Below are 57,671 nucleotides of genomic sequence, written 5' to 3'. Positions count from 1 at the left end.
GGTTGCTGATAAAGTAACAGTTATCAGTAAGTCAATGGGAAGCAACGAAGCATATAAATGGGTTTCTGCAGGAGCAGACGGTTATACCATAATCCCTTGTGAAAAGGAGGAAGCCGGTACCGACATTATTATTAATGTAAAGCAAAATACAGAAGATGTTGATTATGATGAGTTCCTTGATGAGTATCACATCAGATCCTTAGTGAAAAAATATTCTAACTTCATCAAGTATCCTATAAAAATGATGGTTAAGAAAAGAAGGTTAAAAGAAGGAACCGAAAACGAATATGAAGATTACCAAGAAGATGAAATACTAAACAGCATGGTTCCTATATGGAGAAGAAATAAAAGCGAATTAAAGCCTGAGGATTATGAAAACTTCTATAAAGAAAAACATTTTGGTTTTGAAAACCCATTAAAATATACACACATCAGCGCCGAAGGATTAGTAAGCTACAATGCAATATTATATATTCCTTCAAGAACCCCTTTTGATTTCTACACAAAAGAATTTGAAAAGGGTCTTGAACTTTATTCTAACGGCGTGTTGATTATGAATAAGTGCGGAGATTTGCTTCCTGATTATTTCGGCTTTGTTCAAGGATTGGTTGATTCTGCGGATTTATCATTGAATATATCAAGAGAAATATTACAGCATGACAAACAATTGCAATTCATAGCAAAAAATATAAAAAGTAAAATAAAGAGCGAGCTGTTATCACTGCTAAAGGATGAAAGAGAAACATACGAAAAATTCTTCAGCAATTTTGGAAAGACACTAAAATTCGGCTTATACAGCGAATGGGGAGCTAATAAGGAAACATTGCAGGATTTAGTTATGTTCTATTCATCAACGGAGAAAAAGTTAGTGACACTTGATGAATATATATCCCGCATGAAAGAAGATCAAAAACATATTTATTATGCAACAGGCGAAAATGTAAACACTCTGTCAAAATTGCCGCAAAGCGAGCTATTATCCGATAAGGGGTATGAAATACTGTACTTTACTGATGAAATTGATGAATTTGCCATAAAAGCTCTAATGAATTATAAGGAAAAAGAATTTAAAAATATTTCAAGTGCTGATTTGGACATAAAAACCGACAGTGAAGAAGAAAAACAGGATGATGAAAACAAAGAAATATTCAATTTCATGAAAGAAGCTTTATCAGGTAAAATAAAAGAGGTAAAAACATCCAAGAGGTTGAAAACTCACCCTGTATGCCTTGCAACAGAGGGTGAATTATCTATCGAAATGGAAAAGATTCTAAAGTCAATGCCTGACAGCATGGGAAAAGACATAAATGCGGAAAAAATACTTGAAATAAACACCGGACATCAAATGTTTGAAAAAATCAAGGATGCATACGACAATGATAAAGAAAAATTAAAAAAATTGGCTAATGTGTTGTACAATCAAGCGTTGTTGATTGAAGGGCTTCAAATAGAAGACCCTGTACAATACGCAAATGATGTTTATGATTTAATGTAACAGCTAAAACAATAAGGAGATTCACGCAGTCTCATTCACAAAAATATTTACTTCCTTCTGTCGTATATTTTGGGAATTCGCTGCGGAGAATCTCCCTTTTAATAATTAAAATTTGCTTAATTTTTCATGTACTTCTTGAATAAACATTATATTATTGATATACTGAATATTATTTATTTGGAGGTACTATTTTGATAGAAATATTAAAGGCGATTATACTGGGTATTGTGCAGGGTATTACCGAATGGTTACCCATAAGCAGCACAGGACACATGATATTAGTTGATGAATTCATTAAAATGAATTTTTCAGATATATTCGTCAATACTTTTTTAGTAGTAATTCAATTCGGTTCAATTTTAGCCGTAATCACATTGTATTTTACCAAGCTTAATCCGTTTGCAAAGCGAAAAACATCAGAACAAAAAAGAGATACCTTCTCTCTTTGGCTTAAAGTAATTGTTGCTATTATACCTTCAGGAATAGTAGGCGTTCTATATGATGACCTGATTTTCGATCTTTTTTACAATCCCGTTACGGTAGCACTTGCTTTAATTGTTTACGGAGTAATAATGGTTGTAATTGAAGGCGGCAGAAAAAAATCAAGAATAAATCATTTTAATGACATGTCATATTTAAAAGCATTTTCCATAGGAATTTTCCAATGCCTTGCATTAATTCCGGGAACTTCACGTTCCGGCTCAACCATAATAGGTGCTATGCTACTTGGAACATCCAAGCTCGTTGCTACCGAGTTTTCGTTTTTTATGGCAGTTCCGACAATGTTAGGTGCAAGCGCAATTAAGCTTTTAAAGGCGGGCTTTGTATTTTCCGGATTTGAATGGATGGTTTTAGGAATCGGCTCATTGGTTGCCTACATAGTTTCAATCTTTGCAATTAAATTCCTGATGGATTACATAAGAAAGCATGATTTTAAAGCATTCGGTTATTACAGAATAGTATTGGGATTCTTAGTATTAGGTTACTTTTACCTGTTGTAACAATAGCATAACAATAAATGACAAAGTTATAAGCGACCGACACCAAATCAAAGATTTGGTGTCGGTCGCTTATACTGTAAGTGCAAAAACTACAGGTTGTTGAAAAAATTCGTCATGCAAGGCGCCGGAAGCCGGGCAGCCGCAGCGTATGCAGAAATACGTGAGGATTGACCGGCTGAACGGCAACGAAACAGGCGGGCGTTTTCAACAACCTGTCACTATTCAAAATATTCTTCTAAAGTCAGCCCGGACTCATAAACCTCTTTAGCCAATTCATTTCCTAAATATCTTATATGCCACGGTTCATACATATATCCGGTTATATCCTCTTTATCCTTGGGATATCTGATTATGAAACCAAATCTATATGCATTTTCGGCAACCCATTTTCCTTCATCAGTCTCTCCGAATGTATCATCTAACTGAAAGTTCATTGCTTCACAAGTTATATCCATGGATAACCCGGTCTGATGTTCGCTTTGACCCGATTTAGCACTGTATTTATCGGCAGCTGTCTTTCCCCAATTAGCAACATATGAATTATATAATGATTCTTGTGTGCTGTATGAACGGTATCCGGAACGTGCATATAATTCATAATTTTCCTCTTCCTTTGCAGTTTTAAACAGCTCAATCAATGCATTGTAAGCTGCTTCTCTAAGCTGATTTATTTCCGGATTCTCCAATACGGTAGGAACCTCTGTTAATTTAACTAAATCCTGCGGTACATACGTTTTTGAAAGAGTTCTTTTTTTATTTACCAATACATCATAAGCTTCAGGGCTTTCAATTAAAACCAACTTATCATCATTATCGATATTAACAGGTTCTTCCGGCATTTCCTCTTCACCCGGCTCTTCCGATACCGGATCTTCTGTTGGTTCTTCATCTTTTGGTTTTTCAACAACAGGATCAGGATTCTCACTTTCCGGCTCCTTTTCATTATTAATTCTTCCTTTTATCAAAAAAATTGCTCCAAACAAAATTATTAATAAGCTTGTAACTATTATTATTGCTCTTTTCATCTTACGTCTGTTTCTTATTTTCATTTTTATCTCCGTCCTATATTTTTTTCCACATTATGATTGCATCTTCAATGGGTACCTGATAATATCTCGGTCTTTTACCTGCCTCTAAAAATCCAAACTTTTTATACAGATTAATAGCAGGTATGTTGGACTCTCTGACTTCCAAAGTCATTTGAGTAATTTCGGAACACTTACATATTTCAATCATTTTATTAATCAGGTGGGTAGCTACCCCCTTTTTTCTGTACTGAGGCAGTACTGCTACATTTGTTATATGGCACTCGTCAAGTATACGCCACATACCCATATATCCTAAAATAACCTCGTTTTCTTCCGCACATTGGTAATAAGCTAATTTATTCTCTAATTCCCTTTCATATGATTCTTTTGACCAAGGTAATGAAAAGCATGTTTTTTCAATTTCCGTTATTTGGTCTAAATCGTCACGTCTAATTCCTCTAACAAGCATAAACCCTCCTTATTTTTTATTCCTTTCGGCTTGGGATAATCTTAAATATTGAGGTTTAAAATCAAAAGCATCAGATAATTCACCACTCAATGCTTTATTATATGCTAAATATGATAAGATTGAAGCACGCAAATTATTAAAAACACCCGGTGCAAAATATATTTCTTTATTCAGTTTTTCTTCAATTATGTCTCTGTAGTTAACTGAACCGTCCCCGTTGAATATAATCGGATTATTATAATCATTGAGAACTTCAATTAATTCATCTATATTACAAGGAAATTGTTCCTTCACCTCAACTAAATTCCCATTTTCCCATTTATAAATACCCGTATAAATGCGTCCGGCTTTAGCATCCATTATAGGAACGATTAATTTGTCAATATCGTATATATTCCCTGCTAAAACTTTTAGGGTCGGAATATTTACTATAGGCAGTCTTGCCGCAAAGCTCAAGCTTTTTGCTATTGAAGCACCTATTCTGAGCCCCGTATACGATCCGGGTCCTTCAGATATTGCAATAATATCAATATCTTTAATGACTAACTGTAATTCTCCCATTAATTTTTCTATTAACGGCATTAATTTTTCAGAATGTGTTTTTTTATGATTTAATGATACCTCTCCTAATAAATCGGCTCCGTCTGAAACCGCACAGGATGCAGTTATAGAGCTTGATTCAATTGCAAGTATTTTCATAATTTACTCAACTCCCTAACTAATTTGTCATAGGTTTTTCCATTACCGCATATGTATAGTACGCGTCTGTCATCATCGATTCTTTTTATTTCTATGTTAATTCTTTCTTCCGGTAAAATTCCTTCGATTTTTTTAGACCACTCAATAACAGTTACACCCTCAGAATAAATATATTCTTCATAACCTAAATCACACATATCATCTATTGAATCCAATCTGTATACATCCATATGATAAAAAGGCAGACATCCTTCATATTCTTTTATAATATTGAAGGTGGGGCTTGTTATATATTCTTTAACACCAAATTCCTTTGCTATAAACTGTGTCATGGCGGTTTTTCCCACACCTAAATCGCCGTCCAAGCATAGAACATCTCCCTTTCCTAAGCATCTGCCGATAATTTTTCCTAATTGTTCTGTGTCCTTTAAACTGTTTACCATTATTTCCATAGTTAATCCTTTGTTGTTTTATATCTGCTCATTTTTCCCATCGTTCAATTATACATTTCTGAATTTAAAAAATCAAGGAAGAATAATACACTTGATATACTTGCCACTTTTAGCAAGTCAAAAACCATTGAACAATACAATGGAACATGTTATAATGTTATGATTTATTTATGCCACATAGATCATATAAATAATTCATATGTTAATAATAGTGTTAAACACCTATAGCATGAATAAAATGAATATATAAGAATATTCAAGGAGAAGATAATGAGTCAAAATTTCAAATCCATATATTTTATTGGTATTGGCGGAATAAGCATGAGTGCTTTGGCTGAAATAATGATTAGTGAAGGAATGAAGGTTTCAGGTTCGGACAGAAGCAATTCTCACATAATCAAAAAATTAATAGATAATGGCGCTAAAATATGCATAAATCATGACAGCAAAAATATTACTGATGACATAGATTTGGTAGTATATACATCTGCAATTTCAAACGATAACCCCGAGCTGTTACGGGCTCAGGAATTAAATCTTAATATTATGGACAGAGCAGAATTTTTAGGGTATATCATGAAAAACTATAAAAATGCCATCTGCGTTTCCGGCACACACGGAAAAACTACAACAACAGGTATGCTGTCTTCAATATTAATAGAAACAGATTTACAGCCAACCATATTTTTGGGCGGTGAAATGGATTCTCTTGGAGGAAACTTACTTAGAGGTTCCTATGATTTAATGCTTACAGAAGCATGCGAATACAGAAGAAATTTTTTAAAATTCAATCCAACAATGGAAATTATTTTAAATATAGAAGAGGATCACCTTGATTATTACAGGGATTTATCCGACATTGAAAATGCATTTGTTGAGTATGCAAATTTATTACCTGAATCAGGACACCTAATAGTTAATATTAAGCATAAGAAGCTATTTAATAATTTAAAATGCAAAGTAGTAACTTTTGGTACCGACGACAGCGCTGACTATTATCCTGAAAATATAAAGCTAACTCCTGCTCCTTCTTATGATTTAATGCATGATGGTAAAAAGGTTGCTGAAGTTAATCTTAAAATATTTGGCGAGCACAACATTTTAAATTCTGTCGCAGCAGCTGCTGCTTGCATTTGTCTTGGAATTGATATTGAGACTATAAAGAGCGGATTGTATGATTTTAAAGGTACACACAGAAGATACGAGTACAAAGGAAAACATAATGGTGCTTCCGTAATCGATGATTACGCACACCATCCTTCGGAAATGAAAGCAACATTAAAAACAGCAAAAACTTATACAACAGGAAAAATTATAACTGTTTTTCAACCTCACACTTTTACAAGAACTAAAAAATTATTAAATGAATTTGCTGATGGATTATTGTTATCAGATGAGGTTATTTTATTAGACATATATGCTGCCAGAGAAATTGATACAGGCGAAATTCATTCCAAAGATATAATAAGCAAAATGAAGGAATACAACAGAAACGGACATTATGCAGAAAGCTTTGAAGCAGCTGCCAAAATAATAAAATCTCTGGCAAAAGAGGGAGATATAATAATAACAATGGGCGCCGGCAACGTAAATGAGGTGGCGGATTTATTAACAATGGAACAACAGTAGGAGAACAATTGTAAAATGAGATCCCCAGTCTCATTCACAAAAATATAGGTATGCTTTTGCATCCCCAGATTGATGACAAAGTCATCAATCTGGTAGGCTGTTGAAAAAGTTCATCCTGCAAGGCGCCGGAAGACGGGCAACCGCAGCGTATTCAAACATACGTGAGGATTGACCGGCGCAGCGGCAACAAAGCAGGGGGACTTTTTCAGCGGCCTGGGGATGCTTTTGCATCCCTTTTTCTATTGCTAATCCATTGCCAATCAACTGTCAATCCATTGTATTAATGGTCTCTTTTGGTCAGATAATCTGCCAACTCTATTAAATATTTTGCTTTATCGCCAAATATGCTCATCGCTTCTGTTGCTTCCTTTGTAAGCTGTACTACCTGTCTTTGTGCCTCTTCAATTGATACGAAAGACAAATAGGTAATTTTATCGTTGGCAATATCGCTGCCTGTCTTTTTACCTAACTTTTCAAGTGTACTTGTAACGTCCAATATATCGTCTTCTATTTGAAAAGCCAAACCAATTTTACCTGCATAAATTTCCAGAGACTTTAATTGAACTTCATCAGCTCCGCCTAAAATTGCACCTGCAATTATACTGCTTTTTATTATAGCACCGGTCTTCAAAGAATACATATATTTTAAATCCTCTAAAGATTTAATTTTGTTGTGGACATACATATCAACCACCTGTCCGCCAATCATGCCATTAACTCCGGAGGATTTAGCTATAACATTTAATGCTTTTAAAGCTTTTTTGTTATCATCATAACTTAAGACTGCACCAAGTCCTGTTTCAAAAGCCTTATTTAATAGCCCATCACCTGCTAATATTGCAATTGCTTCCCCATATTTTTTATGATTTGATAACCTTCCTCTTCTATAATCATCATTATCCATTGCAGGCAAGTCATCGTGTATTAGAGAATATGTATGTATCATTTCCATTGAGCAGGCAAATGGCATTACACATTCTAAATTATTATTAAACAATTCATAAGCAGCCAATAATAATACCGGTCTTAACCTCTTTCCTCCTGACAACAAGCTGTAATTCATTGCTTCATAAATTAAACCCTGAGGATTACTTTTCTCCTTAATAATATTATTTAAATACTCTTCTATGCTATTTATTTTATTTGTTAACCAACTGTTAAAATCCATAGTTCCTCCTACGTCTTTGTATAAGACTCCAACTTTTTGCTTATAGGGTTGACCAATTTTTCATCATATAATGTGCTCATCCGTCATATCTTATTATACAAGAATTATTAAAAATATATAAAGGTAAAATATTCCACATATGTCCGGTATTATTAAAATAGTCAATTGACTTCAAATATAAATACATTAATTGTATTTTATTATATAAAAATATAGGAGGAAGCTATGAAAACAAGAAAATTATTATCTTTGATTTTATCTATGCTTATGGTTGTAACCCTGCTATCAGGATGTACTCAACCGATTCAACCGGCACCTGCCCCTTCACCGGAACAACCTCAGCCTACACCAGCGCCTGAAGCACCTAAAGCAGACCAAATATTAAAATTTGGTGGAAGCGGTTGGGGTGGATTATTTAACCCAATAATGGAAGACAATGTTTATGATGGTTACGTATCAGACCTACTGTTTGAACATTTAGTTGACAACAATAAAGAAGGTGAATACGTTCCCGAACTTGCAACCTGGACAATTTCAGATGACCATCTGACTTACACATTTACACTAAAGGATGGTATTAAATTCTCTGATGGTACTCCACTAACTACTAAAGACGTAGAATTTACATATAAAACAATTGCTCATCCCGATTACAACGGTCCAAGAGCATATGCAGTAGCAACTTTAGTAGGATATGAAGCATATCACAACGGATCAACTGATGTATTTGAAGGAATTAAAATTGTAGATGAAAAAACTATATCCTTTACTTTCCCTGAAGGCTCAGCAGCTCCTGCAAACATAGAATGCTTCATTTACGGAATTATGCCGGAACATTACTATGCATTTGAAAATTGGGATGATTTTTTAGCGCTTAATGAACAACCATTAGGTTCCGGTGTCTGTGTATTTGATAGCTGGGAGCCAAAACAATATATTAAGTTAATGAAAAACACTAATTATTGGGATTCTTCAAGAGCACTTAAATTTGACGGAATACTCATGAGCGAAGTTCCTGAAGAATCAATAATTTCAGCTCTTCAAACAAATCAAATAGACCTTGCTCAAATAACTTCAAGCGCTGAAAACTTACAAGCAGCTGAAGCTTTAAATAATATTTATCTTTTCAACTATCTTGGAAATGGATATACATTTATGTGCTTTAACGCAATCACACCGCAATTGTCTGATGTCAGAGTAAGGCAGGCGTTAATGTATGCACTTGACAGAGAATCCTTTATAGAAGCACAATACGGTGCAGGACTTGCTAAGGTTGGTATGGCTCCAATATCTCCGTCATCGTGGGCCTTTCCGGATGCATCTGAATTAAATGCTTATAAATTTGATATGGAAAAAGCAGCTCAATTAATGAACGAAGCAGGCTGGAAAATGGAATCTGATGGCTTCAGATACAAGGACGGTCAAAAATTCCACGTTAAATGGTTAGTTTATACAGACTCTTCATGGCCGGGAACGTTGTCAAGTATGGCAGCTGACACTTGGAAACAATTAGGCGTTGAACTTGAAATAGAATTAATGGACTTTGATACAGTTGCATCACGTACTATGGATGCAGCACCTGGAGAAAAAGATTTTGATATTTACACAATGGGATTCTCATTGTCAATCGATCCTGACCCTACAGGTGCATTGTTTGATGATGATGCATATGTAGCAGGGGGCTTCAACGCTTCAGGTTATAAAAATGCTGAAGCTATGGAACTTGTTAAGAAAGGAAAATCCGAGTTTGACACAGATAAACGTGCTGAAATATATAAAGAATGGGCGAAAATTATGAACTACGAAATACCACATGCTATCATAGCTTACAGAAGTGAAATATTTGGTGTTAACAACAGAGTTAAAGGCATGGAAATTGATACTTACAAAAAATTTGTTCAAAGTATAAGAGATGTTACGCTTGAATAAGCAGATGACCCAAATTTTAATTTGGTGTCAGTCGCTTATACTGTTAGTGAAATACCGGAGGGCATCTGCCCTCCTTTTAGCCTGCCTATACATATAGAAAGAGGTGTTTATATGAGAAATTACATCATCAGGCGTATAATTCAAATGATTCCTGTTTTATTAGGAATTTTATTTATACTTTTTTTTATACTTGAACAAGCACCGGGTACACCGGTTTCAAATATGATGCATCCTAAAATGACTCCTGAGCAAAAAGCTGAGTTAGCTCTAAAATTAGGATTAGATACACCATGGTATGAAAGATTCGTTAACTGGATTGGAGAGGCATTAAAAGGCAATTTAGGGTACTCTATAAACCATAAAAAACCCGTAGTTGATGTTATGGGAGATTATGTAGGACCTACATTGCTGTTGGCTTTAATTTCTTTATTTGTTTCAGTTATCATAGGCATACCTACAGGTATTGTCTGTGCTACTAAACAATACTCCATAGTTGACAACATACTGACTGTAGTGTCATTAATAGGGATAAGTATTCCTTCATTTTTCTTCGGACTTTTATTATTAAAAAACTTCGCAGTTGATATTCAGCTTTTCCCGCTGTTTGGTCTTAAAAATCCATTGTTGATGTCAACAAATCCTATAGATAAAATACTTGATATAGCCTGGCACCTTGTTTTACCAAGCATTGTAATCGGTTTAGGTTCAACCGCTACATTTATGAGATATACACGTTCAAGCATGCTTGAAGTAATTAAACAAGATTATATCCGTACGGCAAGAGCTAAGGGTCTTAAGGAGAAAACCGTTATTTACAGGCATGCATTCAGAAATGCAATAATACCCATAATCACACTTTTTGGCTTCTGGATTCCGTCCTTATTGTCAGGAGCAGTTGTTACTGAAACAATTTTTGCACTACCGGGTCTTGGTAAAATTTCAGTTGAAGCAAGCATGACACGAAACTATCCTTTGATTCTTGGAATAAATGCGATGCTATCAATTCTTACCTTAATAGGTGCATTGGTGGCTGATATATTGTATGCCATAGCAGATCCAAGAATTAGATACGATTAGGGGGTTATTATGGGTAAATCAATTAGAAAGAATCAATCCTACTGGGGAGAGGTTATATATAGACTAAGAAAAAACAGAATGGCCATGTTAAGTTTGTATCTGTTGATAGCTATAATCGGCTTATGTATTTTGGTGCCTATGTTATCACCTTATTCCATAGAAACAACGGATATGCAAAACCGAGATCAAAGTCCAAGTGCTAAGCATTGGCTTGGTACGGATAAAATCGGACGAGATATGATTGTCAGGTTGTTTTATGGAGGAAGAATTTCCTTATTGCTTGCTATAGCAGTTGTAGTACTTGAATGCTTTATCGGTGTTGTATTAGGAAGTATATCAGGGTTTTATGGTGGTATGGCAGATGTAGTTATAATGCGCTTGGCTGAAATATTTATGTCCTTTCCATATGTTATTTTTTGTATCACAGTAGTTGCAGTATTTGGAAACAGTGTGCCTATTTTAATTTTTGTACTTGCCATTATAAGCTGGCCAAGTATTGCAAGAATTGTAAGAGGTCAAATATTAACATTAAGAGAAATGGAGTATATGGAAGCATGCGAAGCGTTGGGCATAAGTGATATGAGAAGAATATTCAAACATTTATTACCAAACGTTTTGGCTTATGTTATAGTTTATGCGACATTAGGTATGGCAACAGTAATCCTTGCTGAAACAACATTGAGCTTCCTTGGTCTTGGTGTATCACCTCCTACTCCTACTTGGGGTAATATGATACAGGAAGCAAGAAACACTTTAATTATACAACAAAAATGGTGGTACTGGATTCCACCTGGAATATGTATTTTCATATCTGTTATGTGCTTTAACATATTGGGTGACGGCATGCGTGATGCAATTGACCCTAAAATGAAAAGATGAGGTGAGTTTTATGGGCAAAAAATTATTAGAAGTTAAAAACCTGAAAACTTATTTTTATTCTGACAGGGGTGTTGTAAAAGCTGCCGATGATGTAAGTTTTTATGTGGATGAAGGCGAAACCTTAGGAATAGTTGGTGAATCGGGATGCGGGAAAAGCATAACATGCATGTCCATTGCACGATTAGTTGAAACTCCTCCGGGAAAATATAAGGGTGGAGAAATCCTGTTTGACGGTGAGGATATGCTGAAAATTTCTGATGCAAGAATGAGAGAAATCAGAGGTAATGACATTTCGTTTATTTTTCAGGAGCCAATGACTTCCCTTAATCCCATATTTAAAATAGAAAGACAAATCAGTGAACCAATGATGCTTCACCAGGGCATGAGTAAGGATGAAGCATATAAAGAAAGTATAAAAATGCTGGAAACAGTAAAAATACCAAATCCTGAGAGAGTTGTTGATGATTATCCTTTCGCACTTTCAGGTGGTATGCGTCAAAGAGCAATGATCGCAATGGCACTTGCCTGCAAACCAAAACTGTTAATAGCAGATGAGCCGACAACTGCTCTTGATGTTACCATTCAGGCGCAGGTGCTTGACTTAATGAATGAACTTAAGCAAAAGATTAATGCATCTATAATATTTATAACACATGACCTTGGAGTAATTTCAGAAATGAGTGACCGTGTTATGGTTATGTATGCCGGTAAGGTTGTTGAGGTTGCTAAAACATTGGATATATTCAAAAATCCGAGGCATCCGTACACCATAGGTCTTATCGGTTCAAAACCGGACATGGCTACCGAAAGCTCAAGGTTGAATGTAATACCCGGCAATGTACCTGATTTAAGCAATGTTCCCACAGGCTGTCCATTCCATCCAAGATGCGATAAAGCAATGGATGTATGCAAGGAAATATTTCCTGATGAAATATCATTTGAAGGAGAACACAGAATATCATGCTGGCTCTATAGCAATAATGAGGAGGAAATACTATGAGCGAAATTAGTGTAATGAGCGATAGCATCATATCCGTAAGAAATCTTAAAAAGTATTTCCCTATTAAAACTGGATTAATAAAACGACAAACCGGAAGTGTTAAAGCTGTAGATGATATATCTTTTGAAATAAAAAGAGGAAAGGTTCTTGGTATAGTTGGTGAGTCCGGCTGCGGAAAATCAACCTTAGGCAGGACTATGCTCAAGCTGCTAAATCCTACTGACGGCGAAGTTTATTACAACGGTCAAAATATATATAATCTCAACAAAAGAGATATAAATAAGCTACGAACGGAAATGCAAATTATATTTCAGGATCCATACAGTTCGCTAAACCCAAGGCTCCCCGTTTATGAAATAGTAGGAGAAGCAATGCTTCAACACGGGATAGTTAAAAACAAAAAAGAAATGAAGGAAAGAGTAATAGAAATCATAGGCAAGTGCGGATTGTTTACGGAACAGGCAGATCGCTATCCTCATCAGTTCTCAGGCGGGCAAAGGCAACGTATATGTATTGCAAGGTCATTGGCGGTAAACCCTAAGTTTATAGTTTGTGACGAAGCGGTTTCAGCATTGGATGTATCAATTCAATCTCAAATTATTAACTTATTGAAGGATGCACAAGAGGACTTTGACCTTACATATTTGTTTATATCCCACGATTTGTCAGTTGTTAAATTTATAAGTGATGAAGTAGCAGTAATGTACCTTGGACAAATAGTTGAAAAGGGAAAGAAAAAGCATATATTTAACAACCCTTTACATCCATATACTGAAGCTTTATTATCCGCAGTACCTTCATTTGATCCAGAAATTCAGCAAAATAAAAAACGTATTATATTAAAGGGAGATATTCCTTCGCCTGCAAATCCACCCAAAGGATGCAGATTTCACACCAGGTGCTCATATGCAAAGGATGTGTGCAAGGAAGAAATACCTGAATACAAAAAAATTAAAAATGCACATTTTGTAATGTGTCATAAAGTAAATGGAGTATTTTAATGTTATTCGGAAAAAATCGAGTAGAAGAAGATTTAGAAAAAATCAGAAGAGCAAATCTGTCTAATACTGAATTATTAGAGAAAGAAATAAAATCTACAAAAGAAAATGATTTGCAGCTTGAGAAATATGATCTGCTTGCAATTATTTTGGCGATTATGTCGTTAATACTTCCTTACATAATTGCCTTTGTGGGAATAATGGCCGCAGTTGTGTTTTTATTGAGCTGTTTGTATTAGGCAACCAAAAATCAGAAATACGTGAGGATTGACCGGCTGAACGGCAACGAAGCAGGTGGGTTTTTTCATCAACCTAAAAAAATCGGGATATTCTCCCGATTTTTGTTTTTAGCTGCCAGTTATATTCTTGTAACGTTAGCTGCTTGGTCTCCTCTGTTTCCTTGAGTTACATCAAAACTAACTTTTTGACCTTCCTCTAAAGTTTTGAATCCATCTCCTTGGATAGCTGAGAAATGTACAAATACGTCATTTCCATCTTCTTTTGTGATAAATCCAAATCCTTTTTCTGAGTTGAACCATTTAACTGTACCCTGTGCCATGAGTACCTCCTAAAAAAATATTAATTATATTGCATTGTATAAAAAAATTCACACGCTTTTACATATTATATATACAGCAACCACATATAATATCTAAAAACATGTGAAATCCATAAATACTCTGTAATACAAATATAGATTAGCATATAAGTTCACATTTGTCAACCTTTTATACTAAACTTTAATTGCTAATTATTTACAAAAATTATTATAGGTTATATGACGTTGGGGATTTTCCCCAACGTCATGCTGACAATAAAATCAGGATTGCCCGGCTGAACGGTAACGAAGCAGGCTGGCGTTTTCAACAACCTATCTACATTTTTCTTCTCTCTATATATTCATCATACGTCATAGCTCTGTCTATCATACCGTCTTCTGTAAGTTCAATAATTCTATTTGCGATTGTTTGAATAAACTGATGGTCATGTGACGAGAACAACACAATTTCTTTAAAATCAATCAAACCGTTGTTTAATGCGGTGATTGCTTCCAAGTCCAGGTGGTTTGTCGGTTGGTCAAGTATCAAGACATTAGAGCCGGAAAGCATCATTCTTGAAAGCATGCACCTGACTCTTTCTCCTCCGGACAATACATTTGCCGGCTTCAATGCATCATCTCCCGAAAACAGCATACGACCTAAGAACCCCCTCAGAAAGCTTTCTGATTGATCCTCGGAGAACTGTCTCATCCAGTCAACAAGATTTAATTTAACGTCGTCAAAAAATTCCGAGTTATCTTTGGGGAAATATGACTTGGTGATTGTTTGTCCCCACTTAATAGTTCCTGTATCCGGTTCCATTTCACCTGTTAATACTTTAAACAAGGTTGTTTGGGCAAGCTCATTTTCACCTACAAAGCATATTTTATCATCTCTGTTTACTCTGAATGAAATATCCTTTAATACATCAATGCCGTCTATCTTCTTTGATAAACCTTCAACTGTCAATATTTCATTGCCCACTTCCCTGTCCGGAGTAAATTTAACAAATGGATATCTCCTGGATGATGCAGGCATTTCTTCAACTTCTAATTTCTCAAGAAGCTTTCTTCTTGATGTTGCTTGCTTTGATTTAGATTTATTAGCTGAGAATCTTTGAATAAAGTTTTGTAAATCCTTTATCTTATCTTCTCTTTTTCTGTTCTGGTCCCTCATTAACTGCTGCATTAACTGACTTGATTCATACCAGAAGTCATAGTTACCTACATACATTTTAATTTTCTTATAATCTATATCAACTATATGAGTACAAACTGTATTTAAAAAATGTCTGTCGTGGGATACAACAATTACTAATCCTTCAAAATCCAGCAAAAAATCCTCTAACCAATTTATAGAATCAATATCCAGATTGTTTGTCGGCTCGTCAAGCAGAATAATTCCGGGTCTGCCGAACAATGCCTGAGCAAGCATTACCTTAACCTTGTCTCCGCCGTTTAAATCTCGCATATATGAATAATGAAGCTGCGTGCTTACACCTAAGCCCTGAAGTATTTGCGCTACTTCCGTCTCGGCATCCCAGCCGTTCATTTCGGCAAATTCTCCCTCTAATTCAGAAGCTTTTACGCCGTCTTCATCGGTGAAATCTTCCTTTGCATAAAGAGCGTCCTTTTCTTTCATTATTTCATACAATCTTTTATTACCCATTATAACTGTTTCCATAACGGAATAATCGTCATACATAAAATGATCCTGTTTTAAAACGGACATTCTGACATTATTTGGTATAGCTATTTCGCCTGTAGTATAATCAATCTCTCCTGACAATATTTTCAGAAAAGTAGATTTTCCTGCTCCATTTGCTCCGATTACTCCATAGCAGTTTCCCGGAACAAACTTTAAATTAACATCATTAAAAAGCTTACTTCCTCCAAATTGAAGCGATAAATTTGTTACTGTAATCATTTAATCATTCCTTACTATATATAATTATTTTTATCTTTCAAAATTCAAACATTAAACAGAATATCACATATAAATAAATATTGCAAGAAAAAAAGACGGCTTTAACCGTCTCAGACTGCTGAAAAATCCCACCTGCGTCGTTGACGCTACGCCGGTCAATCCTCCCGTATGTTTAATACGCTGCGGTTGCCCGTCTTCCGGCGCCTTGCAGGATGAACTTTTTCAACAGTCTGTATATATTGAATCTATTTTTTGTTTAAAAATGATGGTATTTGAAAATCAAACGGATTTTCCTTTGATTTATCCTTTTCATCCTTAGAAGGTGTCTTAACTTCTTTCAGTATTTTATCGCTATTTTCACCGAATCCGGTTGCAATAACGGTAATTTTTATGGAATCTCCAATAGTTTCGTCAATATTTGCTCCGAAGATTATATTTGCTTCCGGATCGGCAGCTTCTTCTATCAATTTAGCGGCTTCATTTACTTCATGGATACCCATATTAGTTCCGCCGGTAATATTTAACAATACACCCCTTGCTCCGTTTATTGAGGTTTCCAGCATCGGACTTTGAATAGCTTGTTTAACAGCATTCAATGCTCTGTTTTCGCCGGTTGCTTGTCCGATACCCATGTGGGCCAAACCCTGATTAGACATAATGGTTTCAACGTCTGCAAAATCCAGATTCATAATTGCAGGTATTGCAATCAAATCGGAGATGCCCTGAATGCCCTGTCTTAATACATCGTCAGCAAGTGAAAAAGCCTCCAGCATCGTTGTTTTCTTATCCGAAATTTCTAACAGCTTATCATTAGGTATAACTACCAATGTATCTATATTTTCTTTTAATTTTTTCAATCCTAATTCAGCGTTTTTATATCTGCTTTTGCCTTCAAACATAAACGGCTTTGTAACAACGGCAACAGTGAGTATTCCCTGTTGCTTGGCAATGCCTGCTATATAAGGTGCCGCACCGGTACCGGTACCGCCTCCCATACCTGCAGTTATAAATACCATGTCGGCTCCTTCAACTAACTCAGCAATATCCTGCTTGTTTTCCTCAGCGGCTTTTTCACCTATTTCAGGTTTAGAGCCGGCACCAAGACCGTTAGTAAGTTTTTCGCCTATTTGGAATTTAATGTCTGCCTTTGATGTGTATAATGCTTGCTTGTCCGTATTTACGCTGATAAAAGTTACGCCTCTTACTCCGGCATCTATCATTCTGTTAACGGCATTATTTCCGCCTCCGCCAACACCGATAACCTTTATATTTGCTAATCTTTCTGATGGTTCCTCAAATTGAAACATATATTGACCTCCTATAAAAAGAGAAATTTCTTCAGTATTTTAAACATTATATCATAACCTTAATAAATTTCATACATATTTTTAATTAGTTTGTCTGTTTTTTTTCAATAGTGCTTTGTCCGTAACCCAGCCGACTTGTAAGGAAACATTTTAATTATTTATGCTTTTCAAGCATAATATTAATAATGTTTTTTAAATTTTTATAAATATTGTTTCCGAATGCGAAAACAGCCGCCAAATATATAGGAAGTCCCAATTGTTCTCCCACATATCCCAATAGCAGTCCAAAAAATAAATCACCCGCCAAATAGGCAATACTCTTAATTAATGTAAGCTCACCCTTAATATTATCATTTAACATATTAAAAATTACATTAATAATAGCTAATATACCCAGTGAAATATAAACTGCATATTCGGGACTGTAAATCAAATTTAAATTCATTCCCGCAACAATACCAAGAACTACTCCAGCTATAACATAAATCATACCCCAACCCTTTACCTTTCTGCACTTGCTGCAAAATTTATCCGATAATTATCTCCGTGAAATTTAGGAACCGTTACATAAGTCATTCTTGTAACAACCTCCATTCCATACTTGTTTTTTAATTCATAAGCATATGTTCCTTCTTCATTAACGGCATCATATAAAGCTTCCATATCACCAATCGCACTTATTAAGAACGGAGCGGAAACTTTATCTCCGTTTATTCCCAACAGAGGTCCTGCACAAACTACTTCAGATACATTGATAATCCTTTTGTTATTAACCGCTATAGCTTCAGCTCCGGCTGCCTTTAGATCATTAAGCAATACGGTTATATCAACATCATGAATAATTCTTTTCATTATATCAATACTTTCATCCTCTATCAAGCTGTCCGAAACCGTTAAATATATCCCGGGGCCTCTTACATCGGTAAATCCGCTGTATAGCTTAAGTTTTTCTATTTCAGAGTTTATACTGATTATATCGGCTAAATATTGATTATTTTCATAGTCGTTAATATGTTTTTTTTGCTCTGCGGTTTCTTTTTTTATATTTTCAACAACTGCCTTCATATCTTCAATAGTTTTTTCATATTTATTTATATTTTTTATAACATATATTGTGTTTTCATCTATTTTTAAATCCACACCGTTTACTACTACGCAAGATGCGACTAAAACAAGAAGAAACAGCAAAATGTTTTGCGCTTTAAGTTTTATAACAATCTCCTCCGTTTCCTCAATAAGAGCTTTGTCTGTCATTCAAGGTTCTATGGCACCCACTCAATCTACGATTTCGTCAACAGGTCAGTTTCCTACAGACCCGTCTCATCCTCAACATATACAGGAACAGCGTATTTAAACTCTATTTCACCATCATATCGATTAATAAAAATTTCAGGAGAACTTTCAATTTCAACTGTATAACCAATATTTCCAAGCTGTGAAACAATACCTCCCACAAAATTCAATGATGCTTCAATGGTTCTTGAAAATCCTATTGCCTTTATTTCTAACGGCAATACCATCGCAACTCCGTTAATGTTAATGTGATCTAACACAGGTACAATTTCAGTATAGTTAGTATACCTTTGACCATTAATTGAAATTGCTTCTACACCTGCATTGTTTAAATAGCTTATCAATGCAAGTATATACTGATGGCTGTAAGCTAAGCTGACAGAGTTTGGCTCGGCATCTATAGTAATAATTGTTCCGGGACCTTTAACATCATAGAAACCGGATAAAATCTTTTGTTTTTTGAGCTCTTCATTTAACCTTTCAAGCTCCTCTTCTTTTTGCATGTATGCTTCTTCATTTTTCTTTGAGCTTTCTTTCAGCTGATCCAATTCTTCTCTTAATTTGTTTTTCTCAAGAGTCAGCTCCGCAAACTCATTGTTCAAATCAGATGCTTTATTATGAGGAGTTTCATTTCCTAATACGTTATTTGTTGTACGAATTTGAGTCATTAATACAATACCCAAAATGACACTTATTATAAACAACATAATTTTCTGCCAAAGTTTATTCATTATATTCCTCCATATTAAAGTCCTCTACATATACGGGACTATCCCCCTTGGTAAAATCGATTAATCCATTGAAAACCGGTAAATTGTTATTTAATCTTTCATTAATTATTTTCATGGCAAATACAGATTGATACTTAACATCTTCGCTAAGCATCATTTTAATAAATGTACCATACTTGGTCTTCAATAAAACACTGTTGTTTTTGTTAACCCAAAAAGTTGTTACCGTTTCAGAATCAAATTCACTTTCTATGTAATCAATTGCCTCAAAAATGCTTTTAACATTGTCTATACCTGCGAATTTAATTTCTTCTCCTACATTGTATAATACATCAGTTAAACTTTCAATAGTTTTTAGTTCATTATTTATTGTATCCGTTTTTAATACAATTCCGTTTTTATCTGTCACAACATAATTATTATTGTAATATATCTGGTATTTTTCCTGTCTCTCAGTTATATGAATGTAAATTTTATTCGGAAGCTCGTACACAACCCTTGCTTGCTCAACATATACATGTTGCTGAAGCTTTTCTTTCACATCATTTCTGTTAACACTGAATATTTTCTCGCCTGTTTCTATTTCTGAGTTATCTAATATAAACTGATTGTCATAGATAAAATTGCCATCAATTTTTACTTCTGCTACATTAAAGTAATCTGTTTCGTAATAAACATAATAAATACAGAAAACAACAATTACAGCAGCCGTTATAAAAGCTGCTGTACTGACGAATAGCTTTCTAAACTTTCTTTTTTTCTTCTTCCGCTTTTTTGTTGTTTTTTCTTTTGCCATTGTTGTACCTTTTTATTCTAATACTATTAGTTATGGTAATAGTTAGTATATTGCGCAGTCTCATTCACCAATTTATTTGCTCCTTACGTCGCATAAATTGAGTAAATCATAATCTTGCGAATGACCTACCAACCATTTCTCAGAAAAAAGACTCTGAGAAATGGGGTTAGGGCATCTTAAACCTCTGTTATTATTACACCTAAATTCTGTAGTTTTGTAACAAATTTCTCGTATCCTCTGTTTATATGATAAATATTGTTTATTTTAGTGGTCCCTTCAGCTCCTAAAGCTGCAATAACCAACGCCGCTCCGCCTCTTAAATCCTTAGAATCCACTTCTGCACCTGTCAATCTTTCTACACCTTCCACTACGGCAACTCTTCCTATTGTAGTTATATTTGCTCCCATTTTCTGAAGCTCGGGTACATGTTTAAATCTACTGTCAAAAACAGTTTCTTCAATAATTGTTATGCCGTTTGCAGTCGCCATTGAGGCCATGAACTGAGCTTGCATATCCGTTGGAAATCCAGGATATGGTTGGGTAGTTACCTTTTCTATAGCATTTAACCTGCCACTGTTCTTTATAACAATTGTTCCGTTTATTTCTCTTATTTCACAGCCAGCATCTTCATAAATTGAGGTTATTGACTTAAAATGAGATTTTTCAATGTTTCTTATGTAAATTTTGCTCTTCATCGATGCAGCTGCACTCAAATAAGTTCCTGCCTCAATACGGTCGGATATAATCTTATATTCAACAGTTTCTGTACTTTCAATATTTTTTCCTTCAATAGTAATAACACCAGTACCTGCACCGCTTATTTCATAGCCGCAGATATTCAAAAAATTCTGTAAATCGACAATTTCAGGTTCTCTTGCCGGATTATAAATCGTAGTTTTTCCAGGAACACCTACTGCATACAGCATTATATTTTCTGTAGCGCCGACGCTTGGGTAATCAAGCGAAATTTCGATTCCTTCCGGCTTCTTGACAGTTCCTATCAACAAACCGTTTTTTTCAATTATTTCAACACCTAATTTTCTTAATCCCTTTAAGTGTAAATCGATTGGTCTAAGCCCTATTTCACATCCACCGGGATAAGCAATCTCAACATTGCCTGTCCTTTGAAGCACAGCACCCATTAAAATTATAGATGACCTTATTTTCCTTACAAGTTTCTCAGGAACCTTGCAGGTATTAAGGTCTCTCGTATCAATCAACGCGACTCCGCTGTCGAACTGAATTTTACATCCCATGGTGCGCAGTATATCAAACATATCTTTCACATCTTCTATATCAGGTATATTCTCAAGAATATATTCTCTTGGGCATATAACTGTGCTTGCTATTATAGGAAGTGCAGCATTTTTAGATCCGCCGATATCAACTATGCCTTCTAAGCCGTTACTTCCCTGAATAATAAAACTTCCCATCTTTATCCCTCCGCAACAAGTTAATTACATATTATATGTTATGCAAAGTTTAACTACTTGTTACTTCCGGATTTACCGTCCACCAAATTTACCATTGATTCATAAATTTTATTTTCCACATCTGCATTTCCCATTCTTTTAGAATTTAAAGCCATAGTTTTTAATAAATTTTTATTCTTAATAATATCTTCTATAGCTGTGATAAGCTGCTTACCTGACAAATCCTTCTCTAAAATTACCTTTGCGGCACCTTCCTTTTCCAATGCTCTTGCATTGTATTCCTGATGATTTTCCGCAGTGTATGTCTTAGGTATAAGTATGGATGGTACTCCCAATAATGTTATTTCAGCTATTGTTATTGCTCCTGCACTGCCGATAACTATATCGGACCCGGATAAAGCAGTAGCAGCATCATACATATAGTCTTTAATTTCAATATTTTTGTCTAATAATATCTTTTCTTCTTTAATTTTATCCATAAATCCATCATGTAGTTTTTTGCCTGTAACATGAATTATCCGGATGCTCTTTTGTCCGTTGTATTTTTTTATAACATCAACAATTGCTTCATTTAAGCTTATCTGACCGCCGCTTCCCCCGAATGAATATATTAATATATCGTCCTGTCTTAAATTTAACCTTGCTCTTGATTTTTTTCTGTCAGCATTCAATATATCTTTTCTGACCGGATTACCAACTAAAATAAGCTTTCCTTTTACTTGTTCGGGAAAGTATTTTTCAGCTTCATTAAAGCTTATTGCTACAACATCTGCTACCTTTGCCAGCATTCTGTTTGTAATACCGGGAAAAACATTTTGTTCATGAATCATAGTAGGTACCTTTTTCAGACTTGCTGCCAATACCACGGGACCACATACGTATCCGCCTGTGCCCACAACTATGTCCGGTTTAAAATCATTAATAATTTTCGTTGCCTCTATAACTCCCTTAACAGAAGCGAAAAGAGTTTTTACATTTTCTATGCTTATTTTCCTTCGCAGGAATTTTGCGGTAACATATTTAAATTCTAACCCTTCCTTAGGAATCAGCTCACTTTCAAGACCTGTCTTTGTTCCCACATACAAAATTTCATTATATGGATCTTGTTGTCTGACTTTTTGCGCTATTGCCAATGCAGGATTGATGTGCCCTCCGGTTCCCCCGCCTGTAATAAGTACTCTCATATTCAGCTCCTGTATGTATTCGAATATTTCGATATATTCAATAAAATGCCCATTGATAACAATAAAAACATCAAAGAAGAACCTCCTGCACTTATGAAAGGCAACGCCCTTCCTGTTGGTGGCATTGATGAGGTTGCAACCGCAACATGTATTAAAAATTGAAGCAATACCAAGGTTGTTATACCAAGAGCCACCTGACTTCCAAAAAAATCATCCGTATTCATAGAAATTCTTAAACCTCTCCATGCAAAAATAACAAAGCCTAAAATTACAAATACGCAGCCAATAAATCCAAGCTCTTCACCGATTATTGAAAATATAAAGTCATTGTATGCTTCAGGTAAATGAAAAAATTTTTGTCTGCTTTTCCCTATACCCATTCCAAACAATCCGCCTGTTCCTAAAGCATAAAGGGATTGAATTATCTGATATCCTTCATTCAGCGGGTATTTAAACGGATCGAAAAATACAATAATCCTTGTTATTCTGTAGGTTTCCATGGAAATCAAAACTACGACACCTGCAACTGCAAGCAAGAATAATACAAATAAATGAGTCATTTTTGCTCCCGCACAAAAGAACATTACCATCAATGTTCCACCTAATATAACGGCTGTGCTTAAGTCATCCTGTATTGCAATCAGTAAACAAAAAAAACCGATTAATATCATTGAAGGAAAAAATCCTTTTGTTAGAGAACTGATATTTTTTCTGTTCTTATCAAAATAATGGGCCATGTATAAAACTCCGCCTATTTTTATTATTTCTGATGGCTGGAGCGATATACCGCCAATGATAATCCATCTTTGAGCACCGTTGGAGGCAATACCTATGACTATCGTAAGCAATGCAAAACCTATACATGTTATCAATATAACCTTGTTGAACTTTGAATAAATTTTATAAGGTATATTAGCTATAAAAATCATTCCAACAAAGCCAGCAACCGCTGCAATTACCTGTTTTTTTAGAAAGTAAAAAGGGTCCTTGTCAAATTTATAGTACCCGTCTGGAAAACTTGAACTATAAACCATCAAAAAACCAAAGAGTACCAATACTACCACAACAAATACCAATACCCAGTCGATAGAAGTTTTTCTACTTTGCTTTTGTACTGTTCCCTCCATAATATTTTACCCTCTCCTTAAAGTCTCTTCCTCTAACTTCATAATTAGGATACATACCCCAGCTTGCGCATGCGGGAGACAGTACGACATTATCCCCCTTTACACTTAATTCAAAACACTTTTTAACTGCTTCATCCATATTTTCCACTCTGTATATATCTGTAAAACCGTAGCTTCTTGCACAAGCTTCAATTTTGTCTGCCGTCTGTCCCAACAAAATTAAGCTCTTTACCTTATTGTCAAAGTTTTTAATAAACTCATCATAAGAAGAATTTTTGTCATACCCGCCTGCTATTAATATTATAGGTTTTTCTATTCCTTGAATTGCTTTTATTGATGCATCGGTATTTGTTCCCTTGGAATCATTATAAAATTTTACGCCGTTATATTCTCCGCAAAATTCTAATCTATGCTCCACTCCTTTAAAATTCTTCAGTACATTTGCTATAGTTTGCGTATTTATACCTAAGCTTAGAGCGGCGCCTGCCGCACACATTGCATTTTCTAAGTTATGCTTTCCGGGTATAAATATATCATTTATATTTATAATAAATTCAGTTTTCTCATCTCTGCTATACATGATTTTCTCGTCCTGCACATATATTCCTTCATCTAATACGCGTTCAGAACTGAAAAATATTTTTTTAGCTTTAATTTTATCAGTAAAACTCATTATTATTTCATCTTCGTAATTTAATATTGCATAATCATTTTCATCTTGATTTACTACGTTTCTGAATTTTGCATCAATATAGTTTTCATAGGTGTGGTGAAAGTCCATATGATCAGGAGTTATGTTTGTTATAACCGCTATGTGAGGTTTATAGCAAAAAGTTCCTGCAAGCTGAAAGCTGCTGACCTCCGCCACAAGCACATCATCCTCATTGGAATTAACGGCATCATAAAACATTCCGGAACCAATATTACCTGTAATCTTATGATTTTTTTTGCTTTCCTTTATTATTTCACCGATTAGAGTTGTAGTGGTTGTCTTTCCGTTTGTTCCGGTTATGGAAACAATAGTTGCATCCGTAATCTTGTATGAAGCTTCAATATCACTTATTACTCTTATATGTTTTTCTGTAAGCATCTTGATAATGGGTACTTCATATTTTATTCCCGGACTTTTAATCGCTAAATCAATTATATCGAAATCTATTTTGTCTATTTCATTATTGCCAAAAAAATATGATGCTTCTATTTCTTTTAATTCCTGTAATTTCTCATCGCATTTTTCTTTTGGAGATTCATCATATACAAATATACGTGCTCCTAATTTATTTAACCCTCTAATACATGCTATGCCGGAAACACCAAGTCCGACAACAAGTATATTTTTATCTTTCATTTAAGTACCTCTCAAATCCATCTTAAAAAAGCCCATTAATATTGTATGTTATCTATACTGAATAAATGCCTATAAATGCAAGTATGACTGTTGCAATCCAAAAAACTGCTACTACCTTTGTTTCCTTCCAGCCGCACATTTCAAAATGATGGTGCAGCGGAGCCATTTTAAAAACTCTTTTTTTAGTTCTTTTATAGTATAAAACCTGTATAATTACAGAAAGTGCTTCTGCAAAATAAATACCGCCGATTATAGGAATTAATAAAATCATGTTTGACATAACCGCTACGGCAGATACGGCACCTCCTAATGCCAATGAACCCGTATCACCCATAAAAACCTTGGCAGGATTTGCATTATGCTTTAAAAATCCGAGGCATGCCCCTGAAATTCCCGCAGAGAAACCAGCTATGCCGCTAAATATAGGATTTATATCCTTCATGCTGTTTGCTATCAAGCTGAAGGCAGCCATAACTATCAACGTAACTCCTGTGTTCAGCCCATCTAATCCATCTGTCAGATTCACTGCATTTACAATTCCTAAAACTACAAATAAAACAAAAGGTATATATATAATTCCCAAATCTATGTATGCATTAATAAATGGAATTATTAATTTTGTACCGTATACACTGTATCTTGAACCGTATAATGCAAGTAGAAAAGCAAATATGAACTGTCCGATGATTTTTTGATACGCCCTTAAGCCTAAATTACGTTTACGATTAACTTTTAAATAATCATCTAAAAATCCTATGAAACCAAAAGCAACCGTAAAAAACAATCCGGTCCAAGCTTCCTGTGTATAATAGCCACTGGTAAACAATGAAATTATAACTGCTAAAATTATAATAATTCCGCCCATTGTGGGAGTTCCCGCTTTTGTAAAATGGGTCTTAGGCCCCTCCTCCCTGATGCTTTGTCCTACTTTCAATCTCTTTAAAACCGGAATTACAACCGGTCCAAGGAAAATAGCTATGAGAAAAGATACGATTATTACTCTTAATATTTGTCCGTTTGCTTGCATATTAAACTCCTTATTCCGTTAATCCCCTTTTTCTCTCAACATCCTTAATGGCGTTCTTGGCAATAGTACCCTCGTCATATGGAACTTTTTCTACTCCCATATCTTGATATGGTTCTGTTGATTTTCCCGCAAATAATATTACATCCTTGCTCTTTGAGTTGTCAATAGCATAATAGATTGCCTTATCTCTTTCGATGATAATTTCATATTTACCATTGTATTTTTTTACACCTTCAGCTATTTCAAGACATATATCATATGGGTCTTCAAATCTTGGATTGTCGGATGTAAGTATGCTTAAATCACAATATTGACCTGCAATTTCACCCATAGGAGCACGTCTTGACGAATCTCTTTCACCTCCGGCACCAAACATAACTATTTTTCTGCCTTCCGCAAATTCATCTATAGTTTCCATAACCTTTTGCAAACCGTCGGGAGTATGTGCAAAATCTAATATAACAATACAATCAAGTTTATTTTCAAGTATTTCAAATCTGCCTGTCACGCCTTTAATTTTACCAAGGGCTTCAATTATATCATCAATATTTATTCCCAGTGAATAGGCAGCTCCCAAAGATCCGAGAGAATTTAAAACACTGAATTTACCCGGTGTATTTACATGAACCTTTTTAACACTGCCGTCTATTTCTAAATCAAAATCGGTTCCTCTCATCGTAGTAACTAAATTGCTTGCCTTTATGTCAGCATCATTTTCAATACCTATTGAAATTGCCTTAACTCCTTCTTCCTTAAGTTCCTTATATAATCTTTCTCCATACGAATCATCAATATTGATAATGTTGTTTACTTTAGCGATATGAAATAATTTTTTCTTTGCCTGATAATAATTTTCCATAGTATTATGAAAATCCAGATGATCTCTTGTTAAATTTGTAAAAATACCCACATCAACAGATATATTGTCAACTCTGTTTAGTTCTAATGCATGTGAAGAAACCTCCATAAAGCAAATCATTATATCCTTTTCCGCCATTTTGGCAAAATATTTCTGCAAATCGGCAGCTTCGGGAGTGGTATTATCGACCTTAATTTTTTCTCCCTCTATTAAAACGCCCATGGTGCCTATAATCCCGGACTTTTCGCCTAAATAATCATATATTCCCTTAAGCAGATATGTAGTACTTGTTTTTCCGTTGGTTCCGGTTACTCCAACTAAGTTCATGCTTTCAGAAGGACGTCCGTATATTATATTTGCTGCAGGTGCCATGGATTGTCTCGGGTTTTCTACAACTATAAAATTGCCCTTATCTTTAACATTTTCAGGGATGTGGTCGCATAAAACGGCCGATGCTCCGTTAGCGATAGCATTTTCGATAAAATTGTGGCCATCGTTGGTATAACCTTTGATTGCGACGAAAATATCACCGTCTTTCACCTTTTTTGAATCATTAGTAATACCTTTAATTTCGATATTTTTATTACCGAAGTAGCTATTATGATTTAATTCTTTCAGTATGTTAACAATATCCATTTTAATGCTCCCCTTAATTAATTGTATGTATTATGTGCAATTTTATCATATTTAAAATTCATTTACAATAAAATTGATGCCCTAACCCTGCAATATCCATCTTATTCTTAGTGAGATTCCTCGCTTTGTTGAATCAGTTTGTAAAAAGGAACGCAATTTGCGTTCCAAAGCTTAAGTATTATTGTCATAATTTATTTAATTTAAAATCAAAGTAACCAACGAATGTTTTGCAACCCTCTCTCCCGCTTTAGGGAATTGCTGCTTGACAATTCTGTCTTCTTCAACCTCAATTGTTATATTACTTTCTAAACCCGACTTTATTAATCTATCCGTTGCTTCAGCAATTGTAAGTCCCAGCAATGCAGGAACCTCAACCATTTGCTGCTCAACGTGACCAAGCTCTTCCTCTGTATAAACCGGCTCTACATCGTAATATTTCATAATATTTTCTAACAGATCGGCTGCCACAGGTCCCGCAACAATACTTCCGTAATAACCGATACTTCTGTCCGGTTCATCAACCATTACAAGAACAACCGCCCTTGGATTATCAACCGGCGCAGTTCCTATAAAAGATGATATGAATTTGCCGTCGATGTATCTTCCATCTATGACCTTTTGAGCTGTACCTGATTTACCGCCTATTCTGTATCCCGGTCTGTATGCCTGTTTGGTTCCGGCTTCGGCAGAATCCTTCATTATAGAAAGCATCATCTTGCTTGTTTCCTCGGAAATAACTTTTCTTCTTATTTCCGGTTCAAAGTTCTCAACAACATTTCCGTCATCATCTATTAATTGCTTTACAATTCGAGGTTCCATCAAATTTCCGCCGTTAGCTATGGCAGAAACCGCCGTAATCAATTGTATCGGAGAAACCGCAACACCCTGACCAAATGCCTGTGTTACAACATCAACATCCTTCATGTTTATGGGCTCTTTTAAAAGCCCCATTGCTTCTCCATTCAGCATAATTCCCGATTGCTCCTCTAAACCGAAAGCTTTTAAATATTTATAAAATGCTTCCTTACCTATATCAAGACCTATTTCAGCAAGTGCGTCATTGCATGAATTCTGAATCGCTTCAGATAATGTTTGCTGTCCGTGCGGTCTGTAATATCTCCAGCACTTTATGTTGTTACTTGTAATTTGTCTTACATATCCATCGCAGAAATATGTTGAATCCAAGCTTGCCGCATTTTCTTCAAGAGCAATGGCTGTTGTCAATAATTTAAATGTGGAACCGGGTTCATATATATCATTAACAGCAGGGTTTCTCCACATGTCGAACCATGACTTTTCTAATTCCTCTTTCTGTAATGTTTCCCACAATGCCTTAATTTCTTCATCTATGGGTATCTTAGGGTCATTTGGATCATAATCAGGCTTTGACGCCATAGCAAGTACATCGCCGTTATTTGGATCCATAACTATAATCGTAGCTCTTAAAGCATTATAATCATTTAAAACTTTTAGTGCTGCTGACTCTGCATAATGCTGTATAACCTCATCAATCGTTAAAACAACGCCCAAACCGTTTGTAGGTTCATAATAGGCATTGTAGCCAAAAGGAAGCTCTCTTCCGAGGGCATCGGTGTTTATAACGGTCCTTCCCGGTATTCCTGTTAAATATTCATTATATGTAGCTTCAACTCCGTAGAGCCCATCCTGATCTATATTTGTAAAGCCAAGTACATAAGGTGCGAAATTTCCATATGGATAGACACGTTTGTTATCTTCAATAACACTTATGCCGCTTAGCTCCTGCTCCCGTATTTTTTGTGCCTGCTCTTCCGTTATCCATCTTTTTATAGCCACATATGAATAATCGGAAGTAATTCTGCTTAACACTTCTTCATAATCCATTTCTAAAATTTCAGCTAAAATTTTAGCAGTTTCCTCCGGTGTTCTTGTATTAACGGGAATGGATTCACCTGCTGTATTTTTACTGATTGATTTGTTTAGTTTTTTTAGCAGCCCGGTAAGTAATCCGCCATTCGCTTCTTCGTCGGGTGTATCCTCATTAGCTGATAAATTACCTTTTTTAACGTCGGCAGGAATACATACTACCGTACTTGAATTAACGCTTACCGATAGCTTTTTGCCTTTAGCGTCATAAATTGTCCCTCTTTTGGCACTTATGGTAATATCCCGGGACCAATTTTCCATGGCTTGCTTTTTATATTCTTCACCGTCAATTATTTGTATGAATCCTAATTTAACTATCAATGCAATTGTAACTAAAAAAAAGAAAAGCAAAAATACCAACATTCTTTTTTTATTTTGAAGGTTAGTAGTGCTTTTAATACGCCTTTTCATTGCTGCACCCCCTATTGAATGAAACTTACCACCTTATCAACTATACCTAATAGTATATTTTGACCTTTTTCTTTTGCTTTAACAGTTTCATCCTCAGTTGTTTCAGGGCTTCCATATTTAAAATCAACAAATACCGTCTGTTTTCTTGTAGGATAATTCATGCCTAAATATGTTTTAGCCAATTCTTCTATACTATTTGTGTTTTTGATACTCTCAAGAGCTATGTCGTAAGCGGCTATGTCATTATTAAGATTTGCTATGTCTTTATTCAATGTATTCAGTTCCATCTGTTTGTCTGTTATTATGGCATAATTATACACTATTATAATTCCAAGAACAAAGGTTATAGCGATCATGGCTGTATTTTTTATACTTTCTATAACATTATTATTTTTCTTATTTCTTTTTATTCGTTTTTTATTGGGAGAATTTAACTCTTGTCCATAATCAATATCAATGACTTCTTTTCTTAAAGCTGACATTTATTACACCCTCTCTCCTATTCTTAGCTTTGCACTGTGTGCTCTGTGATTTTCGTTTATTTCGTCATCCGATGGAACGATTGGCTTTTTGGTTATTATTTTTAATTTTCTTCTGTGGTCGCATATACATTTAGGAAATTCCGGCGGACATATACAGTCCTTGTTCAAATCTGCAAATGTATTTTTTACTATTCTGTCCTCTAAGGAATGAAATGTAATAACGCAAATTCTTCCGCCTTTTTTCAAATTTTCTATCGTCTCTCTAAAAGTGTTTTCAAGTATTTCAAGTTCTCTGTTAACTTCTATTCTTATTGCTTGAAACGTTCTTTTTGCAGGATGTGAACCTTCCTGTCTGACTTGCTTTGGTATTGCTTTTTTAATGATGCTTACAAGCTGACCCGTAGTTTCTATAAATTCATTTTCTCTTTCCTGTACGATGAATTTTGCTATCCTTGATGCCCACTTTTCTTCACCGTATTCCCAAATTATCCGGGATAATTCATTTTCCTCATATCCGTTAACTATATGTCTTGCGGTAATTGTACCGCTCTTATCCATCCTCATATCAAGAGGCATATCACGATTGTAGCTGAATCCTCTTTCCGGTATATCTAACTGAAAAGACGAAACGCCTAAATCAAATATTATACCGTCAATCTTATCTATATGTAATTCTTTCAAAACTTCATTTATATTGCTGAAATTATTTTTAACAGCTATGAAATTGTCATAATCCTTTAATCTTTCCGTTGCCTTTTCAATGGCATAATCATCCTGGTCAATACCGATAACCTTACCTTTAGTTACATATTTAAGTATTTCGAAGGTATGACCTCCGCCTCCCAAGGTTGCATCAACATAAATCCCGTCTGTCTTTATATTAAGCCCTTGGATAGCTTCATTCAATAAAACCGAAGTGTGTCTGTAATCCATCTGGCTCCTCCCCTATAGTCCTATCCCCAAATCTGACATTTTTTCTGCTATGCTGTCAAAATCATATTCATCGTTGTTAGAATAATTATCCCAGCTGTCCTTGTTCCAAATTTCAATTCTGTCTATAACCCCTATTACAACAGCTTCTGAATTTAATTCACTGAACTCTCTCAGAGATGGCGGTACTAATATTCTTCCCTGTTTATCGAAAGAGCATTCACTGAATCCCGAAACAAATCTTCGCAAGAAAAATCTTTCTTCTTTATTAAAGGTGGATAAATTTTTAAGCTTACCGACAAATTCTGTCCATGTTTCAATAGGATAAATGAACAAGCACTTATCCAAGCCCTTACCGATATAAAATGTTTCTCCAAGCTCATTTCTAAATTTGGAAGGAATTATAACCCTTCCTTTCTCATCAAATGAATGTACATATTCACCAGTAAACATTTTCTACCACCTACTGGGCATATTATACCACATTGTGGGATAAAAATGCCACCATTATTTTTGAAAAAGGCAAAAATATTTTTTTATGTCATCCCGAACGCAGTGAAGGATCTCATCTTTACATGAAAAATAAAAAAAGGACGCACATTTTAACGAGTCACCAGTTAACGGCAAGCAATGTGACTGTGTCCACAGTCACGAAGTAATTTTTATATCTCATAAACAAGCTGGTAGATTTATTATGTATTTTCTGGTATAATTTTCATAATAGCGTTTTTGATAGTTGCAAAGTTCTGATATTTAATTTAACGCAAAGTTGAATTTACAGTTGCAAATATAATAATCTTTCACTTTCTCAGGAGAAAACTAAAATGTATGATGTAATAATAATTGGAGCGGGCCCGACGGGCTGTGTTGCCGCACGGGAATTGGCCTGCAACGGGTATAAAGTATTATTGGTTGAAAAACTCAAGATGCCAAGGAATAAATCTTGTTCCGGTATCCTGATAAAAAAGTCAATGAATATGGTTCGGCAATACTTTGGCGAAGATGTACCGGAGTTCACCATGTGTACGCCAACGAATAACCGTGGTATGATCTTTACTAATGATAAAGGTCAGGAATATCGATATGAACAGGAAGGATTAAATATATGGCGCAATTCCTTTGACTATTGGCTGTCTACAAAAGCTGTCGAAGCCGGTGCCGAGCTACGTGATGGAACCGCCGCTCTGTCATGTGAGGAGCGAGAGGATTGTGTTCTGGTAAATCTCAAGGGAACTTCCGTTTATTCCGAAAAGGCGAAAATAGTCGTTGCCTGCGATGGCGTTGTTGGTTCTATCAGACGAAAGTTTCCCCATACACCACAAAGCTATATAACGACTTACCAAACCTTCAATATAGGCTCCATAGATTTGGATTATCATTATTTTTATGCCTATTTGCAACCATATCTTTCGGAATATGATGCGTGGTTTAATGTGAAAGACAATTATCTCATTTTCGGTGTATCAGTTAAGGATACAAGGAACCTTGAATATTATTATTCTGAATTTATTGCCTATATGGAAAAGCATCACAACGCGAAAATTAAAAAACGGGAAAAGGCTGAAAAATGGCTTATGCCTCACATCATGCCCGGATGTCCTATAGCATACGGAAATGGGAAGGTATTGTTTGCAGGCGAAACGGCTGGTTTTCTTAACCCTATGGGCGAGGGCATTTCGGCAGGAATGGAAAGCGGGTACGCGGCTGCAAAAGCAATTGAGAAAATAGATTTGAACAGTAAATTAGACTTAAAAACACTGTACTCATTTTATCAGGACAATACTTCTGCATTAAGAGTTTATATGCAGCGACAATGGAGTTTTGTTGCAGGTATGGCAAGCACATTCAACTACATGAAACTATAAAATCGCAGGGAGCCGCAGCAATCACGCCAGCTCCCCGTTGTTTTTAAAGCTCCAGCACCGTCGCTAAAACTCTCAGAATGACAGTGCCTGTCATCCTGAGTATCAGCAAAGAATCTTCATTGTTGTTTTTTCTTTTTTACTACATACCACAGAGCAACACCTGATAATATCATGGCTAAGCTTATCAGCTGTGCTACACGCATATTTAAAAACATTAAACTGTCAGTTCTCAATCCCTCTATGAAAAATCTGCCTGTCGAATATAAAATCAGGTAAAGTGCAAGAACCTGACCGTGTGTGGTTTTCTTTTTTCTTGCAAACCATGTGAGAAAAATAAATACCGCAAGGTTTATTATAGATTCATATAAAAATGTGGGATGTACTTTTTGACCATTCACCACTATTCCCCACGGCAAATCAGTTGGTCCGCCGTGAGCTTCCTGATTAACAAAGTTTCCCCATCTGCCTATTGCCTGACCAAGTGCAACACTTGGTATTAATATATCAAGAAGCTGAAGCACATTAATTTTTCTTTTCCTGCAAAACAATATGCCGGTTATTATACCTGCAATAAGCGCGCCGTGTATTGCAAGTCCACCGTTTCTTATGTTGATGATTTCAGAAAGATTCGTACTGTAATAATCCCAGGTAAATATCACATAGTATGCTCTTGCACCAACTATAGCAACAGGAATTGCAATTAATAAAAAATCAAGTACATTGTCTTCCTTGAAGCCGGTTCTTTTTGCTTCTTTTAACGCAAAGAAAACTCCCAAAAGAACTCCCAGTGAAATTAAAACACCGTACCACATTATTTCTATTCCAAATATTCTAAAAGCGACAGGATCCATAAATACCTCCTATATGTAAAGTTAAAAGCTTATCTAATTGTAAATATATATCCTTAATATAACATTAACAATTATATAGACATATCACTTTTAAGTCAAACAAAAGATGATTATGATAGTTTCATCCGTCACAATAAATAAACACTATATTTAACTATTATTATATATCGATATTCATAGCCTTTTTAACATTTTCAACAGTTTTATTACCAATTATATTTGCTGTTTGGCTGCCATCAAGTATAATATCACGCACTTCTTTAATGTTTTCTTCATAATAAGCACGTTTTTCTCTAAATGGCTCAAGGATTAAATTTATCTTTTTTGATAAAATATTTTTGCAGGCTACGCAACCAATATTAGCAGCTTTGCACATTTCGCAAATATTATCATAATCTTCACGATTGAATGCTTTATGATATTTACTTACCGTACATATATCCGGATTGCCCTTATCTTTTACGCTTATCCTATTCTTATCAGTTACTGCTGATTTTACCTTCTTATTTACATCTTCAGCATTATCCGACAGATAAATTGCATTACCAAGACTTTTACCCATCTTAGAGTTTCCATCCAGACCAATAAGCCGAGGCATATCACTGATTAAAGCTTCCGGCTCATTAATGATAATCCTGCCATTACCATATAAATCATTAAATCTTCTCACAATTTTTCTTCCTAATTCTATGTGGGGAATCTGGTCTTCTCCAACCGGAACTAAATCAGCGTTGCAAAAGGTAATATCTGCTGTTTGACTGACGGGATACCCTAAAAAACCGTAACTTAAATCATCATACCCGTATTGCTTCGCTTCCGTTTTTATAGTTGGATTATGACGTAATGAATTTACCGAAACCATCATTGAATAAAATACAGTTAACTCTGCAATTGCGCTTATCTTAGATTGCAAAAAAATAGTTGACTTGTTTGGGTCTAATCCAACTGATAGATTGTCAATTGCAACATCATATATACCTTCATTAATTAACTCAGGCTGTTCAAAATGAGTTGTCAGCGCTTGTATATCCGCTAATATAATAAAGGTGTCATATTCATCTTGTAATTTTACTCTGTTTTGAAGACTTCCTACATAATGTCCCAAATGTAATTTTCCGGTTGTTCTGTCACCCGTTAAAATTCTTTTCATTTTTATACCTCCATATACACAAAAAACTTCTGCCCCAAAGGGACAGAAGTCTATAATTCTGTTTTGCCACCCAAATAGCAAGTTTCACATACTAACATATGCTTCCTTCATAACGGTTAGGATTTCCGTCAACGACTACTCACACAGTTTTCGGGTTGACCTCATGAGTCCATTCAACATAGATTGAAATGCTATATTCTCACCTTCAATAGCTCTCTGAAATTCAATTTCATATGTTTACTACTCTCATTCAACAGTTTAATTTTATTTTTATTATATAATATGTTACAAGAAATTATTTGTCAAGTCAGAAAATCTGACAAAATTGGAATTATGACATGAAATTTCTTTTCATTACATTCTCAATTTTGCTTCGTACTTTCTTTCCAATTGCTCAAGTATCTTTTTATGGATGCTTTCAACTTCTTTTTCTTTTAAAGTACGCTCTTTGTTTCTATAGGTAACCGAAAATGCAGTTGACTTATATCCTTCCTGGACGTGTTCACCCTTGTAAACGTCAAACAATTCTACACTTTCAATCAAATGTGGATTTACAGCTTCGATCGTTTCAATCATTTCTCCTGCCAACACTTCATCCTTAACTATAACCGCTATATCTCTTACCATGGCAGGGTATTTAGGAAGCGATTCATATTTCCAGTTTGTATCCTTGTACTCTAATAGTTTTTCAATATCTATTTCAGCAGCATATACCTTGTGGTCAATTCCATAGTTATCAGCAGCTTCTATACTTATTTCTCCGTAAATTCCTAACAAATCATCATTTACATACATTGCTGCCGTTCTTCCCGGATGGAATGACGGATTATCTGTTACGGGTTTTAAATTCACCTTAATTCCTAATCTTGACAGCATCACTTCCATTATGCCCTTCAAATCAAAGAAATCATAATTTCCGTACATACCGAGACATAATTTTATTTTTTCATAGGGCTCATTAACAACCGGCTGTTCCTTGGGAATAAATATACTTCCTACTTCAAAAAGCTTTGCTTTTTCTACTCCTCTGTTAGAATTTCGTGCTATAACTTCCATCATATTAGGAATAAGAGTGGTTCTCATAGAGCCGAAATCTTCTCCCAAAGGATTTAAAATTCTCACGTAGTTTCTAAGAGGGCTGTCAGAGCCGGCACATATATTATCGTATGATTTGGGACTTATAAATGAGTACGTTGTAATTTCATACAATCCCATACCGCAAAGTATTGTCTTGATATGATCCTCCAAGTTTCTCTTGTCGGATTTTCTTCCAACTCTTGTACTTCCTAAAAGCGGCGCAGATTCTATCTCCTCAAATCCGTACAATCTTCCTACTTCTTCAATTAAGTCGGCTTCCTGTTCTATGTCGGTTCTGAAATAAGGAATTTTACTTATTATTTTTTCACCGTCAAAGGCTGATTCAATTTCTAAAGAATTTAAATACTTCAGCATATCGTCAACAGGCATATCAACACCTAACAGCCACGGCACTCTATGCGGTCTCAAAGTAACAACAGGCGCCGTATATTCGCTTTTACCCGCTTCCAAGTAACCGCCCACAACTGTTCCCGCACCAATCATCTCTATCAATTGGCATGCTCTCTTGTTAGCCAGTTCCACCATTACATAGCCCATCGGTTTTTCATTTCTTGCAGATGCTTCTGAGCGCATACCTAATTTTTTGGATGTTTCTCTTATTGATTTAGGATTAAAGTTTGCACTTTCTAATACCATAATCTTTGTATCGTCGTTAATTTCCGAATAGTAACCGCCCATAACACCTGCTATACATGCGGGCTTTTCGCTATCGGCAATAACAAGCATGCTGCTGCTTAAGCTTCTTTCATTTTGATCTATTGTAACAATTTTTTCATCCTGCTTAGCTCTTCTTGCTATTAATTTTCTTGCCTCTAAGGCTTCTAAGTTGTATGCATGCAAAGGTTGACCAAGCTCAAGCATAACAAAATTTGTAACGTCTACAATGTTGTTTATAGGTCTCATTCCCGCATCCATCAATGTTCTTTGCATCCATAGCGGAGAAGGCCCTATTTTTATATCCTTTATTACCTTAGCATAGAAACGAGAGCACAAATCTTCATCCTCAATTTCCACACCGTTTAGGTAATCTTTAATGTCTCCCTGCTCATTTTTGATTTCAATTTCAGGAAATTTAAACTTTGTTCCAAGTGTTGCCGAAGTTTCTCTCGCCATACCCACTATGTTTAAGCAATCAGGTCTGTTGAAAGTAACTTCAACCTCAAGAGCGCTGCCGTCTAATTCTAAAATATCCTTAATATCTTTTCCAAGCTCTGTATCCGGTGGCAGAATCGCAATTCCATCCCTCGCTTCCTTAGGTATAACCTTGTCGTCAAAGCCCAGTTCTTCATAAGAACACATCATTCCGTATGAAGGAAGTCCTCTGAAATTAGATTTCTTTATCTTTAAGCCAACAGGAAGCTCTGCTCCTTCCAAGCATACAGGAACAACATCTCCCACCTTAACATTTTTAGCTCCCGTTATTATTTGAACGGATTTCTCCTTATTTATGTCTATCTGTGTAACAATCAATTTATCTGCATTAGGATGTTTCTCTATTTCAAGAATTTTTCCTGTTACGACATTGGTTACTTTCTTTTCATAATCAATAACAGCATCCACGTGCGAACCTGTCAAGGTTAACTTGTCGGCCAATGTTTTATCATCAGTATTAATATCAACGTATTGTTTCATCCATTTAATTGGTACTAACATTTTCTTACCTCCTAAAACTGTTTTAAGAATCTTACATCATTTTCGAATAACAATCTGATGTTAGGAATTCCGTACTTAACCATTGCAACTCTGTCAATTCCCATGCCAAAGGCGTAACCTGAATAAACTTCAGGATCGATTCCGCAGTTTCTCAGAACATTAGGATGTACCATACCGCATCCCAAAAGCTCCATACTCCATCCGGTTCCTCGACATGCAGGACATCCCTTACCCATACATATATGACATGAAACATCAACCTCTGCACTTGGTTCGGTAAACGGGAAGTTATGAGGTCTGAAACGCGTCTTAACGTTATTTCCGAATAATTCCTTTACGAATTGATCGATGGAATCCTTTAAATTTGCCAAAGTAACACCCTTATCCACAACTAAGCATTCCATTTGGTGGAACATAGGAGAGTGGGTATCATCCACATCATCGAATCTGAATGTCCTGCCCGTACAAACCGCTCTGATAGGAAGCTTATCTTCTTTTACAGCTTCTTTCATAGTCCTGACCTGGACGGGTGATGTATGTGTTCTAAGTATTAAGTCATCGGATATATAAAATGTGTCCGACCAATCTCTTGACGGATGATCATACGGTGCATTCAAATCGTCAAAGTTGTTTGCAACGGTTTCAATTTCAGGACCGCTTACCACATCATAGCCCATACGCATAAATACACTTTCCAATTCTTCTTTAGCCTGGAGCAAAGGATGTCTTCTTCCTATTTCAGGAGCTCTGCCCGGCATCGTTATGTCAAGAATTTCTGATTTAACTTTATTAGAAGATTCAAGCGCGGTGATTTTTTCTTTTATTGCTTTCATTTCTTCTTCTATTATTGCTCTTACTTCATTGGCAAGCTTTCCGATTTCCGGTCTTTCTTCTTCTGTCAGGCTGCCCATTGATCTTAAAATTGCAGTTAAATCTCCTTTTTTCCCCAAGCACTGAATTCTTATCTTTTCTATATCTGTATTGTCAGCGCATTCTTTTAACTTATTTAATACTTCTTCTCTTAATTTTAAAAGCTGCTCTCTCATATATACTCCTTTCGTACTATAAAAAATATAAAAAGCGATTTTTCACCTCATAAGAGGCGAAAAATCGCGGTACCACTCTTTTCACATTCAATTGACAATTATATACATGTGTCATAATTGAATGTCTCATTCTATTTAACGATATTTACCGTGCAAAACTACTATATTTCATTCTGCAAGCTCCAAAGTGAATGTTCAGTATAAAATGTTTAAAATCATTTTCAGCCACGATGATTTTTTCTCTGATAACATTAACTTATACCTACTGTGCTTTTTCATTGCTTTTAATATATTTTTCGGTTTAAACTAATTCGCATTAAATAAGTTCCATTGAAGCGAATTAGTTAATACTGTTTTTCTATGTCGCGTACAATCATTTGTCCGCATTTTTCAATCAGAACAGTATACGTATGATTATAGCAAAGATAAATCTATTTTACAACAATTTTTTTCTGATTTCATAAATACTAATGCCTGCTGCTATGGATGCGTTCAATGATTCAGCTCTTCCTGGCATTCTTATGGTTATATTCATACAGGAATTTTCGATAATTTCCCGGGAAACTCCCTGACCTTCATTACCGATTACCACACAAATCTTATTTTCTTCTTTTAAATCATCAAATGAATACTCAGATTCTACCACTGTTGAAATTATTTTAAATCCTTGTTCCTTCAAAGCTTTGATTAATTCAATATCTGAGTCCATATAGACATACGGAACTCTAAATAATGAACCGGCAGAAGCTCTTACCACCTTCGGATTATGAATATCGACACAGCCTTTGTTTAATATAACTGCAGCAGGACCGAAAGCATCCGAGGTCCTGATAATCGTTCCTAAATTGCCGGGGTCTTGTAATCTGTCGCACACTATTACAAACTTATAATTTTGAAGAATATCATATATATTATATATTTTCTTCTCTATAACGGCTATAACTCCCTGAGCATTGATTGTATCTGCTGCGCTGTTAAAAGTATTGTCATCACAAACATATACTTCATATCCGGACTTATATGTTATTTCATATAATTCTTTGATATCGGATTTATAAAATGAAGCTTCGCCAAATAATAAATACATTATATTCTGATTTTCATTGATTGCTTCCTTTACAAATTTAATTCCTTCAACTATAAAAGCATTTTCTTCATCACGCTTCTTTTTTGAAGCAAGAGAACGTATAAATTTAATTTTGTTGTTGTCTTTGCTTTTTATAATATTCATAATTACCTTCTATAGACACACTTTTTAAATTATTTTAAGCTTCTTTAAATTATCATTAGGACCTAATAAGATTAATACATCATCTTTTCTAATAATTGTTTCGAAGGAAGGAACTATATTTATACTATCGCCTGTTTTTATAGCTATTATTGTCATGCCATATTTTCTTGATAAGTTTAAATCCTCTAACGATTTATCTTCCCACTCTTTAAGAGCCACAATTTCAATTATACTGTAATCAGGTGAAAATTCAATTACATCCATTATATTTGGAGTAACTAAAGAATATGCTACTCTCATTCCCATATCTCTTTCAGGAAAAATTACTTTATCAGCACCTATTTTTTGCAGAAGCTTACCGTGGGTTTCGTTGGCCGCCTTTGCTATTACCATTGGTACACCTGCTTCTTTCGCTATTAATGTTGCCATTATGGAAGCTTCTAAATTAGAACCGATTGCAATAATGGCTACATCAAAATTTCTTAATCCCAAAGTCCTGAATGATGCTTCATCTATTGAATCCATTTGAACTGCATGAGTTATAGTTTCAGACAATTCCTTAATAATATCAATATCTTGATCAACAACCATAACGTCGTAACCTAATCTGTTTAAAGTTTTAGCCGCTGCAGAACCAAATCTGCCGCATCCTATAACTATTATCTGTTTCATAAATACTCCTAACCGATAATTACTTTACCTTCCGGATAAGTGTAATTACCTATAAATTTGTTTTGTCTTAATAATGCATAAGCAACTGTTATCGGACCTACTCTTCCAACAAACATCAGCATTGATACTACAAGTTTACCTGCTGTGCTTAAAGCAGAAGTTATTCCCCTTGACAAGCCCACCGTTCCAAAAGCAGAAACCGTTTCATATAAAATATCCAAAAAATCAAAACCGGACGTTTCTTCTGTTACAGATAAGATTGTGGATACTATCATAATTAAAAACAAAGATATCAGCAATATTGCAGCAGCTCTGATTGTTGTTTCCGGCAATATTCTTCTTTCAAAAACTTCAAAATCTCTTTTTCCCTTAAATAAGTTATAGAATGAAATAATCAGAACTCCTATTGTGGTAGTTTTTATTCCTCCTGCCGTCGATACCGGAGAACCACCTATAAACATTAGAATTACAGTAATCACTGCTGTTGCCATCCTTAAGTTTTCTAAAGGAATTGAATTAAAGCCAGCTGTTCTTGGATTTACAGCCTGAAAAATTGAAGCATTAACTTTTCCTGGCAAATCCAAAGCACCTATTGTACCAGGATTGTTATATTCAAGTAAAAAAAACAAACCTGTTCCTATAAATAACAGCAAACCTGTAATAATCAAAACTAACTTTGAATGAAGAGTAAGCATACGGAATTTTTTGCTGACATGTATATCCCAAAGCACAAAATAGCCGATTCCTCCGACTACTACTAACCCACAAACCGCCAAGGTAATAATAGGATTGTCCACATAATTTATCATACTGTTGCCTATCAGATCAAAACCTGCGTTGCAAAATGATGAAATTGCATGAAATATAGAAAAACCAATCCCTTTTAAAACCCCATAATCCTTAATAAATACCAAAGATAATAATAATGCACCAAACAGCTCCATCAAAAATGTGTAAAGCAAAATGTTTTTAGTTAGCCGTACAACGCCCTGTAACTCATCCACACTTCTTTCTTCCATTATTAATACTCTTGTTTTAAGAGAAATTTTCTTTCCTATGAAAAATGAAATCATTGCAGTCATAGTCATAACTCCAAGACCGCCAATTTGTATCAATACTGCTATAACAGCTTTACCAAATATTGACCAATGAGTTGCAGTGTTAACTACTACTAATCCGGTAACACACGTTGCTGATGTGGCTGTAAAAAAAGCATTGACAAATCCCACGCTGTTTCCGTCCCGCGATGCAACAGGAAACGTCAATAGTATTGTCCCTATAAAAATTATCAATGCGAATCCGAAGATGAAAACTAAATATGGATTCTTTTTTATATTGTTTATTTTTTGTTTAAAATATCTCATAATAACCTCTAATACAATATTGCACATATTTAGATAACTCATGCACAATCTACTCTTGCATAATGATTATATCACTCAAAACTATAATTACAAGAAATAATATTATTATAGTAGCTTGTGAACAAAAAAAGACTGTAAACACAGTCTTAATTCTTATGCCATCTTTACTTGTTCAACTAAGCTTGTAAAACCTGCCGGATCGTATATAGCCATTTCTGATAACATTTTTCTGTTTATTTCAACATTGTTTTGTTTTAAAAGATTAATAAATTTGCTGTAAGATAATCCGTTTTGTCTTGCAGCTGCATTAATTCTTGCTATCCAAAGCTGTCTGAACTCTCTTTTTCTTAACTTTCTTCCTACATAAGCGTATGAAAGTGATTTCATAACTGCTTGATTTGCTGTTTTATATAATTTACTCTTTGCTCCGTAGTAACCTTTAGCAAGTTTCAATATTTTTCTATGGTTTTTCTTAGCATTTACAGCTCTTTTAACTCTTGCCATTTAAATTTCCTCCTGAAACTATTCCTATATTAGTATGGTAATATCTTACTGATTCTGTCCATATCAGCACTTGAAACTAATGTGCTTTTTCTTAAACTTCTTATTGATTTAGAAGCTTTTTTACCTGTAAAGTGATTTTTGCCGGCTTGTGATCTTTTGATTTGACCGCTTCCTGTTTTCTTAAATCTTTTTGCTGCTGATCTGTTAGTTTTTAATTTTGGCATAACAGTTCCTCCTTAATGTTATTTTTTAGGTGCTAAAAACATAGTCATGTTTTTGCCCTCTACTATTGGTTGCTTATCTATAACAGAATATTCTGATGTCAATTCAGCAAATTGCATCAGTACTTCTTTTCCAGCATCCATATGTCCAAGCTCTCTCCCTCTGAAACGAACGACAACCTTAACTCTGTCTCCGTCTTCAAGGAATTTACAAGCATTCTTAGCTTTAACACTTAAATCATGATCTTCGATGTTTGGAGTCATTCTGATTTCCTTTACATTGATGACCTTTTGTTTTTTCTTGGATTCTTTTTCTTTCTTAGCTTGAGCATATTTATATTTGCCGTAGTTCATAATTCTGCACACCGGTGGCTCTGCATTTGGAGACACAACAACTAAATCCAATTTTTTACCTTCGGCAATTTTTAATGCTTCTTTTGTACTAATAACTCCTAACTGAGTTCCATCAGAGTCTATGACTCTTACTTCCTTTTCACGAATTTGCTCGTTGATTTGAAGTTCCTTAATAATTTACACCTCCAATTTTTTATATGTTTTCATAAAAAAAGACAGCTCTTTTCCCCGCTATCTTAAACAATACAAAACTAAATTGCATTTATTTATAACCCTACTAACAGTTTTAAAAAACGCCGTAAGGTGAGAAGCGGTTACTTCTTCTTGATTTCTATTACAGTATATACAACCTAACAATAAATGTCAACATATTTTATTTTTATAGTGTTATAACTTTTTATCTTATGGTAAAGATAATTCTATCACAAAAAAATTTTTACAGCCATAGGAGGTTATATGAAAAATAAATATTTCTATTTAGCAATTTCATTTATTATATACAATATTATTATTCTAATAGTTTCAGATAGATATTCTTTGTCAATACTCTTTTTTATACCAATGTTGTTTTATGCATTTTACATGGTTAAATTGATTTCGTCAAGCAAAAAAAGCGAAGATACTAAAGCTGATGTGGAAGAATCAAACGAAAGTGTCGGCTCTACAACATACTTTGAAAAGAAGAAAACCGAAGAGCCAAAAATTCAAATCGGATTTAACGACGTAGCCGGTTTAGAAGAAATTAAAGATGACTTGATGGATGTTATCGATTTTTTAAATAATGAGGAAAAATATAAATCAATGGATGCAAAAGTACCAAGAGGTATACTTTTATACGGTCCTCCCGGAACCGGCAAGACATTAATTGCCAAGGCGATTGCAGGCGAAGCAAAAGCTACATTCATATACTCCAGCGGTTCCGAATTTGTTGAGAAATATGTAGGTGTTGGTGCAAAACGTGTTCGAATGATTTTTGAAAGAGCAAGAAAAGAAGCACCAAGTATAATATTTATAGATGAAATAGATGCATTAGGCGCTAAAAGAAATTCGGAAAGCAACAATGAAAAAGATCAAACATTAAACCAGTTATTGATTGAATTGGATGGGTTTAACAATACCAGCAATGTAATAGTAGTTGCAGCTACTAACAGAATGGATTTATTGGACGAAGCACTGTTAAGGCCGGGACGTTTTGACAGAAAAATATATGTAGGCAATCCAAATTTCCATTCCAGGCTTAAAATATTAGAGGTACATACAAAAAACAAACCCCTTGATAAAAAGATACAACTGAAAGATATTGCCGTAAAAACTCATGGTTTTTCAGGAGCGCAACTTGCAAATATAGCAAACGAAGCCGCTTTAAAAGCCATTAAGGATAAAAGTAAAAAAATCAACTTGGATAATTTTGAATTTGCAATAGAAAAAATAGCGGCCGGACTTGAAATCAAGCATTCTACGGTATCTGACAAGGAAAAAAGAATTGTTGCATATCACGAAGCTGGCCATGCGGTTGTGGCTAAAATACTTGATATAGATAAGGTTCAAAAAATATCTATTATTCCAAGAGATAAAGCCTTAGGTTATGTGCTTAAATTCCCTACTGAAGATAAGTTTCTGTATACAAAGAAAGAGCTTTGCGACAAAGTAACCGTCCTTCTTGCAGGAAGAGCTTCAGAAGAAATTTTTATGGGTGAAGTATCTACGGGAGCATCAAATGACATTAAAGAATCAACAAATATAATATATGAAATAATTTGCAGCTATGGAATGGGTAAACACACTCAAAATACATGCATTGACGAAAGATTTTTCAAATATTATCTTGATTCAATTAAGGATGAAGCAGCAGAAATGACTAAAGAAGCTTACGAACGATCCATAAAAATTATCATGGATAACGAGGGCATCGTTAGAAAAATTGCCGAATATTTATTGAAAAATGAAACAATGAACGCAGACGAGTTAGATGAATTAATGGATGAGAAAAAGAAAAAAGCGCTGATTTAATCAATGGATTGGCAGTTGATAAGCAACGGATAAAACAAGGGACACGAAATGTGCCCCTTTAACAATTGTTCTTCTATTGCTTTTTATAGTAAGTCTCTGCATCTTTTCTCACACCGTTGACTCTGACTTCTAAGTGCAGGTGGTTTCCTGTAGAATATCCTGTTGAGCCGACTAAAGCAACCGGATCTCCTTTTAATACTGCTTGTCCCTTGCTGACCAATAGTTTAGAAGCATGTGCATACAAGGTTGCTATTCCACCACCGTGGTCTACAATAACATAGTTTCCGTATGAATAATGCCATCCTGAAAAAATTACCACACCATCGTTTGCGGATAGTATAGGTGTTCCGTAAGGTGCTCTGATATCTGTTCCTCCGTGACTTGACCATACTCCCGTAATCGGGTCAGCTCTTCCTCCGAAATGGGATGTAATGGTATAATAGCCGGGTAACGGCCACAGAAGTTCTCCGCCGGCATATTCAACCGCTCTTTGTGCGGCCAGAATATCTCTTTCGATTTGCTTTGACTGCTCTTCCATTGCTGCTTCCTGTCTTTGCATTTCTTTAATGTCTTTTTGCAGGCTGCTCATATATATTTCTTTGGAACGGGACGCAACCGTTATTTCATTATGTTTAGCATTAAGATTGTTAATAACTGCCGTCAATTCTAATCTTTCAATTTCTTGTTCTTCCTTTAAAGCTTCTACCTGAACCTTTTGTTCGGTTATACTTTTTAAAAGCTCCACGTCACTTTGCACTATCAGCTGAATCATGTCCATTCTTGTCAATGCATCAACTAAATTTTCGGCATTAAGTATTACTTCCATGTAGCCTGCTGTTCCGTTTTTATACATTACTCTTAATCTATCTTCTAAAATAGTATTATTGTTGTCTATGTCCTTATTTAACTGTTCAATTTTCTGCTCTGACTCAGAAATTTTCATGTTTATTTCTTCTTTTTGAAGCTCATAGCTTTCAACCTCTAAGGTCAAAGCCCTGATTTCACTGTCTAAAGCATCAATTTCCTGCTGTACACTTTTTTGCTGACCTTTAAGTTCCTCTGCTTTTTTACGGATTTCATTAATTTGATTTTCGATTTGTTTCTGTTTTTGCTGCATACTTGCAATACTTCCCCCTGCTGCTGCCGGGAAAGCAGTTAATATACTCATAATTACTAAAATAAATACAACGCTTTTCCTGAACATAACCCCTCTCCTATACACTTAAGAATTTTTTCAAAGAAATCAGGCTTCCTAAAATTCCTATGCCGATTCCTATAGTAAGGAATATGATTATCAAATCATTTAAAATCATATCAATTCCAACCATATACCCAGCCATTCCTGTCGCTAAAGCGACATACTCTCCTGCTAAATATTTAATTAAATAATTATAGCCAAAGAATATTATACCGATTGCTACGATTGATCCAATTAACCCGAGCATTATGCCTTCAATCAGCAACGGTCCCCTTACATAACCGTTCGTAGCTCCGATATACTGCATCAGCTCAATTTCCTTTTGCCTGTTAAGAACTGTAATTTTAATGGTGTTAGAAATTATAAATACGCTTATCAAAAGTAATATTATAATAATCCCCGATCCGCCTCTTTTTACGAAATCCGAAATTTTTATCAAGCTGTTGACAGCATCCTTATAATACTGTACGCTCTCAACTCCGTCAAATGTTTCAAGTTTACCCTTAACATGATCTGAATATTGTACGTCTTTCAATTGAACTATATAAGTATTAGGCAGAGGATTTTTCCTTAGGTTTTCAAGCATCCACGCATCCTTGCCCCAATCTTCTTTTAACTTTTCAAGAGCATATTCCTTTGTTCGGAATGCCACCCCCATGACACCTTCTATTTCTTTAAATGACTTCCCTAATTGTTCAATTTGAGCTTCTTCCACATCATCCTCAATATATACGGCTATTTCATCAAAGGTTTCCTTAGTTGCCAAGGCAATATTGTTTACATTAAGAACGATAATTAAAACAAAGCCAAGTATTATTAAAACTGCGGTTACGGAACCGATTGAAGCAAGCCCCATCATTCGGTTTCGCCATAAGCCTTTAAATGCTTGTCTTAAAATATAATTAAGCTTCTTCATTGTCATTACTATATCCCCCTGCTTTCTTATCCCTGATAATGACACCTTGTTTCAATTCAATAACTCTTTTTTGATATTGATTGACTATCTCTCTGTCATGGGTTGCCATTATAACTGCTGTGCCTCTTTTATTAATTTCAGTGAGGATTTTCATTATCTCTTTAGATGTTTCCTGATCCAAATTTCCTGTTGGCTCATCTGCTATAATCGTTTCCGGCTTATTTATTACTGCACGGGCTATAGCAACTCTTTGCTGCTCTCCTCCGGACAGCTCGTCCGGATAATATTTTGCCTTATCACTTAATCCCACCATGCTAAGCACCAACGGCACTTCTCTTCTGATGTTTTTAGCGTTACAGCAAATCATTTCCATCGCAAAGGCAACATTTTCATATACCGTTAATTTAGGCAGCAATCTGTAGTCCTGAAAAATAAATCCGATGTTTCTTCTGTATTCCGCTATGTTTCTTTTTCTGATTTTAGTGATATTTTGTTTATTATAAGTAATGATTCCTTCGGTAGGATTTATTTCTCTCAGCAATAGCTTTATCAAGGTACTTTTTCCCGCACCGCTTTTTCCGACTATAAACAAAAATTCGCCTTTTTCTATTTTTAAGTTAATATTTTTAACTGCTGTAAATTCATTTTTATATACTTTTGTGACATTATTAAATTCAATCAAAGCATTTTCACCTCTTAATACTTATATAATAACATAATCTGACAAAATTTCAACTATTACTATAATATTTTACTTTATTTTCACTAAAAATGAAATGTTTATTTTTGGATTTAATAAAAAACAATGGGAGAATGATGGGGGAACAATAGGAAAACATAAAAAAAGAAAGGGATTAATTGGTCCCTTCCATAGTAGGTATTTCTATTTATTAACAATTGTTCTCCAATTGTTGTGCTATTGTTCAGCCATTGTCAATTCTTGTATTGTTTTTCTAAAATAACCTTTTGCGGCAGCTCTTTCAATTCGGTTCTGACAACAGCAAAAGGATATGTCAAAATTTGTGCAGTTACATCTCCCGGTTTGGGGTCTGTATATTCAGCATAAACAGTTAATATCTTTTCACCGTTTTCTTCTGTTAATGTTAATTTATCGATTTCAACCTCGTAGCCTGCAGTATTTTTTTCTCCTCTTGTAACAACAACATAAATTTCATCATTTACCTTAGCTACCAAAGCTTTTTCCTTCATTCTGTAATTTGGTAATACTTCTGTTATTTGTCTCGGCATATCCTCAGGTTTTATACTGTCGAAGCCAACATTTTCCGCGTCCCTTCCTCTAATGTATCTAAAAAAGAATAAAAGAGCAGCTATAAATACTATAATCGCGACAATGGTTATAATCCTTTTCATAAAAATCCCCCTAAATTAAACTTCTTTATATATTTATTCTTCTTAACCAAAATTATGCTAAATAGTAAAGAGTTTGTTTATAAAATGTATTAATAAAGTATTTGACATTGCAGCTTGTCTTTAAGTATAATTTTAATAAAGAAAGGAGTTGGAAAATTAATGTCGTGTGATTGTAATGAATTTCAAAATCTGACTGCTAATTTACAGTTGTTAAATAAAAGCATTTTAGACGTAGTAACAAAATTAGACGAACAAACATCCATGCTCAACAGAGCAGTTTTTAAATCTGCTACACATTGCGGCTGCATTGAGATACATGCTACAAAACAACTATTTTCTCAAAACAAAACTCTTGAGGAAAATCAACTTGATTTGGAAAATCATATCGAGGGAGAATTGTGTCCAAAATGCAGAGAAAAAATTGAAGAAGAAATGGGCGAACTGATGTTTTACTTAGCATCAATGTGCTCAGCCCTTAACCTGGATTTAAATGAAATAATGGAATCAAAATTGGACCATTTAAAAACTTTGGGTATTTATAACCTGTTGTAATCAATAACATTATAATAAGAACTGACCCATTTACGACATCAAAGATGTCGAATGGGTACCCCAGAACCTTGTTGTTTCACAATAAATCAATGTCATCCCTATAAAGGATGACATTTTTGCATTATACCGGATTGCCCCCTGAATTACAAGGGATAATCATAGATCCGGTATGTATATACCTATCGTGCCAAGAAAATGCCTCACTTAACAAATGAGGTGTATGAGCACTTTTAGTAACCTGAGAAGCTCTGCTGTAATAATCTCTCAACATTTCTTTATAATCATTGTGGGCGCAATTTTCTATTATTAGTTCTGCTCTTTCCTTAGGAGAAAGACCCCTTAAATCCGCCACACCATTTTCCGTAACTATAACCATAACATCATGCTCTGTATGATCAACGTGTGATACAAACGGTACGACAGATGAAATTTTTCCTTTAAGTGCGGTAGATGGTGTCGTAAAAATAGAAATATAAGCATTGCGGGCAAAATCGCCCGAACCCCCGATTCCGTTCATCATCTTATTGCCCATAATGTGAGTTGAATTTACATTACCATAAATATCAACCTCAATTGCTGTATTTATTGATATAACACCTAATCTCCTTATTATCTCGGGATTATTACTGATCTCTTGCGGCCTTAATATAATTTTATCCTTATATTTAGAAATATTATTCAAAAAATCTTTTATTCTTTCAGGCGATATTGTTAATGATGCCGCTGAGGCTATTCTAAGTTTTCCGCTTTCAAGCAAATCTAATGCCGAATCCTGAAAAACCTCAGAATAAAAGTCCAAATTTTCAAATTCCGAATAACGTAGTCCTCCCAACACAGCATTAGCGACACTTCCTACACCCGATTGCAGTGGCAGCAAATTTTTTGGTAACCTGCCGCACTTAACCTCCGATTTCAAAAATGATATTAAGTTTTCAGCCATTTTTTCAGATATTTCATCAATAGGCGCAATAGGATTTGGCGTATCTTCTATATCTGTAACAACGATAGCTGCTATTTTTTCAGGGTCGCAAGGTATATAAGTTGTTCCTATTTTATCAGATGTATTTTTAATCGGAATATATTCTGTAAAAGGAGGCTTATTAATTGCATAAATATCATGTATACCCTCAAGCTCTGCCGGTTGTGACAAATTAATTTCAACAATCACTTTATCGGCACACTCAACAATAATATTTGAATTTCCAACAGATGTACTTGGAACAATCCCACCATCTTCAGTTATTGCAACTGCTTCTATTATAGCAAAATCTAACTTGCCTAAAAATCCGTATTTTAAATATTGTGCAGAATTGCTTAAGTGCATATCATTATATTTTACACTGCCGTTATTTATTGAATTTCTCAAATTATTATTTGTTTGATAAGGATATCTCCTTCTGATTATTCCTTTTTCAGATAAAAGTCCGTCTAATTCGGAACCTACCGAAGCACCGGTAAAAAGATCAATTTGTATTTTATCGCCTTTATCAGCTCTTTCAGCCAAAGCCATAGGTACAGCTTTAGGATATCCCGCAGGTGTAAATCCCGATGTCCCTACAAGGCAGTTATTCATAATCAAATCAGCGGCTTTTTCAGCACTCATAATTTTTCTTTTTAGTAATTCGCATCTGATTCTTTCCATTTATATCTCCCTGTCTAAATCTACTATTAACATAAAAGCTCCTCATAATAACAAATATACGAGGAGCTTTTTTAATAAATTCAATATCCTCTTAGGCGTAGTTAATTAATACTGCAATTACCATAAATACGGCAGCTACAGCAGTCCATAATAATATTAGCGGCCCCACAAACTTAAACCATTGCTCATACTTAATCTTTGCTACAGAAAGATTTGCAAGCAATACTCCGGATGTAGGAATAATCGAATTAGAAATACCATCACCAAATTGGTAACCTAATACCGCTGTTTGTCTTGATAAATCTAAAACGTCTGCTAACGGAGCCATTATTGGCATTGTTGTTGCAGCCTGACCTGAACCTGACGGTATTGCAAAGTTTATTAAAGATTGAACTATAAGCATGCCTACAGCACTTATTGCCTTTGGCAATCCTGATATTACAGAAGCAAGCGAATAAACGATAGTATCTATTATCATACTTCCTTCCATTATTACAAGTAATCCTCTCGCTAAACCAACAACCAATGCTCCTGTTGCCATGTCCTTAGCACCACTGATAAAGTATTTAGCTATATCATCAAAACCAATTCTTGCTACAATACCTGATACTATACCCATTGCTAAGAATATAGATGCAATCTCGGTAATGTACCAACCATATTTAAATACACCAAATACTATTAATCCCATCCCGCCAAAGAATACTAATAAAACTAATATATCTCTGCCGGTCATTTTTCTTATATTGCTTAAATCAATTGTCATATCCTTTTCTTCTTGTTCAAGATCATACACAATACTTTTTGTCGGGTCTTTTTTAACCTTATTAGCATATCTGTAAATATAACCGATTACAAGAACTAAAGAAACTGCCCAAATTACTAATCTTAAGCCAATACCGGAAAACATTGGAATGCCGGCTATACCTTGCGCTACTCCTACTGTAAAAGGATTCATAAAACCAGATACGAAGCCTGTAGCAGCTCCTAATGCAACTATGGCCATACCGGTTACAGCATCATATCCAAGGGAACGTGCTAATGCGATGCCAATTGGAACGAATACAATGGCCTCCTCAGCCATACCAATTGTTCCTCCTCCGATGGAGAAAATAAAAACAATTATCGGAATCAACAGAGCTTCTGCGCCTTTTAAGCTTAAAGCAACTTTACTGATTCCGGCTTCTATGGCACCTGTCTTGTTTATAACGTTAAATGATCCTCCAACTATAAAAATAAAGAATACTATTCCTTGCGCAGCTCCTAATCCCTTAGGAAATGCCTTTAAAACATCAAATAGTTTCGCAGGGTTTGAATCCACATTTGCATACGAAGCGGGATCAACTACCATTCTGCTTCCTGTTTCAGTTTCAATTTCCATTTTTTGATATTGACCTGCAGGAATTACGTAGGTTAATACTGCCGTGATGATAATTAATGTAAATATGATTACATAGGTGTGCGGTACTTTAAATCTTTTCTTTTTAATTTCTTGTTCCATATAGTCCTCCTTATTTTTTTTATATCAACATTAACCTTATTGTTAATGATAATATTTATGCTTCTCCTCGTTTATAATATCTTCCAAGCTTATTATTTACTTTGTTTCCTTGTTTAATAGCTACGCTGCCGTTTAATATGACATAATCGATACCTTCAGGATTTAGCTGAGGCTCCTGAAATGTTGCTTTATCAATTATTGTATCGTAATCAAAAATTACTATATCCGCATCGTATCCTTCCTTCAGCAGACCTTTTTTTCGCAAGTTCAACCTTTTAGCGGGCATATAAGTCATCTTATATATTGCATCATAAAATTCCATAAGCTTTTTATCTCTTACATAGTGCCCTATAACTCTTGGAAATGTGCCTGCACCCCTTGGATGACCCGAATGGTTCCTGTAAATACCGTCGCTTGCAACCATTACAAGAGGATGATTTAAAGCTTCAACAATTTCTTCTTCATTCATTACGTATGCTACAGCAAGCATTTTCGGATATTCTTTTCTTGCTTTTTCAAAAAGCTCCTTATCACAGAACACACCTTTAAAAGGCTCTTCAGTAAGCATTATAGAATCATAGCTTTTATTCCATAATTCAAAGCATCCGTCGTCAAATACGGCGGAGCCGATGAATGTACTGAATGCTGCATACGGATATGCATCAACAGATAAATCAATCCCGCTTTTAACTAAGTCATCTATAAGATTAAGTGCTTCTGTCATATTGCCAAAGGCGCTGCAGCTGGATAAATGGGAAATTTGAAATGGTATTTCGGTTTCTTTTCCTATTGTTGCCATTTCCCTTATTGCATCTAAAGCGAATTTGGAATCTTTTCTGTAATGGGCTGCCAGCAGCAAGTCCTTTCTGCCTTGTATCTCTTTTGTAATTTCAATTGCTTCATCAGTATCTATACCGGGACAGTATTCCAATCCATATGATATGCCTACGGCACCATTATCTATTGCCTTGCAAGCCAAGGCTTGCATCTTTGATATTTGTTCCTTAGTTGACTTTTTATAAATATCAGAATTACCTACTATATTCCTTAAATAATTATGTCCGATATAAGACATATAGTTAACCGGATTTCCCTTCTCATTTATAAATTCCGCAAGTTCATCAATGCTCTGCCTGTTATTCCCGCAATTTCCTACAACACAAGTAGTAACACCCATATTCAACATGGTTTCAGAAATGTCATATTCTTGCTTTTTGGTAAGGGAGAAATCCTCTTCATGCATATGAATATCTATAAATCCCGGCGAAATATAGTGACCTTTTGCATCTATAACCTCTTTCGCTTCGGAAGACACTCTTCCTATTTCTGTTATTATTCCTTCGCCTATACCAATATTTCCCTCTATAATCCTTTTGTTTTCGATATCAACAATCTTACCGTTTACTATTTTAACATCTAACATACCGACCCTCCTTAATTTTTATAATTATACAACAATACTAATTTAATTGCAAAACTTTTTTGCAATTTGTGTATAAATTTCTACATAATTAATCAGATCAACTACCGGAATTTTTTCATCCTTTGCATGAGAATATTTCAAATCCCCGGGGCCGGTAACAACCGTAGGTATCTTTCCGTATGTAGAAAGAACACCTGCATCAGTCCATCCTCTTCTCTTTTCTATGTTTGGCTCTTTTTTATTGAAATCCTTTAATACACTGTAGACTGTTTTAGCAATATCGGAATCCGGTTGTGCAATAAGCGGCGCATGATCAAACTCATCCATCAAATTTGAATCCATTCTTATTATTTCTGCCTTAAATTCAGGATCGTCTTTGCTGATATCATCTATAATATCCTGATATTCTTTAATGACACTTTCAACATTTTCTTCAGGTAAATATCTTCTGTCAATTTGAATGATACAACTATCAGCAACCGAGCTTGGCTGTGTCCCCCCTTTTATGAATCCGAAATTCATAACAGAAGGTCCCATCCATTCATTTTGTCTTAATTTCAGCTTAGGCATAAGTTCATCTTCAATTTTTCTTATAAGTTTTGCAGCCTTGGAAATTGCATTAATTCCAAGCTCCGGGATTCCGCCGTGTGCAATTTTGCCTTCTATTTTTATTTCAAGCCATTCAAGTCCTCTATGTCCTAAAGCATATCCGTAGTTTGAAGGTTCTCCAACTATTGCGCCATCAGCTTTGATACCGCTTTTCACAACATATTCTGTACCGTCACTCTTTTCTTCTTCTCCTACAGCAGCAGTAAGTATTATATCTCCGCCTAACAACCTTCCTTCTTTTTTTATATTAAGCATAGCAGTAATCATACAAGCCACGGCCCCCTTCATATCATTAGTGCCTCTCCCCTGAACATAACCATCAACAATATCTGCACTAAAAGGGTCAAAATGCATCTCATATGGAGGAACTGTATCTATATGACCATTAAGAATCAAGGTTTTTCCGGTTCCGTTTCCTCTTAACTTAGCTATTACATTTCTTCTTAATCCCTCTACTTCCTGATACTCCACCTCAAGTCCGTTATCCTTACAATAATTGTAAATAAATTCAGCAACAGCAGATTCCCTGTTTTCCGTATGCTTGTGGCTGGGAATTCTGATAAGCTCTTGAGTAAGTTTAACTACTTCACTTTCAATGATTGGAATTAGCTTCTCTTCCATAAAATCCTCCATTATGTAAATTTAAATATTAATAATTACTATTTAGCTCTAATAATAAATATAGCTTTTTATTATATATTAGCAAAACTCATGCCAAAAAATAATCTCATTTTTTGTTGCATTTTAAAAGTAAAAATTTTATAATGTTAATATAACGAACATTATTGTGTTCACTATGTTAACGTAGTTCATTTTCTTAACTTAACCCCATAGGAGAGCTATATGATTCCAAAATATATAATCACATCACCTAATAAACAATTCACTCAAATGGTGTATAACACAACCAAAGAATTAAGTTTCACAGATTTTATTCTAATTGAAAACGCGTTGGAGGAAGCTGTAAATATTGTGGCTAAATACATAAAAGAATTTCCTATTTCTATAATTGTAAGCCGCGGAGCTACAGCAAAGATGATCAGTAAAATCACGGACATACCCGTATTGGAAGCTGATTCCACGCCATTTGATATAATAACTTCTATTATGGAAGCTATGAAAATATCTAAAAATATTGCTTTCGTTCACTATGACAAAAGCATTACGGAAAATTTTTCCAACGTAATCGATATGTTTAACATTAACTTAAAAGAATATTATTATAATAATTACTCAGAAATCGAGAAATGTGTCTATGATGCCTACAAAGATAAAAACGAAGTGGTTGTATGCGGCTATAACTATATAGAAAATATCTGCAAAAAATTAGGAATTGCATCTGTAATGTACAGCACCAGCAATTATGCCATGAAAGAAATTCTTTCCAAGGCATCCCTGATAAAATATGCGCAAGAAAGACAGCTCATGCACGAAAAGCAGTTAATAACCTTTATTAATGAAATGCCGGACGGAGTAATCTATCTAAACGAAAAAAATGTAATAACACTTATAAACAATACGGGAAAGAAGCTGTTGCTTCTAAATGATAATCAGAATATAGTGGGACAACCAATCAGCAATTTTATAAGCAAGCATAATCTATTGGAAATTATAAATAAAAAGAAAAATGAACTTGGAAAGGAAATTAATTTTTCAGGTAATAAAATATTAATCCGTTCAACTCCCTTGTTTGCTAAAGAATCATACATGGGTACTGTCTTGATTTTTCAAAAAAGTTCATTCATATCCAGATTGGATCAAAATGTACGGCGTCAAAATATGAATAAAGGCATGCATGCGTACATGACATTTAAGGACCTTGAAGCTACTACTGTTTCTGTTGAAATGATAAATTGTATAAATAAAGCAAAACAATATGCTAATACTGAAAGTACAATTCTTATAATAGGGGAAAGCGGGACAGGAAAAGAATTGTTTGCTCAAAGCATTCACAATGCCTCCAGCAGAAAGAACCAACCGTTTGTTGCAATCAATTGTGCGGCACTATCTCAAAACCTGTTAGAAAGTGAACTTTTCGGTTATGAAGAAGGGTCGTTTACCGGAGCCAAGGCAGGCGGTAAACCGGGATTATTCGAACTTGCGCATAACGGAACATTATTTTTGGATGAATTGGGATTGCTTCCGTTAAGTGTACAAGTACAGCTGCTCAGAGTATTACAGGAGCGTCAGGTAATGCGTGTTGGCGGTACCAAAATGATTCCTATCAGCATAAGAATAATAGCTGCTACAAATTCAAATTTGAAAAACGCTGTGGAAAACGGCACATTCAGACACGATTTGTATTACCGGCTCAATGTTTTAAACATATCAATACCACCTCTGAATAAAAGGAAGGATGATATACCTTTGTTGTTAGAGCACTATTTGTCATTGTTCAGTGCCAGATACAACAAGAATATTAAATCATGCAGCCCGGACTTTATACAAGCATTCAAAAACCATAATTGGAGCGGGAACATAAGGGAACTGGTTAATTATCTTATGAGAATCGTTATATTATCAGATAGTGAAATACTTACTACAGATGATATAGTAAAAAGCGAAATAGATTTAATTTCAAACGAATCATTCAATCCGGAAAAAGAAAAAGACAATTTGGATAATCTGATTGTTTTAAACCCGGATACCCTTGAATCAATGGAGAAAAGTATAATAAAATGG

At 35.0% G+C, this 57,671-nt stretch carries 53 protein-coding genes and 2 other annotated features (2 of these 55 cut by a window edge); of the genes, 13 read left to right on the top strand and 40 right to left on the bottom strand.

The window, feature by feature from the left end:
* Positions 1–1,495 carry the 3' portion of a molecular chaperone HtpG gene (gene htpG / locus RT412_RS14195; protein ID WP_313344887.1) on the top strand. It extends 380 nt beyond the left edge of the window, so 1,495 of the gene's 1,875 nt are visible here — the last part of the coding sequence; its start codon lies beyond the left edge, outside the window; it ends in the stop codon at positions 1,493–1,495.
* A 191-nt stretch (positions 1,496–1,686) separates the two neighbouring features.
* Entirely contained in the window at positions 1,687–2,496 is an 810-nt protein-coding gene (locus tag RT412_RS14190; RefSeq protein WP_313344889.1) for an undecaprenyl-diphosphate phosphatase, read from the top strand.
* Positions 2,497–2,714: 218 nt separating this feature from the next.
* Here the strand turns inward: RT412_RS14190 and RT412_RS14185 are convergent, their stop codons facing one another.
* From RT412_RS14185 to tsaE, 4 genes are read right to left on the bottom strand one after another with little or no spacing between them, the layout of a single operon-like run.
* Complete coding sequence (locus RT412_RS14185) at positions 2,715–3,545, bottom strand: M15 family metallopeptidase (protein WP_313344892.1); 831 nt, start codon at positions 3,543–3,545, stop codon at positions 2,715–2,717.
* A 13-nt stretch (positions 3,546–3,558) separates the two neighbouring features.
* A complete protein-coding gene (rimI, locus tag RT412_RS14180; protein WP_313344895.1) occupies positions 3,559–3,993 on the bottom strand; it encodes a ribosomal protein S18-alanine N-acetyltransferase in 435 nt (144 codons plus the stop codon).
* Positions 3,994–4,002: 9 nt separating this feature from the next.
* Positions 4,003–4,692 (bottom strand): tRNA (adenosine(37)-N6)-threonylcarbamoyltransferase complex dimerization subunit type 1 TsaB, encoded by a 690-nt coding sequence (gene tsaB, locus RT412_RS14175; protein WP_313344898.1) that lies wholly within the window; start codon positions 4,690–4,692, stop codon positions 4,003–4,005.
* A complete protein-coding gene (tsaE, locus tag RT412_RS14170) occupies positions 4,689–5,144 on the bottom strand; it encodes a tRNA (adenosine(37)-N6)-threonylcarbamoyltransferase complex ATPase subunit type 1 TsaE (RefSeq protein WP_313344901.1) in 456 nt (151 codons plus the stop codon). Before tsaE ends, tsaB begins: the two co-directional genes overlap by 4 nt.
* A 270-nt stretch (positions 5,145–5,414) precedes the next feature.
* Here tsaE and murC point away from each other — a divergent pair, with 270 nt between their 5' ends.
* Positions 5,415–6,773: a UDP-N-acetylmuramate--L-alanine ligase gene (gene murC / locus RT412_RS14165; RefSeq protein WP_313344904.1), complete on the top strand. Its 1,359-nt coding sequence runs from the start codon at positions 5,415–5,417 to the stop codon at positions 6,771–6,773.
* A 280-nt stretch (positions 6,774–7,053) separates the two neighbouring features.
* Here murC and RT412_RS14160 read toward each other — a convergent pair whose 3' ends face one another.
* Positions 7,054–7,941, bottom strand: coding sequence for a farnesyl diphosphate synthase (locus tag RT412_RS14160; RefSeq protein ID WP_313344907.1), 888 nt, complete (start codon positions 7,939–7,941; stop codon positions 7,054–7,056).
* Between the two features lie 225 nt (positions 7,942–8,166).
* On the opposite strand from RT412_RS14160, the gene RT412_RS14155 reads away from it, so the two are divergent.
* The 6 genes from RT412_RS14155 (at position 8,167) to RT412_RS14130 (ending at position 14,063) form a co-directional block, all read left to right on the top strand.
* The gene (locus tag RT412_RS14155; protein ID WP_313344909.1) at positions 8,167–9,870 is read left to right on the top strand and encodes an ABC transporter substrate-binding protein; all 1,704 of its coding nucleotides are present in this window, start codon (positions 8,167–8,169) and stop codon (positions 9,868–9,870) included.
* A gap of 111 nt (positions 9,871–9,981) precedes the next feature.
* Positions 9,982–10,947 (top strand): ABC transporter permease, encoded by a 966-nt coding sequence (locus tag RT412_RS14150; RefSeq protein WP_313344911.1) that lies wholly within the window; start codon positions 9,982–9,984, stop codon positions 10,945–10,947.
* 9 nt (positions 10,948–10,956) lie between these two features.
* Complete coding sequence (gene opp4C, locus RT412_RS14145) at positions 10,957–11,826, top strand: oligopeptide ABC transporter permease (RefSeq protein ID WP_313344914.1); 870 nt, start codon at positions 10,957–10,959, stop codon at positions 11,824–11,826.
* Between the two features lie 10 nt (positions 11,827–11,836).
* Complete coding sequence (locus tag RT412_RS14140; RefSeq protein ID WP_313344915.1) at positions 11,837–12,826, top strand: ABC transporter ATP-binding protein; 990 nt, start codon at positions 11,837–11,839, stop codon at positions 12,824–12,826.
* A 14-nt stretch (positions 12,827–12,840) separates the two neighbouring features.
* Positions 12,841–13,827, top strand: a complete 987-nt coding sequence (locus tag RT412_RS14135) for an ABC transporter ATP-binding protein (protein WP_398439517.1) — start codon at positions 12,841–12,843, stop codon at positions 13,825–13,827.
* The gene (locus RT412_RS14130; RefSeq protein WP_313344920.1) at positions 13,827–14,063 is read left to right on the top strand and encodes a hypothetical protein; all 237 of its coding nucleotides are present in this window, start codon (positions 13,827–13,829) and stop codon (positions 14,061–14,063) included. The genes RT412_RS14135 and RT412_RS14130 overlap by 1 nt, the downstream gene beginning before the upstream one ends.
* Before the next feature lie 119 nt (positions 14,064–14,182).
* Here RT412_RS14130 and RT412_RS14125 read toward each other — a convergent pair whose 3' ends face one another.
* The 17 genes from RT412_RS14125 to mraZ form a co-directional block, all read right to left on the bottom strand.
* Entirely contained in the window at positions 14,183–14,383 is a 201-nt protein-coding gene (locus RT412_RS14125) for a cold-shock protein (protein ID WP_179237604.1), read from the bottom strand.
* Positions 14,384–14,699: 316 nt separating this feature from the next.
* Positions 14,700–16,289 carry an ABC-F family ATP-binding cassette domain-containing protein gene (locus RT412_RS14120; RefSeq protein ID WP_313344922.1) on the bottom strand — a complete coding sequence of 530 codons (1,590 nt, stop codon included), beginning with the start codon at positions 16,287–16,289 and terminating at the stop codon, positions 14,700–14,702.
* 245 nt (positions 16,290–16,534) lie between these two features.
* The gene (ftsZ, locus tag RT412_RS14115; protein WP_313344925.1) at positions 16,535–17,596 is read right to left on the bottom strand and encodes a cell division protein FtsZ; all 1,062 of its coding nucleotides are present in this window, start codon (positions 17,594–17,596) and stop codon (positions 16,535–16,537) included.
* Positions 17,597–17,750: 154 nt separating this feature from the next.
* Positions 17,751–18,086, bottom strand: coding sequence for a DUF1290 domain-containing protein (locus RT412_RS14110; protein ID WP_313344928.1), 336 nt, complete (start codon positions 18,084–18,086; stop codon positions 17,751–17,753).
* 11 nt (positions 18,087–18,097) lie between these two features.
* Positions 18,098–18,850, bottom strand: coding sequence for a DUF881 domain-containing protein (locus RT412_RS14105; RefSeq protein WP_313344931.1), 753 nt, complete (start codon positions 18,848–18,850; stop codon positions 18,098–18,100).
* Positions 18,851–18,903: 53 nt separating this feature from the next.
* Entirely contained in the window at positions 18,904–19,620 is a 717-nt protein-coding gene (locus RT412_RS14100) for a DUF881 domain-containing protein (RefSeq protein WP_313344933.1), read from the bottom strand.
* A complete protein-coding gene (locus RT412_RS14095) occupies positions 19,613–20,416 on the bottom strand; it encodes an FtsQ-type POTRA domain-containing protein (protein WP_313344935.1) in 804 nt (267 codons plus the stop codon). Before RT412_RS14095 ends, RT412_RS14100 begins: the two co-directional genes overlap by 8 nt.
* Positions 20,417–20,592: 176 nt before the next feature.
* Positions 20,593–21,849, bottom strand: coding sequence for a UDP-N-acetylglucosamine 1-carboxyvinyltransferase (gene murA, locus RT412_RS14090; RefSeq protein WP_313344937.1), 1,257 nt, complete (start codon positions 21,847–21,849; stop codon positions 20,593–20,595).
* Between the two features lie 53 nt (positions 21,850–21,902).
* Entirely contained in the window at positions 21,903–23,033 is a 1,131-nt protein-coding gene (gene murG / locus RT412_RS14085) for an undecaprenyldiphospho-muramoylpentapeptide beta-N-acetylglucosaminyltransferase (protein WP_313344940.1), read from the bottom strand.
* 2 nt (positions 23,034–23,035) lie between these two features.
* Positions 23,036–24,160, bottom strand: a complete 1,125-nt coding sequence (gene ftsW / locus RT412_RS14080) for a putative lipid II flippase FtsW (RefSeq protein WP_313344943.1) — start codon at positions 24,158–24,160, stop codon at positions 23,036–23,038.
* On the bottom strand, positions 24,132–25,508 hold the full coding sequence (gene murD, locus RT412_RS14075) for a UDP-N-acetylmuramoyl-L-alanine--D-glutamate ligase (RefSeq protein ID WP_313344946.1): 1,377 nt from the start codon (positions 25,506–25,508) through the stop codon (positions 24,132–24,134). The genes ftsW and murD overlap by 29 nt, the downstream gene beginning before the upstream one ends.
* A 52-nt stretch (positions 25,509–25,560) precedes the next feature.
* Positions 25,561–26,535: a phospho-N-acetylmuramoyl-pentapeptide-transferase gene (mraY, locus tag RT412_RS14070; protein WP_313344949.1), complete on the bottom strand. Its 975-nt coding sequence runs from the start codon at positions 26,533–26,535 to the stop codon at positions 25,561–25,563.
* Positions 26,536–26,545: 10 nt separating this feature from the next.
* Positions 26,546–28,030 (bottom strand): UDP-N-acetylmuramoyl-L-alanyl-D-glutamate--2,6-diaminopimelate ligase, encoded by a 1,485-nt coding sequence (locus RT412_RS14065; protein ID WP_313344952.1) that lies wholly within the window; start codon positions 28,028–28,030, stop codon positions 26,546–26,548.
* Positions 28,031–28,225: 195 nt separating this feature from the next.
* Positions 28,226–30,346: a penicillin-binding transpeptidase domain-containing protein gene (locus RT412_RS14060; RefSeq protein WP_313344955.1), complete on the bottom strand. Its 2,121-nt coding sequence runs from the start codon at positions 30,344–30,346 to the stop codon at positions 28,226–28,228.
* A gap of 11 nt (positions 30,347–30,357) precedes the next feature.
* Entirely contained in the window at positions 30,358–30,828 is a 471-nt protein-coding gene (locus RT412_RS14055) for a hypothetical protein (RefSeq protein WP_313344957.1), read from the bottom strand.
* Positions 30,829–30,831: 3 nt separating this feature from the next.
* Positions 30,832–31,761 carry a 16S rRNA (cytosine(1402)-N(4))-methyltransferase RsmH gene (gene rsmH, locus RT412_RS14050; protein ID WP_313344960.1) on the bottom strand — a complete coding sequence of 310 codons (930 nt, stop codon included), beginning with the start codon at positions 31,759–31,761 and terminating at the stop codon, positions 30,832–30,834.
* 12 nt (positions 31,762–31,773) lie between these two features.
* Positions 31,774–32,211, bottom strand: coding sequence for a division/cell wall cluster transcriptional repressor MraZ (gene mraZ, locus RT412_RS14045; protein ID WP_313344962.1), 438 nt, complete (start codon positions 32,209–32,211; stop codon positions 31,774–31,776).
* Positions 32,212–32,582: 371 nt separating this feature from the next.
* On the opposite strand from mraZ, the gene RT412_RS14040 reads away from it, so the two are divergent.
* Positions 32,583–33,623 carry an NAD(P)/FAD-dependent oxidoreductase gene (locus RT412_RS14040; protein ID WP_313344965.1) on the top strand — a complete coding sequence of 347 codons (1,041 nt, stop codon included), beginning with the start codon at positions 32,583–32,585 and terminating at the stop codon, positions 33,621–33,623.
* 116 nt (positions 33,624–33,739) lie between these two features.
* On the opposite strand, the gene lgt is transcribed toward RT412_RS14040, so the two are convergent.
* The 10 genes from lgt to infC form a co-directional block, all read right to left on the bottom strand.
* Positions 33,740–34,474 carry a prolipoprotein diacylglyceryl transferase gene (gene lgt / locus RT412_RS14035; protein WP_313344967.1) on the bottom strand — a complete coding sequence of 245 codons (735 nt, stop codon included), beginning with the start codon at positions 34,472–34,474 and terminating at the stop codon, positions 33,740–33,742.
* A gap of 160 nt (positions 34,475–34,634) precedes the next feature.
* Positions 34,635–35,624, bottom strand: coding sequence for a tryptophan--tRNA ligase (gene trpS, locus RT412_RS14030; RefSeq protein WP_313344970.1), 990 nt, complete (start codon positions 35,622–35,624; stop codon positions 34,635–34,637).
* A gap of 354 nt (positions 35,625–35,978) precedes the next feature.
* On the bottom strand, positions 35,979–38,375 hold the full coding sequence (gene pheT, locus RT412_RS14025; protein WP_313344972.1) for a phenylalanine--tRNA ligase subunit beta: 2,397 nt from the start codon (positions 38,373–38,375) through the stop codon (positions 35,979–35,981).
* 11 nt (positions 38,376–38,386) lie between these two features.
* Positions 38,387–39,421 carry a phenylalanine--tRNA ligase subunit alpha gene (pheS, locus tag RT412_RS14020; protein WP_313344975.1) on the bottom strand — a complete coding sequence of 345 codons (1,035 nt, stop codon included), beginning with the start codon at positions 39,419–39,421 and terminating at the stop codon, positions 38,387–38,389.
* A 49-nt stretch (positions 39,422–39,470) separates the two neighbouring features.
* Positions 39,471–39,709, bottom strand: a binding site (T-box leader).
* Positions 39,710–39,857: 148 nt separating this feature from the next.
* Positions 39,858–40,652, bottom strand: coding sequence for an RNA methyltransferase (locus tag RT412_RS14015; protein ID WP_313344978.1), 795 nt, complete (start codon positions 40,650–40,652; stop codon positions 39,858–39,860).
* Positions 40,653–40,676: 24 nt separating this feature from the next.
* The gene (locus tag RT412_RS14010) at positions 40,677–41,324 is read right to left on the bottom strand and encodes a TrkA family potassium uptake protein (protein WP_313344980.1); all 648 of its coding nucleotides are present in this window, start codon (positions 41,322–41,324) and stop codon (positions 40,677–40,679) included.
* A gap of 8 nt (positions 41,325–41,332) precedes the next feature.
* Positions 41,333–42,688, bottom strand: coding sequence for a TrkH family potassium uptake protein (locus RT412_RS14005; protein ID WP_313344982.1), 1,356 nt, complete (start codon positions 42,686–42,688; stop codon positions 41,333–41,335).
* A gap of 153 nt (positions 42,689–42,841) precedes the next feature.
* Complete coding sequence (gene rplT, locus RT412_RS14000) at positions 42,842–43,192, bottom strand: 50S ribosomal protein L20 (protein WP_313344985.1); 351 nt, start codon at positions 43,190–43,192, stop codon at positions 42,842–42,844.
* A 29-nt stretch (positions 43,193–43,221) separates the two neighbouring features.
* Positions 43,222–43,416 (bottom strand): 50S ribosomal protein L35, encoded by a 195-nt coding sequence (gene rpmI, locus RT412_RS13995; protein WP_312700114.1) that lies wholly within the window; start codon positions 43,414–43,416, stop codon positions 43,222–43,224.
* A gap of 18 nt (positions 43,417–43,434) precedes the next feature.
* The gene (gene infC, locus RT412_RS13990) at positions 43,435–43,944 is read right to left on the bottom strand and encodes a translation initiation factor IF-3 (protein WP_313345130.1); all 510 of its coding nucleotides are present in this window, start codon (positions 43,942–43,944) and stop codon (positions 43,435–43,437) included.
* A gap of 25 nt (positions 43,945–43,969) precedes the next feature.
* Positions 43,970–44,099, bottom strand: a sequence feature (ribosomal protein L20 leader region).
* Positions 44,100–44,223: 124 nt separating this feature from the next.
* Here infC and RT412_RS13985 point away from each other — a divergent pair.
* Entirely contained in the window at positions 44,224–45,777 is a 1,554-nt protein-coding gene (locus tag RT412_RS13985) for an AAA family ATPase (protein ID WP_313344988.1), read from the top strand.
* A gap of 73 nt (positions 45,778–45,850) precedes the next feature.
* Here RT412_RS13985 and RT412_RS13980 read toward each other — a convergent pair whose 3' ends face one another.
* The 4 genes from RT412_RS13980 to RT412_RS13965 all read right to left on the bottom strand — a co-directional run bounded on the left by RT412_RS13980 (position 45,851) and on the right by RT412_RS13965 (position 49,262).
* Positions 45,851–46,981 (bottom strand): peptidoglycan DD-metalloendopeptidase family protein, encoded by a 1,131-nt coding sequence (locus tag RT412_RS13980; RefSeq protein WP_313344991.1) that lies wholly within the window; start codon positions 46,979–46,981, stop codon positions 45,851–45,853.
* Positions 46,982–46,991: 10 nt separating this feature from the next.
* Positions 46,992–47,897 carry a permease-like cell division protein FtsX gene (ftsX, locus tag RT412_RS13975; protein ID WP_313344994.1) on the bottom strand — a complete coding sequence of 302 codons (906 nt, stop codon included), beginning with the start codon at positions 47,895–47,897 and terminating at the stop codon, positions 46,992–46,994.
* Complete coding sequence (ftsE, locus tag RT412_RS13970) at positions 47,878–48,573, bottom strand: cell division ATP-binding protein FtsE (protein ID WP_313344997.1); 696 nt, start codon at positions 48,571–48,573, stop codon at positions 47,878–47,880. The genes ftsX and ftsE overlap by 20 nt, the downstream gene beginning before the upstream one ends.
* Before the next feature lie 251 nt (positions 48,574–48,824).
* Positions 48,825–49,262 carry a protease complex subunit PrcB family protein gene (locus RT412_RS13965; protein ID WP_313345000.1) on the bottom strand — a complete coding sequence of 146 codons (438 nt, stop codon included), beginning with the start codon at positions 49,260–49,262 and terminating at the stop codon, positions 48,825–48,827.
* 159 nt (positions 49,263–49,421) lie between these two features.
* Here RT412_RS13965 and RT412_RS13960 point away from each other — a divergent pair, with 159 nt between their 5' ends.
* The gene (locus RT412_RS13960; RefSeq protein WP_313345003.1) at positions 49,422–49,814 is read left to right on the top strand and encodes a DUF1573 domain-containing protein; all 393 of its coding nucleotides are present in this window, start codon (positions 49,422–49,424) and stop codon (positions 49,812–49,814) included.
* Between the two features lie 121 nt (positions 49,815–49,935).
* Here RT412_RS13960 and RT412_RS13955 read toward each other — a convergent pair whose 3' ends face one another.
* The 4 genes from RT412_RS13955 to RT412_RS13940 form a co-directional block, all read right to left on the bottom strand.
* Complete coding sequence (locus RT412_RS13955) at positions 49,936–51,456, bottom strand: acetyl-CoA hydrolase/transferase family protein (RefSeq protein WP_313345005.1); 1,521 nt, start codon at positions 51,454–51,456, stop codon at positions 49,936–49,938.
* A gap of 91 nt (positions 51,457–51,547) precedes the next feature.
* Positions 51,548–52,957, bottom strand: coding sequence for a YfcC family protein (locus RT412_RS13950; protein ID WP_313345008.1), 1,410 nt, complete (start codon positions 52,955–52,957; stop codon positions 51,548–51,550).
* A gap of 55 nt (positions 52,958–53,012) precedes the next feature.
* Positions 53,013–54,380 (bottom strand): amidohydrolase family protein, encoded by a 1,368-nt coding sequence (locus RT412_RS13945; protein WP_313345010.1) that lies wholly within the window; start codon positions 54,378–54,380, stop codon positions 53,013–53,015.
* A gap of 42 nt (positions 54,381–54,422) precedes the next feature.
* Positions 54,423–55,610, bottom strand: a complete 1,188-nt coding sequence (locus RT412_RS13940) for a M20 family metallopeptidase (protein WP_313345012.1) — start codon at positions 55,608–55,610, stop codon at positions 54,423–54,425.
* Between the two features lie 222 nt (positions 55,611–55,832).
* Here RT412_RS13940 and RT412_RS13935 point away from each other — a divergent pair, with 222 nt between their 5' ends.
* Positions 55,833–57,671: the 5' portion of a sigma 54-interacting transcriptional regulator gene (locus RT412_RS13935; RefSeq protein WP_313345014.1), read on the top strand. Its footprint extends 105 nt past the window's final position; 1,839 of the gene's 1,944 nt are visible here — the first part of the coding sequence; it begins with the start codon at positions 55,833–55,835; its stop codon lies off the right edge, out of view.

The sequence above is a fragment of the Sedimentibacter sp. genome (assembly GCF_032080165.1).
GTDB lineage: Bacteria > Bacillota > Clostridia > Tissierellales > Sedimentibacteraceae > Sedimentibacter.
The sequence above is the reverse complement of the archived record's forward strand: the minus strand, read 5'-3'. Positions and strand labels throughout refer to the sequence as shown.

What these genes read in the sequence shown, in the direction of transcription:
- RT412_RS13960 (WP_313345003.1), top strand. Translation starts at nt 49,422, where the DNA reads ATGTCGTGTGATTGTAATGAATTTCAAAATCTGACTGCTAATTTACAG.
- tsaE (WP_313344901.1), bottom strand. Translation starts at nt 5,144, where the DNA reads ATGGAAATAATGGTAAACAGTTTAAAGGACACAGAACAATTAGGAAAA.
- RT412_RS14095 (WP_313344935.1), bottom strand. Translation starts at nt 20,416, where the DNA reads ATGGCAAAAGAAAAAACAACAAAAAAGCGGAAGAAGAAAAAAAGAAAG.
- rplT (WP_313344985.1), bottom strand. Translation starts at nt 43,192, where the DNA reads ATGGCAAGAGTTAAAAGAGCTGTAAATGCTAAGAAAAACCATAGAAAA.
- pheS (WP_313344975.1), bottom strand. Translation starts at nt 39,421, where the DNA reads ATGAGAGAGCAGCTTTTAAAATTAAGAGAAGAAGTATTAAATAAGTTA.
- lgt (WP_313344967.1), bottom strand. Translation starts at nt 34,474, where the DNA reads ATGGATCCTGTCGCTTTTAGAATATTTGGAATAGAAATAATGTGGTAC.
- RT412_RS14065 (WP_313344952.1), bottom strand. Translation starts at nt 28,030, where the DNA reads ATGGATATTGTTAACATACTGAAAGAATTAAATCATAATAGCTACTTC.
- rsmH (WP_313344960.1), bottom strand. Translation starts at nt 31,761, where the DNA reads ATGGATTACAGACACACTTCGGTTTTATTGAATGAAGCTATCCAAGGG.
- RT412_RS14135 (WP_398439517.1), top strand. Translation starts at nt 12,841, where the DNA reads ATGAGCGATAGCATCATATCCGTAAGAAATCTTAAAAAGTATTTCCCT.
- RT412_RS14055 (WP_313344957.1), bottom strand. Translation starts at nt 30,828, where the DNA reads ATGTCAGCTTTAAGAAAAGAAGTCATTGATATTGATTATGGACAAGAG.
- RT412_RS14105 (WP_313344931.1), bottom strand. Translation starts at nt 18,850, where the DNA reads ATGACAGACAAAGCTCTTATTGAGGAAACGGAGGAGATTGTTATAAAA.
- RT412_RS14160 (WP_313344907.1), bottom strand. Translation starts at nt 7,941, where the DNA reads ATGGATTTTAACAGTTGGTTAACAAATAAAATAAATAGCATAGAAGAG.
- RT412_RS14015 (WP_313344978.1), bottom strand. Translation starts at nt 40,652, where the DNA reads ATGAATATTATAAAAAGCAAAGACAACAACAAAATTAAATTTATACGT.
- murD (WP_313344946.1), bottom strand. Translation starts at nt 25,508, where the DNA reads ATGAAAGATAAAAATATACTTGTTGTCGGACTTGGTGTTTCCGGCATA.
- ftsW (WP_313344943.1), bottom strand. Translation starts at nt 24,160, where the DNA reads ATGGAGGGAACAGTACAAAAGCAAAGTAGAAAAACTTCTATCGACTGG.
- RT412_RS13955 (WP_313345005.1), bottom strand. Translation starts at nt 51,456, where the DNA reads ATGGAAAGAATCAGATGCGAATTACTAAAAAGAAAAATTATGAGTGCT.
- tsaB (WP_313344898.1), bottom strand. Translation starts at nt 4,692, where the DNA reads ATGAAAATACTTGCAATTGAATCAAGCTCTATAACTGCATCCTGTGCG.
- RT412_RS13945 (WP_313345010.1), bottom strand. Translation starts at nt 54,380, where the DNA reads ATGTTAGATGTTAAAATAGTAAACGGTAAGATTGTTGATATCGAAAAC.
- mraZ (WP_313344962.1), bottom strand. Translation starts at nt 32,211, where the DNA reads ATGTTTACTGGTGAATATGTACATTCATTTGATGAGAAAGGAAGGGTT.
- RT412_RS14185 (WP_313344892.1), bottom strand. Translation starts at nt 3,545, where the DNA reads ATGAAAATAAGAAACAGACGTAAGATGAAAAGAGCAATAATAATAGTT.
- RT412_RS13940 (WP_313345012.1), bottom strand. Translation starts at nt 55,610, where the DNA reads ATGGAAGAGAAGCTAATTCCAATCATTGAAAGTGAAGTAGTTAAACTT.
- RT412_RS14010 (WP_313344980.1), bottom strand. Translation starts at nt 41,324, where the DNA reads ATGAAACAGATAATAGTTATAGGATGCGGCAGATTTGGTTCTGCAGCG.
- RT412_RS14140 (WP_313344915.1), top strand. Translation starts at nt 11,837, where the DNA reads ATGGGCAAAAAATTATTAGAAGTTAAAAACCTGAAAACTTATTTTTAT.
- RT412_RS14155 (WP_313344909.1), top strand. Translation starts at nt 8,167, where the DNA reads ATGAAAACAAGAAAATTATTATCTTTGATTTTATCTATGCTTATGGTT.
- RT412_RS14040 (WP_313344965.1), top strand. Translation starts at nt 32,583, where the DNA reads ATGTATGATGTAATAATAATTGGAGCGGGCCCGACGGGCTGTGTTGCC.
- RT412_RS13985 (WP_313344988.1), top strand. Translation starts at nt 44,224, where the DNA reads ATGAAAAATAAATATTTCTATTTAGCAATTTCATTTATTATATACAAT.
- opp4C (WP_313344914.1), top strand. Translation starts at nt 10,957, where the DNA reads ATGGGTAAATCAATTAGAAAGAATCAATCCTACTGGGGAGAGGTTATA.
- RT412_RS13965 (WP_313345000.1), bottom strand. Translation starts at nt 49,262, where the DNA reads ATGAAAAGGATTATAACCATTGTCGCGATTATAGTATTTATAGCTGCT.
- rpmI (WP_312700114.1), bottom strand. Translation starts at nt 43,416, where the DNA reads ATGCCAAAATTAAAAACTAACAGATCAGCAGCAAAAAGATTTAAGAAA.
- RT412_RS14060 (WP_313344955.1), bottom strand. Translation starts at nt 30,346, where the DNA reads ATGAAAAGGCGTATTAAAAGCACTACTAACCTTCAAAATAAAAAAAGA.
- RT412_RS14100 (WP_313344933.1), bottom strand. Translation starts at nt 19,620, where the DNA reads ATGAATAAACTTTGGCAGAAAATTATGTTGTTTATAATAAGTGTCATT.
- ftsZ (WP_313344925.1), bottom strand. Translation starts at nt 17,596, where the DNA reads ATGTTTCAATTTGAGGAACCATCAGAAAGATTAGCAAATATAAAGGTT.
- RT412_RS14120 (WP_313344922.1), bottom strand. Translation starts at nt 16,289, where the DNA reads ATGATTACAGTAACAAATTTATCGCTTCAATTTGGAGGAAGTAAGCTT.
- RT412_RS13980 (WP_313344991.1), bottom strand. Translation starts at nt 46,981, where the DNA reads ATGTTCAGGAAAAGCGTTGTATTTATTTTAGTAATTATGAGTATATTA.
- trpS (WP_313344970.1), bottom strand. Translation starts at nt 35,624, where the DNA reads ATGAAAAGAATTTTAACGGGTGACAGAACAACCGGAAAATTACATTTG.
- ftsX (WP_313344994.1), bottom strand. Translation starts at nt 47,897, where the DNA reads ATGACAATGAAGAAGCTTAATTATATTTTAAGACAAGCATTTAAAGGC.
- mraY (WP_313344949.1), bottom strand. Translation starts at nt 26,535, where the DNA reads ATGCAAGCAAACGGACAAATATTAAGAGTAATAATCGTATCTTTTCTC.
- RT412_RS14150 (WP_313344911.1), top strand. Translation starts at nt 9,982, where the DNA reads ATGAGAAATTACATCATCAGGCGTATAATTCAAATGATTCCTGTTTTA.
- murA (WP_313344937.1), bottom strand. Translation starts at nt 21,849, where the DNA reads ATGGGAAGTTTTATTATTCAGGGAAGTAACGGCTTAGAAGGCATAGTT.
- RT412_RS13950 (WP_313345008.1), bottom strand. Translation starts at nt 52,957, where the DNA reads ATGGAACAAGAAATTAAAAAGAAAAGATTTAAAGTACCGCACACCTAT.
- rimI (WP_313344895.1), bottom strand. Translation starts at nt 3,993, where the DNA reads ATGCTTGTTAGAGGAATTAGACGTGACGATTTAGACCAAATAACGGAA.
- murG (WP_313344940.1), bottom strand. Translation starts at nt 23,033, where the DNA reads ATGAGAGTACTTATTACAGGCGGGGGAACCGGAGGGCACATCAATCCT.
- RT412_RS14130 (WP_313344920.1), top strand. Translation starts at nt 13,827, where the DNA reads ATGTTATTCGGAAAAAATCGAGTAGAAGAAGATTTAGAAAAAATCAGA.
- pheT (WP_313344972.1), bottom strand. Translation starts at nt 38,375, where the DNA reads ATGTTAGTACCAATTAAATGGATGAAACAATACGTTGATATTAATACT.
- RT412_RS14125 (WP_179237604.1), bottom strand. Translation starts at nt 14,383, where the DNA reads ATGGCACAGGGTACAGTTAAATGGTTCAACTCAGAAAAAGGATTTGGA.
- RT412_RS14005 (WP_313344982.1), bottom strand. Translation starts at nt 42,688, where the DNA reads ATGAGATATTTTAAACAAAAAATAAACAATATAAAAAAGAATCCATAT.
- murC (WP_313344904.1), top strand. Translation starts at nt 5,415, where the DNA reads ATGAGTCAAAATTTCAAATCCATATATTTTATTGGTATTGGCGGAATA.
- RT412_RS14110 (WP_313344928.1), bottom strand. Translation starts at nt 18,086, where the DNA reads ATGATTTATGTTATAGCTGGAGTAGTTCTTGGTATTGTTGCGGGAATG.